At 70.9% G+C, this 56740-nt stretch carries 49 protein-coding genes and 1 pseudogene (1 of these 50 cut by a window edge); 21 read left to right on the top strand and 29 right to left on the bottom strand.

All coding sequences use genetic code 11. The annotated features are described in order from the left end of the window. Window positions 1–193: the 5' end (the start) of a GTP 3',8-cyclase MoaA gene (moaA, locus tag ACWIE7_RS02270; protein WP_454068502.1), read on the bottom strand. Its footprint begins 854 nt before the window's first position; the window shows 193 of its 1047 coding nt (coding positions 1–193); it begins with the start codon at window positions 191–193; its stop codon lies beyond the left edge, outside the window. A 35-nt stretch (window positions 194–228) separates the two neighbouring features. Beyond that, window positions 229–1590: a uracil-xanthine permease family protein gene (locus ACWIE7_RS02265; protein ID WP_452099824.1), complete on the bottom strand. Its 1362-nt coding sequence runs from the start codon at window positions 1588–1590 to the stop codon at window positions 229–231. 206 nt (window positions 1591–1796) lie between these two features. Between ACWIE7_RS02265 and ACWIE7_RS02260 the strand changes: the two genes are divergently transcribed. The 4 genes from ACWIE7_RS02260 to poxB all read left to right on the top strand — a co-directional run bounded on the left by ACWIE7_RS02260 (window position 1797) and on the right by poxB (window position 7549). Next, entirely contained in the window at window positions 1797–3050 is a 1254-nt protein-coding gene (locus ACWIE7_RS02260; protein ID WP_454068501.1) for a molybdopterin molybdotransferase MoeA, read from the top strand. A 357-nt stretch (window positions 3051–3407) separates the two neighbouring features. After that, the gene (locus tag ACWIE7_RS02255; protein WP_454068500.1) at window positions 3408–4064 is read left to right on the top strand and encodes a TetR/AcrR family transcriptional regulator; all 657 of its coding nucleotides are present in this window, start codon (window positions 3408–3410) and stop codon (window positions 4062–4064) included. Beyond that, window positions 4061–5776 (top strand): MDR family MFS transporter, encoded by a 1716-nt coding sequence (locus ACWIE7_RS02250; RefSeq protein WP_452099731.1) that lies wholly within the window; start codon window positions 4061–4063, stop codon window positions 5774–5776. Before ACWIE7_RS02255 ends, ACWIE7_RS02250 begins: the two co-directional genes overlap by 4 nt. 54 nt (window positions 5777–5830) lie before the next feature. Further along, window positions 5831–7549, top strand: coding sequence for a ubiquinone-dependent pyruvate dehydrogenase (poxB, locus tag ACWIE7_RS02245; protein ID WP_454068499.1), 1719 nt, complete (start codon window positions 5831–5833; stop codon window positions 7547–7549). Window positions 7550–7565: 16 nt separating this feature from the next. Here the strand turns inward: poxB and ACWIE7_RS02240 are convergent, their stop codons facing one another. The 4 genes from ACWIE7_RS02240 to ACWIE7_RS02225 form a co-directional block, all read right to left on the bottom strand. Beyond that, window positions 7566–8237 (bottom strand): TenA family protein, encoded by a 672-nt coding sequence (locus ACWIE7_RS02240; RefSeq protein WP_454068542.1) that lies wholly within the window; start codon window positions 8235–8237, stop codon window positions 7566–7568. Window positions 8238–8349: 112 nt separating this feature from the next. Then, the gene (locus tag ACWIE7_RS02235; RefSeq protein ID WP_454068498.1) at window positions 8350–9711 is read right to left on the bottom strand and encodes a lipase family protein; all 1362 of its coding nucleotides are present in this window, start codon (window positions 9709–9711) and stop codon (window positions 8350–8352) included. A 95-nt stretch (window positions 9712–9806) separates the two neighbouring features. Beyond that, window positions 9807–10403, bottom strand: coding sequence for a class I SAM-dependent methyltransferase (locus ACWIE7_RS02230; protein WP_454057385.1), 597 nt, complete (start codon window positions 10401–10403; stop codon window positions 9807–9809). Next, window positions 10400–11455: an AraC family transcriptional regulator ligand-binding domain-containing protein gene (locus ACWIE7_RS02225; RefSeq protein WP_454068497.1), complete on the bottom strand. Its 1056-nt coding sequence runs from the start codon at window positions 11453–11455 to the stop codon at window positions 10400–10402. The genes ACWIE7_RS02230 and ACWIE7_RS02225 overlap by 4 nt, the downstream gene beginning before the upstream one ends. A gap of 118 nt (window positions 11456–11573) precedes the next feature. Between ACWIE7_RS02225 and ACWIE7_RS02220 the strand changes: the two genes are divergently transcribed. After that, window positions 11574–13838: a fatty acid desaturase gene (locus ACWIE7_RS02220; RefSeq protein ID WP_454068496.1), complete on the top strand. Its 2265-nt coding sequence runs from the start codon at window positions 11574–11576 to the stop codon at window positions 13836–13838. Window position 13839: 1 nt separating this feature from the next. Here ACWIE7_RS02220 and ACWIE7_RS02215 read toward each other — a convergent pair whose 3' ends face one another. Further along, on the bottom strand, window positions 13840–14928 hold the full coding sequence (locus ACWIE7_RS02215) for an NADH:flavin oxidoreductase/NADH oxidase (RefSeq protein ID WP_454068495.1): 1089 nt from the start codon (window positions 14926–14928) through the stop codon (window positions 13840–13842). 103 nt (window positions 14929–15031) lie between these two features. On the opposite strand from ACWIE7_RS02215, the gene ACWIE7_RS02210 reads away from it, so the two are divergent. From ACWIE7_RS02210 to ACWIE7_RS02200, 3 genes are read left to right on the top strand one after another with little or no spacing between them, the layout of a single operon-like run. Next, the gene (locus tag ACWIE7_RS02210) at window positions 15032–16417 is read left to right on the top strand and encodes an MFS transporter (protein ID WP_454068494.1); all 1386 of its coding nucleotides are present in this window, start codon (window positions 15032–15034) and stop codon (window positions 16415–16417) included. Window positions 16418–16463: 46 nt separating this feature from the next. After that, the gene (gene moaCB, locus ACWIE7_RS02205; protein ID WP_454068493.1) at window positions 16464–17480 is read left to right on the top strand and encodes a bifunctional molybdenum cofactor biosynthesis protein MoaC/MoaB; all 1017 of its coding nucleotides are present in this window, start codon (window positions 16464–16466) and stop codon (window positions 17478–17480) included. Then, entirely contained in the window at window positions 17480–17926 is a 447-nt protein-coding gene (locus ACWIE7_RS02200; protein ID WP_454057390.1) for a molybdenum cofactor biosynthesis protein MoaE, read from the top strand. Before moaCB ends, ACWIE7_RS02200 begins: the two co-directional genes overlap by 1 nt. Window positions 17927–17930: 4 nt before the next feature. Here the strand turns inward: ACWIE7_RS02200 and ACWIE7_RS02195 are convergent, their stop codons facing one another. Together ACWIE7_RS02195 and ACWIE7_RS02190 are read right to left on the bottom strand one after the other, a co-directional pair. Then, window positions 17931–19388: a DUF222 domain-containing protein gene (locus ACWIE7_RS02195; protein ID WP_454068492.1), complete on the bottom strand. Its 1458-nt coding sequence runs from the start codon at window positions 19386–19388 to the stop codon at window positions 17931–17933. Window positions 19389–19496: 108 nt separating this feature from the next. Continuing rightward, window positions 19497–20126, bottom strand: coding sequence for a nucleosidase (locus ACWIE7_RS02190; protein WP_454068491.1), 630 nt, complete (start codon window positions 20124–20126; stop codon window positions 19497–19499). 25 nt (window positions 20127–20151) lie between these two features. Between ACWIE7_RS02190 and ACWIE7_RS02185 the strand changes: the two genes are divergently transcribed. Continuing rightward, on the top strand, window positions 20152–20871 hold the full coding sequence (locus ACWIE7_RS02185; protein WP_454068490.1) for a hypothetical protein: 720 nt from the start codon (window positions 20152–20154) through the stop codon (window positions 20869–20871). Here ACWIE7_RS02185 and thpR read toward each other — a convergent pair. The 8 genes from thpR to ACWIE7_RS02145 form a co-directional block, all read right to left on the bottom strand. Continuing rightward, the gene (thpR, locus tag ACWIE7_RS02180) at window positions 20853–21452 is read right to left on the bottom strand and encodes an RNA 2',3'-cyclic phosphodiesterase (RefSeq protein WP_454057393.1); all 600 of its coding nucleotides are present in this window, start codon (window positions 21450–21452) and stop codon (window positions 20853–20855) included. The two genes, ACWIE7_RS02185 and thpR, sit on opposite strands and share 19 nt — an antisense overlap. A gap of 29 nt (window positions 21453–21481) precedes the next feature. Continuing rightward, window positions 21482–21871: a fluoride efflux transporter FluC gene (locus ACWIE7_RS02175; protein WP_454068489.1), complete on the bottom strand. Its 390-nt coding sequence runs from the start codon at window positions 21869–21871 to the stop codon at window positions 21482–21484. Next, window positions 21868–22287, bottom strand: a complete 420-nt coding sequence (locus tag ACWIE7_RS02170) for a CrcB family protein (protein ID WP_454057395.1) — start codon at window positions 22285–22287, stop codon at window positions 21868–21870. The genes ACWIE7_RS02175 and ACWIE7_RS02170 overlap by 4 nt, the downstream gene beginning before the upstream one ends. Continuing rightward, a complete protein-coding gene (locus ACWIE7_RS02165) occupies window positions 22287–23045 on the bottom strand; it encodes a maleylpyruvate isomerase family mycothiol-dependent enzyme (RefSeq protein WP_454057396.1) in 759 nt (252 codons plus the stop codon). Before ACWIE7_RS02165 ends, ACWIE7_RS02170 begins: the two co-directional genes overlap by 1 nt. Beyond that, window positions 23042–23935: an acyl-CoA thioesterase domain-containing protein gene (locus ACWIE7_RS02160; protein ID WP_454068488.1), complete on the bottom strand. Its 894-nt coding sequence runs from the start codon at window positions 23933–23935 to the stop codon at window positions 23042–23044. Before ACWIE7_RS02160 ends, ACWIE7_RS02165 begins: the two co-directional genes overlap by 4 nt. A 5-nt stretch (window positions 23936–23940) precedes the next feature. Further along, window positions 23941–24630, bottom strand: coding sequence for a TetR/AcrR family transcriptional regulator (locus ACWIE7_RS02155; RefSeq protein ID WP_454068487.1), 690 nt, complete (start codon window positions 24628–24630; stop codon window positions 23941–23943). A 215-nt stretch (window positions 24631–24845) separates the two neighbouring features. Further along, window positions 24846–25184: a histone-like nucleoid-structuring protein Lsr2 gene (locus ACWIE7_RS02150; protein ID WP_454068486.1), complete on the bottom strand. Its 339-nt coding sequence runs from the start codon at window positions 25182–25184 to the stop codon at window positions 24846–24848. A gap of 151 nt (window positions 25185–25335) precedes the next feature. Then, window positions 25336–26034 (bottom strand): sirohydrochlorin chelatase, encoded by a 699-nt coding sequence (locus ACWIE7_RS02145; RefSeq protein WP_452100917.1) that lies wholly within the window; start codon window positions 26032–26034, stop codon window positions 25336–25338. A 24-nt stretch (window positions 26035–26058) separates the two neighbouring features. Between ACWIE7_RS02145 and ACWIE7_RS02140 the strand changes: the two genes are divergently transcribed. Next, window positions 26059–26880, top strand: a complete 822-nt coding sequence (locus ACWIE7_RS02140) for a lysophospholipid acyltransferase family protein (RefSeq protein WP_454068485.1) — start codon at window positions 26059–26061, stop codon at window positions 26878–26880. On the opposite strand, the gene ACWIE7_RS02135 is transcribed toward ACWIE7_RS02140, so the two are convergent. The 3 genes from ACWIE7_RS02135 to ACWIE7_RS02125 are packed head-to-tail and all read right to left on the bottom strand — an operon-like array spanning window position 26877 to window position 30213. Next, complete coding sequence (locus tag ACWIE7_RS02135; protein ID WP_454068484.1) at window positions 26877–27743, bottom strand: NAD(P)-dependent oxidoreductase; 867 nt, start codon at window positions 27741–27743, stop codon at window positions 26877–26879. The genes ACWIE7_RS02140 and ACWIE7_RS02135 overlap by 4 nt on opposite strands. Next, window positions 27740–28522: a phosphoadenylyl-sulfate reductase gene (locus tag ACWIE7_RS02130; RefSeq protein WP_452100920.1), complete on the bottom strand. Its 783-nt coding sequence runs from the start codon at window positions 28520–28522 to the stop codon at window positions 27740–27742. The genes ACWIE7_RS02135 and ACWIE7_RS02130 overlap by 4 nt, the downstream gene beginning before the upstream one ends. Further along, the gene (locus ACWIE7_RS02125; protein WP_454068483.1) at window positions 28519–30213 is read right to left on the bottom strand and encodes a nitrite/sulfite reductase; all 1695 of its coding nucleotides are present in this window, start codon (window positions 30211–30213) and stop codon (window positions 28519–28521) included. Before ACWIE7_RS02125 ends, ACWIE7_RS02130 begins: the two co-directional genes overlap by 4 nt. Before the next feature lie 114 nt (window positions 30214–30327). Between ACWIE7_RS02125 and ACWIE7_RS02120 the strand changes: the two genes are divergently transcribed. Then, window positions 30328–30522 carry a hypothetical protein gene (locus ACWIE7_RS02120; RefSeq protein WP_452100922.1) on the top strand — a complete coding sequence of 65 codons (195 nt, stop codon included), beginning with the start codon at window positions 30328–30330 and terminating at the stop codon, window positions 30520–30522. Here the strand turns inward: ACWIE7_RS02120 and ACWIE7_RS02115 are convergent. After that, window positions 30519–31439, bottom strand: a complete 921-nt coding sequence (locus ACWIE7_RS02115; RefSeq protein ID WP_452100923.1) for a patatin-like phospholipase family protein — start codon at window positions 31437–31439, stop codon at window positions 30519–30521. The two genes, ACWIE7_RS02120 and ACWIE7_RS02115, sit on opposite strands and share 4 nt — an antisense overlap. An 89-nt stretch (window positions 31440–31528) precedes the next feature. Between ACWIE7_RS02115 and ACWIE7_RS02110 the strand changes: the two genes are divergently transcribed. Next, complete coding sequence (locus ACWIE7_RS02110; RefSeq protein WP_454057405.1) at window positions 31529–32998, top strand: alanine/glycine:cation symporter family protein; 1470 nt, start codon at window positions 31529–31531, stop codon at window positions 32996–32998. After that, window positions 32995–33966, top strand: a complete 972-nt coding sequence (gene add / locus ACWIE7_RS02105) for an adenosine deaminase (protein WP_452100925.1) — start codon at window positions 32995–32997, stop codon at window positions 33964–33966. The genes ACWIE7_RS02110 and add overlap by 4 nt, the downstream gene beginning before the upstream one ends. A 3-nt stretch (window positions 33967–33969) precedes the next feature. Here add and ACWIE7_RS02100 read toward each other — a convergent pair whose 3' ends face one another. The 3 genes and pseudogenes from ACWIE7_RS02100 to ACWIE7_RS02090 form a co-directional block, all read right to left on the bottom strand. Further along, a complete protein-coding gene (locus ACWIE7_RS02100) occupies window positions 33970–34425 on the bottom strand; it encodes a hypothetical protein (RefSeq protein WP_454068482.1) in 456 nt (151 codons plus the stop codon). Further along, the gene (locus tag ACWIE7_RS02095) at window positions 34422–34802 is read right to left on the bottom strand and encodes a DoxX family protein (RefSeq protein ID WP_454057408.1); all 381 of its coding nucleotides are present in this window, start codon (window positions 34800–34802) and stop codon (window positions 34422–34424) included. Before ACWIE7_RS02095 ends, ACWIE7_RS02100 begins: the two co-directional genes overlap by 4 nt. A 77-nt stretch (window positions 34803–34879) precedes the next feature. Beyond that, a pseudogene (locus ACWIE7_RS02090) lies at window positions 34880–36523 on the bottom strand (AMP-binding protein). Window positions 36524–36732: 209 nt separating this feature from the next. Between ACWIE7_RS02090 and ACWIE7_RS02085 the strand changes: the two are divergent. After that, the gene (locus ACWIE7_RS02085) at window positions 36733–37791 is read left to right on the top strand and encodes an NAD(P)-dependent alcohol dehydrogenase (protein WP_452100930.1); all 1059 of its coding nucleotides are present in this window, start codon (window positions 36733–36735) and stop codon (window positions 37789–37791) included. Between the two features lie 212 nt (window positions 37792–38003). Here the strand turns inward: ACWIE7_RS02085 and ACWIE7_RS02080 are convergent, their stop codons facing one another. Further along, window positions 38004–39347 carry a cryptochrome/photolyase family protein gene (locus tag ACWIE7_RS02080; protein WP_454068481.1) on the bottom strand — a complete coding sequence of 448 codons (1344 nt, stop codon included), beginning with the start codon at window positions 39345–39347 and terminating at the stop codon, window positions 38004–38006. A 130-nt stretch (window positions 39348–39477) separates the two neighbouring features. On the opposite strand from ACWIE7_RS02080, the gene ACWIE7_RS02075 reads away from it, so the two are divergent. After that, on the top strand, window positions 39478–40155 hold the full coding sequence (locus tag ACWIE7_RS02075) for an HD domain-containing protein (protein WP_454068480.1): 678 nt from the start codon (window positions 39478–39480) through the stop codon (window positions 40153–40155). A 10-nt stretch (window positions 40156–40165) separates the two neighbouring features. On the opposite strand, the gene ACWIE7_RS02070 is transcribed toward ACWIE7_RS02075, so the two are convergent. Then, window positions 40166–40816 carry a hypothetical protein gene (locus tag ACWIE7_RS02070; RefSeq protein WP_454057411.1) on the bottom strand — a complete coding sequence of 217 codons (651 nt, stop codon included), beginning with the start codon at window positions 40814–40816 and terminating at the stop codon, window positions 40166–40168. A gap of 124 nt (window positions 40817–40940) precedes the next feature. Between ACWIE7_RS02070 and ACWIE7_RS02065 the strand changes: the two genes are divergently transcribed. Beyond that, complete coding sequence (locus tag ACWIE7_RS02065; RefSeq protein WP_454068479.1) at window positions 40941–43865, top strand: PD-(D/E)XK nuclease family protein; 2925 nt, start codon at window positions 40941–40943, stop codon at window positions 43863–43865. Beyond that, window positions 43862–47317: a UvrD-helicase domain-containing protein gene (locus tag ACWIE7_RS02060; RefSeq protein ID WP_454068478.1), complete on the top strand. Its 3456-nt coding sequence runs from the start codon at window positions 43862–43864 to the stop codon at window positions 47315–47317. Before ACWIE7_RS02065 ends, ACWIE7_RS02060 begins: the two co-directional genes overlap by 4 nt. On the opposite strand, the gene ACWIE7_RS02055 is transcribed toward ACWIE7_RS02060, so the two are convergent. Continuing rightward, complete coding sequence (locus tag ACWIE7_RS02055; protein WP_452100936.1) at window positions 47310–48599, bottom strand: DNA gyrase subunit A; 1290 nt, start codon at window positions 48597–48599, stop codon at window positions 47310–47312. The two genes, ACWIE7_RS02060 and ACWIE7_RS02055, sit on opposite strands and share 8 nt — an antisense overlap. 223 nt (window positions 48600–48822) lie before the next feature. On the opposite strand from ACWIE7_RS02055, the gene ACWIE7_RS02050 reads away from it, so the two are divergent. Then, the gene (locus tag ACWIE7_RS02050; RefSeq protein WP_454068477.1) at window positions 48823–49215 is read left to right on the top strand and encodes a hypothetical protein; all 393 of its coding nucleotides are present in this window, start codon (window positions 48823–48825) and stop codon (window positions 49213–49215) included. Here the strand turns inward: ACWIE7_RS02050 and ACWIE7_RS02045 are convergent. Next, window positions 49205–50053, bottom strand: a complete 849-nt coding sequence (locus tag ACWIE7_RS02045) for a tyrosine-protein phosphatase (RefSeq protein WP_452100938.1) — start codon at window positions 50051–50053, stop codon at window positions 49205–49207. The genes ACWIE7_RS02050 and ACWIE7_RS02045 overlap by 11 nt on opposite strands. A gap of 212 nt (window positions 50054–50265) precedes the next feature. Here ACWIE7_RS02045 and ACWIE7_RS02040 point away from each other — a divergent pair, with 212 nt between their 5' ends. Beyond that, complete coding sequence (locus ACWIE7_RS02040; protein WP_454068476.1) at window positions 50266–51993, top strand: AMP-binding protein; 1728 nt, start codon at window positions 50266–50268, stop codon at window positions 51991–51993. Window positions 51994–52018: 25 nt separating this feature from the next. After that, window positions 52019–53107: an SMP-30/gluconolactonase/LRE family protein gene (locus ACWIE7_RS02035; RefSeq protein ID WP_454068475.1), complete on the top strand. Its 1089-nt coding sequence runs from the start codon at window positions 52019–52021 to the stop codon at window positions 53105–53107. Between the two features lie 33 nt (window positions 53108–53140). Here ACWIE7_RS02035 and ACWIE7_RS02030 read toward each other — a convergent pair whose 3' ends face one another. Then, on the bottom strand, window positions 53141–53581 hold the full coding sequence (locus ACWIE7_RS02030; RefSeq protein ID WP_454068474.1) for a DUF4870 domain-containing protein: 441 nt from the start codon (window positions 53579–53581) through the stop codon (window positions 53141–53143). A gap of 90 nt (window positions 53582–53671) precedes the next feature. Between ACWIE7_RS02030 and ppc the strand changes: the two genes are divergently transcribed. Then, window positions 53672–56599: a phosphoenolpyruvate carboxylase gene (gene ppc / locus ACWIE7_RS02025; protein WP_454068473.1), complete on the top strand. Its 2928-nt coding sequence runs from the start codon at window positions 53672–53674 to the stop codon at window positions 56597–56599. Window positions 56600–56740: the final 141 nt, after the last annotated feature.

Below are 56740 nucleotides of genomic sequence, written 5' to 3'. Positions count from 1 at the left end.
TGACCTCCTCGGTGGTCATCCTCGCCTCATCGGGGATCGGCGGCAGCCCCTCCTCCGGCATGCAATAGGTGCAACGGAGCGAACACTTCTCGGTGAGGGAGACCCGGAGGTCCCGGGCCACTCGTCCGAACGAGTCGACGAGCAGCGGCGTGGCGGGGCGCGGTGAGCGCGTTCCGATCTCGGAATCTGCCACGGCGACACCTCCAATCTTCGGTCGCTGCGGCCAGTCTAGGCCGGACCCGGATCCTCGACCTCCGGGTTGGGCCCGAGCAGGGTCATCTCGTGGATCTCGTCCCGCTCGGCCTGCGCGCGGAGCGTCGGCGCGATCACCCGGCCGAGGTGGTAACCCAGCACCACGACGAGGGTGCCCAGGGCGATGCCGCCGAGCTGGAACGAGTCCGTGATGTGCAGCGTGGTGTCGCCCACGGCGATCACCACGCCCGCCGCGACCGGCACCAGGTTGAGGGGATTGCCGAAGTCGACCCGGTTCTCCTTCCAGATCTTGGCGCCGAGCAGGCCGATCATGCCGTAGAGCACCACCGTGATCCCGCCGAGCACGCCGCCGGGGGTCGCGGAGATCACGGCACCGAGCTTGGGGGAACATCCCAGCACGATCGCGGTCAGCGCGGCCACCACGTAGGCGGCGGTGGAGTACACCTTGGTCGCGGCCATCACGCCGATGTTCTCGGCGTACGTCGTGGTGGCCGACCCGCCGAACGAGGTGGCCAGCACGGTGCCGGCACCGTCAGCGGCCAGCGCGCGCCCCATGAGCCCGTCGGTCTCGGTGCGCGTGATCTCGCCGATCGCCTTGACGTGCCCCGCGTTCTCGGCGATCAGCGCGATCACCCCGGGCACCACCAGCAGCACGAACGCCAGCGAGAAGTCGGGCGCGTGGATACCCACCACGCCGGCGGCCTCGTCGGTCATGGGCGGCAGCCCGATCCAGGCCGCGTCGGCCACCCCGGACCAGTCGACGCGCAGGTGCTCGGTCACCTCACCGGCGGTGGCGCTGAACGACGTGATGGGCCCGGTGAGTACGTCCAGCACCCAGGACAGGACGTAGCCGAAGATCAGCGCGAGGAAGATCGCGATCCGCCCCGCGAAGCCCTTGAGCCCGACGGTCATCCCGATCAGCACGATCATCACCGCCAACGCGACCCACTGGTCCTGCGGCCAGTACGTCTCCGCCACGACGGGCGCGAGGTTGAAGCCGAGCAGCATCACCACGGCGCCTGTGACGACCGGCGGCAGCACGGCCGTCACCACACGGCCGCCGACGAAGTGCACCACCAGGCCCACCACCAGCAGCGCCGCGCCGGCCACGAGCATCGCGCCGGTCACCTCGGCGCTCGTGCCGCCCTGCGCCCGGATCGCGGCGACCGCGCCGACGAACGCCACGGACGTGCCGAGGTAGCTGGGCACCTGCCCCTTAACCACCGCGAGGAACAGCAGCGTACAGACGCCGGAGAACAGGATCGCCAGCTGCGGGTTGAGCCCCATGATGATGGGGAACACGAACGTCGCGCCGAACATCGAGACGACGTGCTGCGCGCCGATGCCGATCGTGCGCGGCCAGCTCAGCCGCTCCATCGGGGCCACGACCTCGCCGGGCCGGATGTTCTTGCCGTCCCCGTGGACCGACCACAGGCCGGTGCGGGCGGACGTCGTATCTGGCGTTGTCGTCGTCGTCCTACCGTCGTTCTTCTTCTCCGCCACGTCTCACCTGTCACCCTTCACCGTCCGCGGACCGCCGCGCGCGGGCCGTAGGCACAGTACAACGCGGTTACCGTGGAGGCATGGCTTCCTCCCACAGCGACACCGCGCGCCCGTCCCCCGACGGCTACCGCGACCTCGTGCGCACGCGCCTGGCGCCGATGTTGGCCCGCGCCGCGCAGTCCACCCGACTGCCGTTGGTGGCGTGCCCCGACTCGGTGCTGGCCCGCGACCTGCGCGCCGCGGTGGACCTGCCGTTGTTCGTGAACTCGCAGATGGACGGGTACGCGGTGCGGTCGGCGGATGTGGCCGCGGCGAGCCCCGACGCGCCCGCGCGGTTGCGGGTGGTGGGGGCGGTGCACGCCGGCCAGGGGCCGGGGCCGGGGGTCGACGACGACGAGGCCTGCAAGATCATGACCGGGGCGCCCGTCCCCGAGGGCGCGGACTGTGTCGTTCCCGTGGAGGACACCTCACCGGACCCGGACGACGGCTCGGTGGTGCTGGTGCGGGCACCCCGCGCGCGGGGCGAGTTCGTCCGGAGTCCCGGCGACGACGTCCGCGCCGGTGACGTGGTGATCCCGGCGGGCGTGCAGCTCCGGGCGCGACACCTGGCGGCGGCGGCCTCGCTGGGCGAGTCGGCGCTGGACGTGCGGCCGCGGCCCCGGGTCGGGGTGGTGGCCACCGGTTCGGAGCTGGTCGCGCCCGGTCGGCCGCTGGGGCCGGGGCAGATCTGGGAGTCCAACTCGCTGACCCTGACGGCCGCACTCAAGACCTGTGGCTGCGAGGTGACCGCGACCCTGACCAGCGGCGACGACCGCGACGAGTTCACCGCGGCCCTCGATTCCGCGGCCTCCGACGCGGACCTGGTGGTGACCGTGGGCGCGGTGTCGATGGGCGACGCCGAGGTGGTGCGGCAGGTGCTCGACGGGCGCGACGGATCCCGGTTCGCGCCGATCGCCATGCAGCCCGGTGGCCCGCAGGGGATGTCGACGTGGCGGGACACGCCCGTGGTGTGCCTGCCGGGCAATCCCGTGAGCGCGTTGGTGTCGTTCGTGGTGCTGCTGCGGCCGGTCATCCTCGAGGCGGTGGGCCGGTCGCCGGTGCAGCCAGTGCGGGCCCGGCTCTCGCGCGATGTCACCTCCCCCGCCGGGAAGGTCCAGTTCCTGCGGGCGGCGCTCGGCCCTGACTCCGGCGCCGGCATCCCCGTCGCCGAGCCCGTTTCGGGCCCCGGCTCGCACCTGGTGGCCTCGATGGCCCGCGCTGACGTGCTGGTCGAGATCCCGGCCGACGTGACCTCGTTGGCCGCCGGGACCGAGGTCGAGGCGATTCCTCTGTAGGGTCCGCCCTGTCCGACCTCCCCGGGGACTCGCGCACCCTCTTTGCGCAGTTCCGCGGCACCTGCGCACCCATATTGCGACATTCAGGGCGCGAAGCTCCAGTCCACTTCCGGCCCTGCCTATCCCGCTCGACCAAGAGGTCGCGATCCGTGAGACCACGTCGCGTTTCGTGAAACCCGGTCGCATTCCTGCAGGCCTCTTCTCGGCCGATACCTGCAGGAATGCGATCGGTATGCGGGCCTCATGCGGCTGGCGGGAGCAGAACTCCGGTACAGCCAGAAGGCGCGTGACGAAGCACACGCTTTTGCACTGTCTGCAAACTTGCACAGACTGCAACTTGTGGCGCATCATCGTCTGGTGACCACCAAAGACCCCTCCGCCGAGCCGACGCCCACCGGCCTGCGCGAGGTGAAGAAAGCCCGCACCCGTGCAGGTCTGGCCCGCGCCGCGCTACAGCTGGTCGCCGAGGAAGGCCTCCACGCCACGACCGTCGAGGCGATCGCCGCCCGCGCCGACGTCTCACCACGGACGTTCTTCAACTACTTCGACTCCAAAGACGAGGCGGTCGTCCACCTCGGTGCCGACCGCTTCCGCCGATTGATGCTCCGACTCTTCGCCGACACAACCGAGGCCACCGCGCCCGCCGCCAATCCGGTCCTGCGGATTCGCGACGTCATGTTGGACTTCCTCCGCGAGTCCGAGACCGACCCGGACGCCTCCGCCGACGACGACCTCGTCCGGGAAGCGCTCGAGCGCGATCCCTCCCTGTTCGGGGCGCTGCACACGTCGATGGCGGCGGTCGGCGCCGAGTTCGAGGCCGCAGTCACCAAGCACTACACATCAGTCGCCGACCGCGATCTGGCCCGTGTGGGCCTGAGCGTCGCGCTCGGCCTCACCCAGACGGCCATGCAGAGTGCCCGCGCCGGGCTCACCGACGTCCCCCTCACGGAGCTGGTCGCCCACTACTTCGGCCTCCTCCACACCGCATTCACCGATGAAAGGCCACTTCCTTGACCAGCACCTCCACGGCGCCACCCGCGCCTGTCGGGGACGACCCGATCACGCTCACCCCGCGTTCGGTCTGGATCATCTTCGGCGCCCTCATGGCGGGCATGTTCCTCGCCTCCCTCGACCAGTCGATCCTGGGCCCGGCCCTGCCGACCATCGTCGGCGAGCTCAACGGCGTCCAGCACCAGGCATGGATCATCACGATCTACATCCTCGCCGTGGCCATCACCATGCCGCTGTACGGCAAGTTCGGTGACCTCATCGGCCGTCGCAACCTCTTCCTGCTGGCGATCGCGATCTTCACCCTAGGGTCGATCGGATCCGGTTCGGCCGGCTTCTTCACCGACCCGGCCACCGAAGCGGGCTTCTGGGAGCTCGTCGCCTGGCGCGGCGTCCAGGGTCTGGGCGGCGGCGGCCTGATGATCCTGTCGCAGGCGATCATCGCCGACATCGTGCCCGCCTCCGAGCGCGGCAAGTACATGGGCCCGATGGGCGCCGTCTTCGGCATCTCGGCGGTCGCCGGCCCGCTGCTCGGCGGGTTCTTCACGGACACCGCCCACTGGCGCTGGTGCTTCTGGATCAACGTGCCGGTCGGCATCATCGCGTTCGTCCTGGCGTGGAAGTACATGAAGCTGCCGACCAAGCGCAGCACGGCCAAGGTGGACTACCTCGGCATCCTGTTCATGGTCCTGGGCACCGCGGGCCTGGTCCTGGTCACCGACCTCGGCGGCGACCAGCTGGCCTGGGACTCGCCGGGCATGATCGCGATGATCGCCGGAACCATCGCCAGCATCGTCGCCCTCGTGCTGGTCGAGCGCCGCGCCGAGGAGCCGATCCTGCCGCTGCACCTGTTCACCGGTCGTGTGTTCGTGGTGGCCACCGCTATCGCGTTCGTGCTCGGCGTGGCGATGTTCGCGGCGATCGGCTTCATCCCGACCTTCCTGCAGATGGCCACCGGAACCTCGGCCGCCGGCTCGGGCCTGCTCATGATCCCCATGATGGTCGGCCTCATGGCCACCTCGATCGGCTCCGGTATCGCCATCACCAAAACGGGCCGCTACCGCGTCTACCCGATCGTCGGCATGGCGCTGACCACGGCCACGGTCGCGGTGATGACCCAGATGACCGGCTCCACCCCGATCTGGCAGATCATGGCGATGCTGCTGTTCTTCGGCGCCGGCCTGGGCCTCGTGATGCAGGTGATCGTGCTGGCGGTCCAGAACGCGGTCGATCCGCGCGAGGTCGGCGTGGCCACGAGCTCGAACAACTACTTCCGTGAGATCGGCGCGGCGATCGGCACCGCCTGGTTCGGCTCGCTGTTCACGGGCCGGCTGATCGACAATCTCACTGACACGGTGGCCGCCAACCCGGAGCAGGCGATCGCCTCGGGGTTGAACCCGGGCGCCGTCACGCCGGCGTTCGTGGCGAACCTCCCCGAGCCGCTGCACCAGGGAATCGTGGACTCCTACGCGAATGCGTTGGCTCCCGCGCTCTGGTTCGTGGTGCCGGTCCTCGCCGTCGCCCTTCTGTTCGCGTTCTTCCTCCCCCAGGTCACCCTCAGCACCGAGGCCGGCATGATCGCGCGCGGCGAGGCCGTGTGGGACGACGGCTCCCTCGTGGAGGAGGGACAAACGGAGGGCGCGGCACCCGGCGCCGAGGTCGACGACGACGCCACCACCGCGACCGCACCCACTCCGACGGGCCCGCCCGGCTCGTGACGCGCGTTCCTCGATCGGTGTCCGCAGGCGGGCAGAGGTCGTAGGGTCGGCAGCATGGCACGTACCACGGTCGCTCGACACATCATCGACACGCTCAGCGCCTCGGGGGTCCGGCGGGTCTACGGACTACCCGGCGACTCGCTCAACGGCGTCACTGACGCCATCCGCGAGGTCGACGGCGTGGACTGGATGATCACCCGGCACGAGGAGGCGGCCGCGTTCGCCGCCTCCTCGGAGGCCGCGCTGACGGGGAACCTCACCGTCTGCGCCGGCTCCTGTGGCCCGGGCAACCTGCACCTGATCAACGGCCTGTTCGACGCCCAGCGCTCCGGGGTCCCGGTCCTCGCGCTGGCCGCGCACATCCCGTCGGAGGAGATCGGGACGGGCTACTTCCAGGAGACCCATCCGCAGGAACTGTTCCGCGAGTGCAGCGTCTACGTGGAGCATGTCTCGTCGGCCGAGCAGGCGCCGCGGCTGCTGCGGATCGCGATGCGTGCGGCCATCGAGAGGCGCGGGGTGGCCGTGCTCGTCCTGCCCGGTGACGTGGCGCTCGAGGAGATCACCGCCGAGGTGGCCGCCATCCGCCCCACCACCAGTGCGGTGGTCCCGGCCGAGGAGGATCTCGCTCGCGCCGCCCGTGTCCTCGACGGCTGCGAGGACGTGACGATCCTCGCCGGCGCCGGCTGCGCGGGCGCCCATGACGAACTGCTGCAGATCGCGGAGACGCTCAAGGCGCCGATCGTCCACGCGATGCGCGGCAAGGAATGGGTGGAACACGACAATCCCTACGACGTGGGGATGACCGGCCTGCTCGGGTTCTCATCGGGCTACCGCGCCATGATGGCCGCAGAGACCCTGCTGGTCCTGGGGTCCGACCTGCCGTATCAGCAGTTCTACCCGGACGCCACGGTCATCCAGGTCGACATCCGGGGCGAGCGGATCGGGCGACGCACGCCTGTCGAGGTACCGCTCGTCGGCGGTGTCGGGGAGACGATACGGGCGCTGCTCCCCAAAGTGCGCACGCACTCGGGCCGCAAGCACCTCGACGACGCCACAAAGCACTACGCCAAGACGCGGCGCACGCTGGACGACCTCGCCACGCAGTCGAAGCGGACCATCCACCCGCAGTACCTGACGCGGTTGATCGACGAGGCGGCAGACGACGACGCGGTGTTCCTGCCCGACGTCGGCAGCCCCGTCATCTGGGCGGCCCGCTATCTGACGATGAACGGGCGCCGACGGATCGTCGGGTCGTTCACCCACGGGTCCATGGCCAACGCGCTGTCGCAGGCGATCGGCGCCCAGGCCGCCTCACCCGGCCGACAGGTGATCGCGCTCGCGGGCGACGGTGGGCTGTCGATGCTGATGGGCGAGCTGCTCACGCTGGTCGAGCACGACCTGCCGGTCAAGGTGGTGGTGTTCAACAACTCCTCGTACAACTTCGTGGAGGTGGAGATGAAGGCCGACGGCTTCGTGAACTTCGGTACCGACCTGTCCAACCCCGACTTCTCGAAGGTGGCCGAGGCCTGCGGGCTCGCGGGGTTCCGGGCGGACAAGTCCAAGGACCTACCGAAGACCGTCAAGCAGTTCCTCGCCCATGACGGGCCCGCCCTGCTCGACGTGGAGGTGGAGCGTCAGGAGCTCACGATCCCGCCGTCCATCAGCGCCGCCCAGGCCAAGGGATTCACGCTCTACTCGCTGCGCACCGTGCTGTCCGGCCGCGGCGACGAGCTGGTGGACCTGGCCAAGGCGAACCTTCGGCAGCTCTTCTGACCGGTCGGCCCCGCGCTCAGTCCGCGCTGTCGAGGGCCTGCTGCCAGAAGTCGGCCTCCAGGCGCGTGGCCGTGCGGAACACCTCGGTGAGCTCGTCCAGCCGGCGATCGGACAGCCCGCCCTCGGCCAGCGCGTCGAGCTGTGCGACCGCGGCGCGGGACGCGGCGGTGAACTCCTCGCCGGAGTACTCGCCGATCCACTCGCGGTACGGGTGCTCGCCGCCCTGCCCGACGTGCTCGGCCAGCCGCGGCTGCAGCCTGGCGCCGATCTCGGCGTAGCCGATCGTGCACGGGGCCAGCGCCACGCTCAGGTCCAGCAGGTCCCCGGCCATCCCCGAGTCCAGGACGTAGCGGGTGTAGGCGACGGTGGCCTGCTTCTCCGCTGCAGCCTCGAGCTCGGCGCGCGGAATGCCCCAGCGCTCAGTGAGCGTCAGGTGCAGCTCGGTCTCGGCGAGAATCGCGCCGGTCGCGGCGTGCGCGGCCTTGAGGTCGGCCAGCGTGCGGCTCTTGTACGTGGCCAGTGCATTGGCGCGGGTGAACTGGACGAGGAAGTGGAAGTCCTGGATCAGGTAATCCTGGAAGACCGGCAGCCGCAGGGTGCCGGCGCCGAGCCTCTCCACGAAGTCGTGCCGGGTGTAGGCGTCCCATTCGGCGGCGCAGCGCGTCTTCAGGGTCTCGAACAAACTCAACGACTTCTCCTCGGTAGTGAGCACTGGCGTCTCAGGGGCACCCGCGGTCAGACCAGGGCGGTGCGTGTTCATCTTCCCCGAGATCCTGACTTCCACAAGGAACTGGTCCGGATCAGTTCCCTGACAGGTCGTTCCCCGGCGGGATCGTCTCGCAGTTGTTGGTCACCGGGGCGCCCGCGAACCGGCCCTCGAGCCACATCTGACCCTCAACCACCCACGGGACGGCCGCGAGCACGTGACTGAGGTAGGGGTACTCGCGGTACTCGATCTGCGTTCCGCCGGCGCAGTAGCCCCGCATCAGGGTTCGCACGTCGCCCGCGACCATCACGCCGTCGCCGTCGCCCACGCCGGGGCCACCGGGCGGGGTGCCCTCGAGGAACCCACCGGCCCCCTGGAAAACGAACATCGGCAGCGCGTGCGCCGGCCGGGTGCCCATGTTGATATCCCGGATGACCTCCATGATCTCCGGCGCGTCCTGCGGGGTCGGGTACTCGGGCCGGACGATGTCCGACCACCGCAGATTCTCGTAGCGCCCGAACGCCTCGATGATGGACAGTTCTCGTACATCGGCCAGTACCCGCTGACCGTATTCGGTGAGGTACTGGTCCACGTCGATCTCGTAGGCGCGGGACAGCCCCACGAGCGCCATCCCCACCACGCCGCTCCACAGCGGCCCCTCGCCCGCGTATCGGAGGTTGGTCACCGGGTTGACGAACAGCCCGCCCTGCGCCACACCCACGATGCGGTCACGCAGCTCCGGGGCGTAGTCGGCGAGAAGGATGGCCGCCCAGTTGGAGGCGATCGCACCACCGGAGTAGCCGAACAGCCCGATCCGGGAGTCCGCCCCGACGGCTGCCGTCGGCGAGGCGGTCGCCGCCCGCAACGAATCCAAGGTGGCCGCGCCGTATCCCGGCCCCGCGGCGAAATCCGCGTCCGGGCCCTGGGTATCAGCCAGGACCACCGTGTGCCCGGCGAGAAGCGACGGAGCGATGAACGTGGTCTCGAACGCGGGGATGAGACCACCCAGGGACCGATTACCCGCGATCATCCGTGACGGATTGTCCAGGGGGTTCAGCGAGTCGTAGAACGACTGGTACGACACCACGTTCCCCGTCGCCGGTCCGGGCGGGTGGATGACACTGGTGACGTTCTCCTCGATCCCGCCACGTGCGTTGGTCGTGGCGTAGAGGATCTGGGTGACCTGTACCGGCGTGGGCAGAGCGGCGACGTGATAGCTGATCTGCCGCTCCCTCAGCACCGTGCCCGGCGCCGTCGAGGCGAGGTCGACTCCGTCCGGAACCTCGTAGAACGACTGGTCATCGTGCGGCGCGGTGTGGTCCACCACGGGCCGGACCGAGTCCCACACCCCGCCCACCGACTCGGTCTGCACACTCTGCGCGTTCGCGACCGGCGCCGCCATCCCCATGGCGAGCACCGCCACCACTACGGCCTGCGCCCCTACACTGAGCCTCATTCGTCTCCCCCTTGATCCGATGTGACGCAAGCTACATGACCCGGGTGGCCCCAGTCACAGGTGACGGTTTCCTCAGGAAATGCCTGATGAGGCAGCTAATCAGCGCGGGCGACGATCGCCCCGTGTGGCCGGTACCCACGGCCCGTCCGCGTGGCGGTCTCCACGACATCGAACCCCACGGCCCGCACCCGCTCGGTCAGCGCCCCGATCGACCAGCGATATGCGGGGGTCACCGCGTGGTCGAAACGCTCGACGGGCTCGCCGTGGAAGAACCCGAGCAGCAGTTGACCGCCCGGCCGCAGGACCCGGGCGACCTCAGCGAGCGGTATACCGATCCCCTCCGGTTCGTGGTGGATGAGCGAGTACCAGGCGAGGACTCCAGACATACTCGCATCCCCGAGCGGCAGCGCATCCAGGTCGGCCTCCTCGAAACGACACCCGGGATAAGCCGTGCGGGCGTGATCCACGAACTCGCTGACGCCGTCGACGCCGCGGACGTCCACTCCCGCTCTCGCCAGATGCGCCGTCCAGTGCCCGGGCCCGCACCCGGCATCGAGGACCGGGCCGCCCACCTGTCGCGCCCAGCGGGTCACCAGCTCGAGGTCGGCGGGGTGGACGGTAGAGATGGCCCCGAGGTGTTCGATGTACTCCCCCGCCCGCCGCGCGTAGGCCTCGCGCGCCTCCCGCGTCACAGGCCCCGCTCCCGGGCCTGGCTCGGCGGCACGCCCTCCCAGCGGGTGAACGACCGGGTGAAGGTGGCGGTCTCGGAGTACCCGAGATCTCGCGCGATCTCCGCCACCGCCGCGCCCTGGCCGAGCAGTTCCAGGGCCCTGCCGTGCCGCACCTCGTCGACCAGTCGCCGGAACGACGTGCCCTCCGCGGTCAGCCTGCGCCGGAGCGTGCGCTCGTCGACGTGCAGGTCGGCGGCCACGTCCGCCATGGACGGCCAGTCACCCCGCTCGTGTCGCAATCGGCTGCGCACCTGCCCGGCCACCCCGACGCGGGCCACCCGGGCGTCCAGCACCTCCCGGCACTGCTGCTCGAACAGTCGCGCGGTGTTCTCATCCGCCTGCGGCAGCCGCTCGTCCAGGCGCTCGCGCGGGATGACCAGCCGGTTGGTCGCACAGTTCGGAGCCACGGCCGCCGACTCGAGCCGCCACGCCTCCGCCAGCAGCGCCGCGCCCGCGGGCCCGAGCGTGGTCTCGATCCCGGCCAGCTGCAGGTCGATCTGCGCTCCACGAAACGCCGCCGCCAATCCGGCCAGGTCCCGTTCCACCACGAAGGCGCGCACGTCGGGCGGGATCTCGTCGTCGGCGGCGACCGCGTACACGACCCCGTCGGCCTCCTCCAGCGCGAAACGCAGGTGCGTCGGCGACAACGCGAGGTAGGGGATCGCCCGCTCGAGCGCCGCGCGCACGGTCGGTCCGGCGAGCATCATGAACCCGATCACGCCGGTCCGACCGATCGTCGAATACGCCCCGATGCCGGCCCCCAGCCCGGGCAGGTCCCCGAGCTCGGCCAACAGATTGCGGATCACCGCGAACTCCTGATGTGCCCAGATCTGCGCGTTCTCATCCGCGAGATCGGGCGGCTGAATTCCGGTGCCGGCGAGGCACATCGTCGTCGTCATCCCCTGCGCCACGGCGCCTTCCACCATGATCCGCACGCCCTCCGTGCCGCGCGGCACGGCCCACACGGGCGAGCCCGACGACGACCGCGACGACGACAACGACGGCTCGGACATCGCCCGAACCTATCAACCCACACGCCCGGTTGTCCGACGGTGCGCATGTCCGAAAGTGCCAACTTCCCGACCGGAAGCGCCATTCCGCCGGCGTGGATGCGTGGCTACGGTCACATTCATGACTCTCGCCGGCTCCCCTGACACCGCCACCGACACCGGGCTCGCGGCCGAGCTCGGTGCCCTCTACCTCCGCGCCAAGGCCGCGGTCGGCGCCGAGGACCTGGCGCACATCCGCAACGTCACCGCCTACGGCGAGGCGATCGACGCCCGCCGTCGCGAACTGCTGCGCGAGGGCGGCCCACGCGCGATCCGCCGCGCCACCGCACTGGAGATGGCGTACCGGCTCATGCAGTTCTCCGAGCTCGGCCACAACATCATCCACGGCAGCTACGACCACCTGCCGGACTGCGGCGAGTACCACTCCGACCGCTACCACTGGGACTTCAACGTCGACACCGACCAGTGGAAGACCATGCACCACGTGGGCCACCACCCCAACACCAACATCGTCGGCAAGGACCACGACCTGGGGTACAGCCTGTTCCGCGGCAGCGCCGGCCAGGACTGGTACGGCCACCACCTCGGGCAGGTCGCGATGATCTCGGCGCTGGCCGCGATGGCCCCGATCGCGGCGCCGTTCTTCCTGGCGAACATCGCGCGCAAGGTCGAGGGACACGGGCTCTTCAGCTCGTACATGCTGCGGTCCCCCGCCCGGATCGCCGGCCGCGACGCCCGGCGTCGGTTCGTCGACGAGCCGTTTCGTTCGGGCTGGAAGCCGCTGCAGACGCTCGCCGCGAACTACCTCGGCGGGGTGACCGGCTACATGTCGGTCCTGTTCCTGGTGTTCATCGAGCACCACGCCGGCGAACTCGAGCTGTTCACCGACCCCGGCCCCGACGAGACCGCCGACCAGTACTACGAGCGCCAGATCCGCGCGACGCGAAACTTCCTGCCCAGCGCGCAGATGGACGACGCCCTCGCGCGACTGCTCGAGGAGGAGGTGCCGTTCTCCGGCCGGCCCGACCTGCGCATCTTCTACGGCGGCCTGGACACGCACGTCGAGCACCACCTCTTCCCGGACCTGCCCCCGTCGATGCAGCGCAAGATTGCGCCGGAGGTCCGCGAGATCGCCGCGCGGCACGGGCTGCCCTACCACGAGACGCCGCTGCTGGAGACCGTGCCGCTCATCGCCAAGACGCTCACGGGACTGTCGGTGCCGTTCGGCGAGCGCGAGTTCCCGCGGCCCGGCCGCCTCCTGCGCAACCCGGCCGGCCTGGCGCGGCGCATCGCCGCGGGGCTGCGCTACCGGAAACTGCCCGAGTCGCCCTACCTCGACAAGCCGCAGTTCCACAACGTGCCGGCGCGGGTCGTGGCGGCCACCCCTGTCGCGGACGGGCAGTCCCTGTCGGTGCGCCTGGCCCGCCCGCGCGGGTGGGATGACGTGCGGTGGGACGCCGGCGCGTACGTGTCGGTGCGCCAGATGGTCGACGACGACGAGCTGGTCCGCCAGTACAGCCTGGTCCACGACTCGGTCGGGCAGGCCGAGCCGTCCGACCTGGAGTTCTGCGTCAAGCGCGTGGCTGACGGCCGCGTCTCCAACCGGCTGAACGACACCCTGAAGCCGGGGGCCTACGTGACGCTCGTGGGCGTGCCGCAGTCCTCCGGCGACTTCGCCTTGCCGACCGCGGATAACGGCGTCGGCACACCGAAATCCCTGCACATCGCGGGCGGCGTGGGCATCACCCCGATCATCGCGCTGCTGCGCCGCCTCGCCCGCGACGCCGCAGACTCCCCCGCTGGCGCCGGCCCGGACGCGACACTGCTCTACTTCAACCGCGACGAACACTCGATCATCTTCGAGCCGCAGCTTCGCGAGCTGGCCCGCGACGCCGGGATCACGCTGCACCTGTTCACCGACGCCCCAGCCGCACGCGACGACCTGCGCACCGGTCGACTCGGCCCGGAGCTGCTGGCCGAACTGGTGCCGGATCTGGCCGAACGCGAGACCTACGTCTGCGCCCCGGCGGCGGTGATCGACCTCGCCCGCGAATGGCTGCGCGAGCTGGAGCAGCCCGCCGATCGCTTCCACGCCGAGTCGTTCACCGCGCCCGAGCTGGATCGGCCCGCCGACGACGGCAGCCGCTACACCGTCCGCTTCGCCCGCACCGGGACGTCTGTAGAGATCGACGGCGGCACCACCCTGCTGGAGGCGGCCGGGCGCGCCGGGATCCCGGTACCCACCGGCTGCGAGCGGGGCCTGTGCAAGGCGTGCGTCACCACCAAGCTCGCCGGCACCACCAGCGCCGAGCAGCCCGGCGTGCAGCAGGAGCGGATCACGGTCTGCAACTCGCTGGCCTCCTCGGACATCGAGCTGGATCTGTAGGTCAGTCCCACTTCCCCCGCGTGTACTGCGGCGGGTACGGGGCGTCGCGCCAGTCCAGGCCCAGCTCGGCGGCGGCCCGCTGCGGCCAGGCCGGCTCACGCAGGGCGACGCGGCCGAGGAACACCACGTCGGCGCGGCCGTCGACCAGCAGGCTCTCGGCGTACTCCGGGTCGCTGATCAGCCCGACCGCCCCGGCCAGCGCCGCCCCGGACGCCCGGACCGCCTCGGTCAGCGGCACCTGGTAGCCCTGCTCGAGCGGCACGGGCGGCCGGTCGGGAGTGTTGGCGGCGGAGGAGACGTCGATCAGGTCCACGCCGTGGTCGGCCAGTCGGCCCGCCAGCCAGCGCGAGTCCTCCGGAGTCCAGCCGCCCTCGACCCAGTCCGTCGCCGAGATGCGGACGAACAGGGGCTTGCCGCCCGGCCACACCTCGCGGACGGCGTCGCAGATCTCCAGCAGCAGTCTGGCTCGGTTGTCGCGCGAGCCGCCGTAGGCGTCGGTCCGCTCGTTGGACAGCGGCGAGAGGAACTCGTGGAGGAGGTACCCGTGGGCGGCGTGGATCTCCACCACGTCGAACCCGGCCTCGTCGGCGCGCCGGGCGGCGTCGGCGAACGCGGTGACCACCTCACGGATCCCGGCGGCATCCAGCGCCTCGGGGGTCGCCATGTCGCCGAACGGGATCGCCGAGGGCGCGACGGTGGGCCAGCCGCCCTCGGAGACGGGCATCGATCCTGAAGGCTGGCCGGGGAACGCCTTGTAGGTCGACGCCTTGCGCCCGGCGTGCGCCAGTTGGATCCCCATCGCCGCGCCCTGGGAGTGGACGAACTCCACGATGGGCGCCCACGCATCCCGCTGCCGGTCGTTCCACAGTCCGGCGTCCTCGGGGCTGATGCGCCCCTCCGGCACCACCGCGGACGCCTCGGCGATCAGCAGCCCGAACCCGCCCTGCGCCCGCGCCCCGAGGTGCACGAAGTGCCACGGAGTGGGCACGCCGTCCCGGGCGTCGCACGAGTACTGACACATGGGTGAGAGCCAGGCACGGTTGCGGATCTCGAGGTCACGGATACGGATCGGGTCGAAGAGCTGCGCCATGCCCGCGATTAAACCCTCGGCCGCCTGAACGCCGCCGACGGCACCCCCACTCGTGTCCGCACACCCTTTGACTTCGCCGTGACCAGCACATATGTTGCCGTGAATGTCCTCCACCCAGCCGGTCCCCGAGCGGCAGGCCTGGCTCGCGTTGACCGCCCTGTGCTCGGGTCTGTTCATCACGCTCATGGATCAGGCGCTCGTGGCCGTGGCGTTGCCGAGCATCCGCGAGGATCTGGACGCGAGCATCATCCAGACCGTGTGGGTGGTGGCCGTCTACCTGCTCGCCTTCGCCGCCCCGCTCCTGGTCAGCGGCCGGCTCGGTGACCGGTTCGGGCAACGCAACGTCTACCTGGCCGGGATGGCGGTCTTCACCGTCGCCGCCACCGCTGCGGCCTTCGCCCCCACGATCGAGCTACTCATCGCGGCCCGCGCCGTCCAGGGCGTGGGCGCCTCGCTGCTCAACCCCCAGCCGCTGAGCATCATCCACCGGGTCTTCGCCTACGACCGACGGGGCGCCGCGATGGGGATGTGGAGCGCGGTCGCGAGCTCGGCGGGCCTGTTCGGCCCCATCCTCGGTGGCCTGATCGTGGGTTCCGCCGGATGGCGCTGGGTCTTCGCCCTCTACATCCCGTTCGGGTTCCTGGCGTTCGTCCTGGTCGCCCTGCTGGTCCCGCGGCTGCCGACCGGCGTCGGCCGGATCGACCTGGTCAGCGCGGCGCTCGCCGTGGTGGCCGTGCTCGCCGTGACGCTCACCCTCCAGCTGGGCCCCGACCTCGGTTGGCCACTGTGGCTCTGGGCGGTCGTCGCCGCGGGGATCGCCGCAGCCGCGCTGTTCGTCCGGCGGCAGTTCCACGTCGGCCGCCGGGGCCTCGACGCCCTCGTGCCGCCGGCCCTGTTCGGCCACCGCAACTTCGCGCTCGGTTCGTTCTCGGTGTTCACGCTCGGTTTCGCCGTGTACTCGATGAACATCCCGATCATGCTGTTCCTGCAGACCTCGAAGGGCCTGTCCGCCGAGGTCGCGGGCCTGATGATGATCCCCACCGCCGTGGTCTCGCTGGTCCTCGCGCCGTACGTCGGCCGCCTCACCGACCGCACCGCCCCGGGCGTCGTCTCGACCACCGGTTTCGTGTCGATGATCGCCGCGATGCTGCTGTTCGCCGCCATGATGACCTGGCAGGCGCCGGTCCCGTGGCTGCTCGTCCCCCTGGTGCTGATGGGCGCGGCCAACGCGATGTGCTGGGCGGCCAACTCGGCGGTGTCGATGCGCAGCCTGCCGTCCGACCTGGTGGGCGCCGGCTCCGGCGTCTACAACACGTCGCGGCAGGTCGGCGCCGTGGTGGGCGCCGCCGCTCTCGGCGCGGTCATGCAGGTCGGCATCGCCCACACCGATTTCTCCACCGCGATGGGCCTCACGCTGGTCCTGCCCGCCCTCCTGCTCCTCGCGGGTGCGACCGCCGTCCGCCGCTTCCAGCCCGACTCACCCCACTGACCGACACGCCGCCCCGACCTGCACCGCGACGACTACCGTGGAGGCCATGGCAGACCCGCAGCTCACCCACCTCGACGCCGAGGGCCGCGTCCGCATGGTCGACGTCGGCGACAAGGCCGTGACCACCCGCACCGCCACCGCCGAGGGCGTCTTCCGCACCCGCCCCGAGGTGGTGACGATGGTCGACGGCGATGCGCTGGGCAAGGCCGACGTGCTGGCCACCGCGCGCCTGGCCGGGATCGGCGCCGCCAAGAAGACCTCCGAGCTGATCCCGTTGTGCCACCAGATCCCGCTGAACTCGGTGAAGGTGCATTTCGATCTCGACGCCGACGCGGGCGAGATCCGCGTCTCCGCCACCGCCAAGACCACCGGCCGGACGGGCGTCGAGATGGAGGCGCTCACGGCCGTCTCGGTGGCGGGCCTGACGTTGCACGACATGGTCAAGGCCGTGGATCCCCTCGCCACGATGGACGGGGTCCGACTGGCAGCCAAATCAGGTGGAAAGCGCGGCGACTGGACCCGGGAATCCGACGACGACAACGCCGCCACCGACCAGAACGCCCACCCGGCAGAACCCGCCGCGATCGGTGAGGGCCGGAGCGCCGTCGTCGTCGTCTCCTCCACCGCCGCCTCGCGCGGTGAGCGCGAGGACTCCACCGGCCCCGCCATCGAGTCCTGGCTGGTCGAGCGCAATTTCGCCCCGGTCGAGGTGCACGTGGTGGCCGACGCGGAGATCGAGGTGGCCGTCACCGAGCAGGTCCGCCGCTCGCCGGCTGCGCTGCTGACCACCGGCGGCACCGGCGTGGCCCCGGACGACCGCACCCCCGAGGCCACGGCGCCACACCTCACGCTGCAGCTGCCCGGTGTGGCCGAGGCGATGCGGGCACGCGGCATCGCCGCCACGCCGACGGCCGCGATGAGTCGCGGGGTGGCGGGCTTCGCCGGCCGTACGCTCGTGGTGAACCTGCCCGGCTCGACCGGAGGCGTGCGCGACGGCCTCGCCGTGCTCGACGACCTGCTCGAGCACCTGCTCGAGGTACATGCGAATGGAGGTGGGCACTGATGACCACATCCGTGCCGCTGGCCCGAATCACCGACGCCGTGATCGACCCGCGTGAAGTCGAGCAGGAGGTCTGGACCACTGCCGACGGCGCGATGGTGACGTTCTCCGGGATTGTGCGCGATCACGACGGGGGGCGTTCCGACGTCCAGCACATCGAGTATTCGGCGCACCCGACGGCCGCGAAGATCCTCGGCCGACTGTGCGAGGAGATCGCCACCGAGACGAGCGGGCCGGCCGGCCGGGTGCGGGTGGGCGCCGTGCACCGGGTGGGAGTCCTGCCGGTCGGCGAGGTCGCGGTGGTCGTGGTGGCGGTCGCGCCCCACCGCGCGGAGGCGTTCGCCGCGTGCGCCGAGTTGATCGAACGGCTCAAGCACGGAGTGCCGATCTGGAAGCGGCAGTTGTTCTCCGACGGGCTGTCGGAATGGGTGGGCGTCGGCGACTGCTGACCCCTCAGGCGGGTCGGTCGCGTCTGTCGGTTCCGGGTGGGTTGGTGAGGTATCCGTCGGGTGAGAAGAGTCTGTCGTTGAGGATGATCTCGACCTGTTCCTGGATGCCCTCGCGTGCCCGGGCCAGTGGGCCTTTGGGTCGGGTGCGGTGTTGGTGTCCGGTGTCGGTGGTGATGATCAGCTCGCCCAGCGGCCCGGGCCGGTAGGAGTTGGTGCCGAAGGTCTTCTCGCGGTGGTGTTTGCGGCACAGGCACACCAGGTTCCACTCCAGGGTCGGCCCGCCCAACTCCGGGGTGGCCCGGTCGAACGCGATCACATGATCGATGTCGCAGTCCCGGGCATCGACCGCGCAGCCCGGGTGGCGGCAGGTGCCGTCACGCAGCCGGATCCGCTCGGCCAACGCCGGGGAGATGACGTACCGCAGTGCCCGCTCCGGGGTGTCCAGGGCGCCGGGGGCGGGGTCGATGATCTCGAACCGCACCCGCGCGTCATCGCCCTCGAGCAGTTCCTGACACAGCCAGTCGAAGCTGGTGTACGCGCCGGTGACGAACTCCACCTGATCGGGCAGTCCCCGCGCGGCCGCGGCGATCACACTGATCCGGATCGGCTGACCGGTGGCCGCGGCGGCGTTACCGACCGTCGGGCGCGGCAGGTCCGCCCCGACCTGCACCGGGCCGAGCTCGATGCCATCAACGACCTCGGGCGGCCCGGCCGGGGAGTACACCGCCAACGCCGACAGTGCATCAGCGCGGAGCTGGTCCATGGGCCGCGGCACCCCGTCGGCGGCGGCCGCGGCGGCATCGGTCTCGATCCTGCGGCGCAGCATCTCCGCGTCCCCGATCGGCAGCTTGGCCCACATCGAGGCCATCCCGTCGCGGCCCCGGCGAAACCGCACCGTGCGCGACTCTGTGGCCGCATCTACCGCGTCCTGCGCCGCCCCGGGATCCAGACGTTCCACGGCCCGGTCGATCATCGCCTCCACCGCCGACCGCGACGGCCGGTCACCACCGTCCAGATCGTGCCCGACGCGGGCCATGACCGCATCCTCCACATCAGAGACGATCGCGTCCGGCACCTGCGCCAACCGGCAGGCGATATCGATGGCCAACTGCTCCGGCAACAGCCCCCGCCCGACCATGGACAGCATCCGCGGCAGCCGGGTGTGGATCTGCACCCCGGCAAGGACCAACCGGCCCGCATGCCAACACGTCAACTGACACGCCGCCGCCATATGGTCACGCGCCCGCGCCTGCGGATCCAACCGCGCAAACCCCGGCCGCCCCGAATCGTCGGCCTCAGCAGCCCGAGCCAGCTGCCGCACCAACAACGCAGCCGCTTCCAACCGCGTGGCCCCCGCCCGATTCTGCGCCAGCGTCGCCGACCGCGCCGCCTCGCTCACAGCCCTCAAATCCGCCGCACCCACGGAAGCAGACACCGCAGACAACGAACCCACCGACGTCATCGTCGCCACCCCCGCCGCACATCAGTAGAACGTATGTACGACCGTACCCGCCGTCCCACTATCGCGCAAGTGTTCGAATCCAATCGGCCGCCGGGGCGGAGGAGGGCGCTATGAGAGCCGCGTTCCGACCCATTCAGCCAGCACGCGCGCACACGCGTCGACGCCTTCGACCCACGTGTCACCTGCGCCTTCGTCGGCCGGATCGGACACGTACTTGACCAGTCGCGTCGGCACCCCGAGGGCCGCTCCCGCCGCCGCGACGGCGTAACCCTCCATGTCGACCAGGTCGGCGATCGCGACGAGCCGATCCCGCAGCGGCCCGCCCGCCACGAAGCGGTCGCCGGTCGCTAGCACCGGCGCGGTCGTGCCGCCGGGAGACGACGGCAGCAGCGATCGCGGCGCCGGGACAACCGCGCTGACCGCGGACAGTTCCAGGGGCGGCCCGTCATGCCGACCGGTGACGGCGTGGAGGGCCGGGTCGTCGAAGTCGTACTGGAAGACGGTGGCGATCTCGTGCGTCCCCTCCATCCCGGGGTGCAGGCCGCCGGCGGTCCCGACGTTGACCAGCTCGCGGGGGCGCGCGCCGCCGCCGAGGGCGGTGGCGACCGCCAATGCCGCCCGCACCTTGCCGACGCCCGTCACCAGGACCGGGAAGTCGGTGACGAAGTGCCGGGCCTCCTGCTCGAGAGCCACGACGACGAGTGGATGTGCCGGGTCAACAGTGCCTATGAGTTCCACGGCGTCCACGCTAGCCTGCTGCCAGATGGCCACCGAGCCCCCGCCGAGCCCCGAGGTGATCGAGATGATGTCCGCCAATCCCCGCCCCAGTGTCAGCCGACCCGGCGCCACCCGGGCCGCACACCGCAGAGCCCTGCTGGCGCTGCCGGTGACCGCACTGCTCGTGTCGGCCGGCTGCGCCTCCGGCTCGAACGACCAGGCGTCCGGCCAGGCCACCGATGCCCAGCAACAGACTGTCACCGCGACCGTGACCGCTCCGACCGGGAGCACCCCGACCAAGAACACCCAGACCGGGAACGCGCCTGCCACCGACGGCTTCGACCCCGCGAACTGCGACACCGACCGGACCGGCCAGGACATCATCGGTGACGTCGTCGTCCGGAGCGGACAGACCTGCCTGCTGTCCGATCTCACAGTCAACGGCGACCTGGACGTCCAGCACGACGGCCGCCTGGAGCTGCGGGGAGTTCGCGTGGCGGAGGACGTCGAAGCCGAGGGGCACGCGTTCGTCCTTGTCAGCGGTGGTGAGGTGTCCGGGTCGATCGAGCTCGACAAGGGCGGCGAGGCGGTCGTCGAGAACGTCCGCATCGGCGGCAGCCTGGAGTCGGAACAGAATTCCGGCCCGCAGCGCTTCGAGGGCAACACCATCGGCGGCGATCTCGAGTGCGAGGACAACGCCCACGTCCCGACCGGCGGCGGCAATCAGGTCGCCGGCGAGCGCGAGGGTCAGTGCGCTGCCCTGTGAGGCCTGGCCCACCAGCGATGATCCTCGGGACCGAGAGGTAGCCGTGCCACCACCTCGTGGCGGGCCCGGCCGCGGGGTCCCTCGCCGAGGAACGAGTCGACGAGCGCGATCTCGGTGACCTCCCAGTCGGTGCTGCCGAACGTGTCGAGTACACGCAGCCAGGCGGTGGCGTCGTCGCGGCCGCCCAGCCTGGCCAGGGTGAGGTGCGGCCTGAACCGAGCACCGTCCGGCACACAGCCCGAGGCGTTCGCGGCCGATCGCGCGCCGGCGGCGAGAGCGTGGAGCGGCTTGTGTTCAGGCTGGTCGACGCCGGCCCACAGCACCTTGGCCCCCTCCACCGAAGGGAAGGCTCCGGCCCCGGCCAGCCGCAGGCGGAACGGCTCGTGCTTGCGCGCCACGGCGCCGAGACGCTCAGTGAGTTCGTCGAGCCTCCAGTCGTCCACATCCGGGCAGAAGGTCAGGGTGAGGTGCCACTGCGACGGCGGGGTCCACGTCAGACCAAGCCGAGGCTCGAGGAACCGCTCGAGCTGCTCGCGGACCTCCTCCGGCGGCAGCACCGCCACGAACATCCGATGCCCCATGCCCCTACCGTGGCCCACCGAGACGCGGTTTACAACCCGCCGAGCCACAACCCCAGCAACGCGGCGCAGATCGTGGCCAGCACGGTGCCCACCGCGTAGGCGAGCGCGGTGACGCCCCGGCAGGCCAAGGCCAGACGCACCGCATCCAGGCTCGCGGTGGAGAACGTCGTGTACCCGCCCAGGACGCCGGTGCCGACCAGCGCCACCCACCCGGCGGGCGCGGCGGCGGACGCGACCGAGGGCGTAGTGAGCCCCACCAGCACACCGAGCAGCAGCGAGCCGGTGACGTTGACCAGGAAGATCCCCAGGGGGAAGGCACGGCGCCAGCGGGCGGTCACCCACTCGTCCACCGCGTAGCGGGCGGCCGCGCCCACCCCGCCGCCGAGCGCGGCCCAGCCGACGAGCACCGCGGCGCTCATGCGTTCGGCTCCGCCGCGTCACGCCGCCCCACGGCCAGCCCGGCCGCGGCGAGCCCGGCGAGCGAGGCCAGTGCCCCGAGCACGAGCGTGGCCAGCGCGTACCCGGCCGCGGTGAGAGGCGCCGAGTCCCGTACGAGTTCGGCCGTCTGGAGCGCGACCGCCGAGTAGGTCGTGAACCCTCCGCACAGGCCGGTGCCGAGGAGTAGCCGGGCCCGGCGCTGACGGTCTCGTCGTCGTGGCCCCGCCGCGTCCAGCGCCGCCACCAGCGCGGCCAACACGAACGCCCCCACCACGTTGACCAGCAGCGTCGCGGCGAGCGGTGTCTCGGGGAGGGCGAGGGTGACCGCGGCGCGCCCCGCCGATCCGGCCGCCCCGCCGAGGGCGACAAGCAGCAGTGCCGGCACGGCCGCGCGCATCAGATCGAGAGCCCGGCCTCCAGGGCGGCGTCTAGGCCACCGCGGTCGCCGGTGACCTCCAGGCCCTCCGCGTCCGGCCCCACGCGCCCCCACAGCAGTAGAGCCAGCGTCTCGGGCGGGCCGGTCAGCTCGACCTCGGGCGCGGCCTGACCGTCCTCACCCTCGGCACCCGGTAGCACCCACTCGCGCTCACCGGCGCGCACGCGGATCGTCACCGGCAGCGGCGGCAGCGCGGCGGACATGATCGGGCGCAGCGCGGTGCAGAACTCGTCGATGGTGTCGAGGGCGACGTCGTCCATCAGCGGAGTCGTGCCCGCCGCGCCCGACAGCGCGCACTCGAGGTCCCAGCGGTGGATCGCCGTCTCGTGCAGCTGCCGGCGCAGCCAGTAGTCCGCGCGACCGGGGCCGGCGAAGGTCCACACGGGCGCGTCCGGCTCGGTCCCGGCGTAGGTCTCGATGGCGCCCTCCGCGAGCCCGGCGTACCACCGGGCGAGCGCATCCGCGCCCTCGGTGGCCGGCGGCGCGGACTCCATCACCGCGCGCATTCCCCGGGCCCGCACTTCGGGGTTCGCCTCGCGGACGTTGGCGCCGCCCCACCAGTTGGCGGTCCCCAGGTGGGCCACCAGTTCGTGCACCGTCCAGCCGGGGCACGCCGCGACGGGCGCGGACAGGTCGGCGCCCTCCAGCGCGAACCGGACCAGCCCGGCCTGCGCCTCGATTGCGTCGAACAGCCGCTCGCGGCTCAGGTCCGTGCTCATACCCGCGTTCCCTTCTCCGGGTCCGCTCCCGAGTCGGAACCCGATCCGCCGTCACTCCGGCCCTTGACCAGGCCGCGCTTGGAGAAGTCGATCTGGCGGCCCGCGTTGGAGACCGCCACCACGGTGCCGGTGCCGAACATGCCGTCGCGGTCGAACAGGGTCGCCGTGCCCACGGCCACCCCGGAGTCGCTGATGTGCTCGTCGGCCTCGATCCCGATGTCTCCGCTGCGCGGTAGCCGGGCCAACGCCACGGTGAGGTCGGCGTTGATGAAGCCGATCCCCTCGGTCCCCCAGTGCGCCATGAGACTCGTGGACTCACCGGTGGTGACGGCCCGTTGGAAGGGCGTCGCGTCCTGCCCCGAGACCACATCCAGGGGATGGATCCAGAACCGCTTGCGGCCCGCGCCCTGGTGGGGGCCCATCGAGGGGCTCCACGGTTCCTCGGCCCCGTCGCTGCCGAACCATGCGCGGGTCCCGGCGCCCAGCGTCACGCTCTCCACTCCCGGCGGCGGGCCCATTTCCCGGCCCGAGAGCCACACCTCGCCCGGCGGCTGCTCGCCCCGGCGCAACTGCACGAGCGTCGCGCGCGCGACGGTCTTGCCGCCCTGCTCCACGAACGCGTCCGACACCACGATGCGGTTGCCGCTGCGCACCGTCTCGGTGCGGACGGTCATGGGCTCGAACCGCACCTGGGCGAACAGGTCGACGGTCAGCCGCGACGGCTGGAAGCCCTCGACGCCGTGCTCGATCTCGAGTGACCGCGCCGCGGCCGCCACCACCGACGGCCCGTTGAGCAGTCCTTCCGACCAGGCGCTGCGCGCGTAGCGGGTGGGGACGTAGGCGCCGCCCTCCCCAAGTGTGAAGAAGGCGAACTCGCTCCTGTCGGCCACGTCGCTCACCCCGCCACCGACGACCGCAGCCGCGACTCGCCGGCACCGCCCGCCGCCCACGACCGGAGGATGGCCGCGAGCTGGGTCTCGAAGTACTGCTCGGCGCTCGGCGAGTCGCGCCAAACACTCAGCTCGAGCGACACCACCCCGTGCAGCGACGCCCAGATCGCGGTGGCGGTCTCGTGCACATCAGCGGTCCGGAACACGCCCTCGTCGACCAGCGCGTCAACCACTTCGAGTAGCGGCTCACGCCACTGCTGGTCGGCGGCGGCGCCGGCGTCACCCGCTCCTCCCCCGACGCCCGGCCGCGGAGAACGCACCGGCTCGCCCACGACCAGCCCGTACAGGCCCTGGTTCTCGAGCGCCCAGCGCCGGTAGGCGCGGCACAATGACCGCATGTCGCCCTCCACGCTGTCGTGGCGCAGGGAGCCGCGCAGTTCCTCGGCGAGCTGCCGGTCGGCCTCGTGGGCGACCGCCGCGAGGAGTCCGGCCTTACCGCCGAACATCGTGTAGATCGCGGTGGTCGAGGTGCCCTGCGACGACGCGAGCGGCCGCAGCCCCAGGTTCTCCGGTCCCCCGTCGCGAAGCCGGTGCATGGCCTCGTCGAGAATCCCCCGCCGCAGCGCGGCGTCGTACTGCGCGTGCGTGGAGGCGGGTGCGGTGTCGCGGCTGGCGCGGGTCGAGGCGGGGGTCACCCGGGTGAGATTACGACGACGACGACGAAATGGCGTCATAGCACCGTGGCGTGTCGGTCGACGGCTGTGTCATCACGCTGTTGTCCCACCGCGATCACGGATGTGGAACGTGGTCTGAAACACCGTTTGGTCTGTGGCGATGTGATCATCGTGGCCGGGAAAAGACCGCGGGCCCGCACTTCCTCTCGGAAAGTGCGGGCCAGCCGGTTCGTGGTTCAGTTGGCGGCAGCGTAGGCATCCATGATGTCGGCGGGGATACGGCCGCGGTCGGATACGTCGTATCCGTTGCTGCGGGCCCATTCCCGAATGGCCTTGGTCTCGCCGGAGGACGAACGCGAGGCCGACTTGCGCGCCGGCTTGGCCTTGGTCCCGGTCACCCGATGGCCATTCTCCACATAAGGCGCCATGACCTCGCGGAACTTATCGGCGTTCTCATTGCTCAGATCGATGGAGTACTCCCTGCCATCGAATGCGAACGAAATGGTGTTGGCCACACTTCCGAGATCCGATCCGTCCAGATCATCGATGTACTGAACCTGAAATTGCTGCGCCATCTCACACTCCCCTAGCCCGATTTCCCTCTTCGGGAGGTCATTATGCACCCACCCATCACCGAATGCACCTTACTAATTCAATGCAGATCTCATTGACGTGGCAATACCGGGATATGCGCGCCCGGATTGTGGCCGGGATTACCGGGACAATTCACCGGGCCAGTTGTGCGGAGAACTCCCGATATCTCCGGACGATCAACTCGACGATCTCCGGGTGCGCCCCGAGCGGTTCCGAGGTGAGGTCCCCGCCGGCCGAGGCGATTCGGTCCGCGAAGAAACCCGGAGCCAGGAGGTGCGTCGCCACCGCCACTCTCGTGTGCCCGTCCGCCCGGTACGCGGCCACCGCGTCGGCCACGGTGGGGGTCGCGGTCGACGCGAACGCCGCCGTCACCGGAACGCCGAGAAGCCGGGTCAGGGTCTGCGCCAGCTCCCGGGTCTCCGCCAGCGACGACTCGTCCCGGCTCCCGGCCGCGCCCAGCACCACCGCGTCCGCGCCGAAGGCCCCCACCGCGCCGGCCTCGGCGAGGCGCTGCACGACCGCGCGCACGACCTCCGGTTCGTCGCCCAGGTGCGGGGTCTGGACGACCGGCCCCGGCGCGTTCCGGCAGGCCTGTGCGACATCGTGCGTGACATGGAACCCGCGGGCCAGGAAGACCGGGACCACGACCGCCGGCACTCCGTCGGCCAACACCCGCGACGGGCCGGGCGCCTGGACGTCGACCCAGGCCAGCCGGCAATCCACCCCGTCGAGCTGCTTGCGGGACTCGAGCAGGAGTCGGCCCACCACCCTACGGCCGGTCGCCGAACGGGTCCCGTGCGCCACCAGCAGGAGGCGGGGTCGCGTCGTCATACCTCCGAGCATGCCGCAATCCGTATGCAGTTCCGCATCCGCTGGGCGAGACTGGTGGGCATGGGCACCGACGGGACACGGCGGCCGCCACGGCCCGAGGTGACCGTGGCCAACTACGACGCCGTCTACGATTTCTACGGCCCCGGCCGTCGGCGCGACTGGTTCACATATCCGCTCCTGCGGGTGATCGACGCGATCTACCGTCCCCGGGTTCGCATCCCCGAAGAGACCGTCGCCGAGCTCCACCGCCTCCACCGGGCGGGAGTGGGCGTGCTGGTGGCCGTCAACCATCCGTCCAAGCAGGACCCGATGGTGCTGGCCGCCAGCCTGTTCGACAAGCGGATCCGGTTCCTGTGCGCCGGCACCGGCCTGACCAAGGACCCGCTCTTCCGGAGCCCGCTGCGGCCGCTGTTCGAGTACACCGGCACAATCCCGGTGTTTCGCGCGAAGAACTACGAGGGGACGGCGTCCGAGATCTATGACGGTGCCGCGGCCCGCCTGATCGACGTGTGTGTGAGCCGGATCGTCGAGGGCGGGGTGGTGCTGACCTTCGTCGAGGGCACCAACTCCTCCGCCGACGACCTGCGCACGCTGCGGCTCGACTCGGTCAAGAAGGGCGTGGGCCTGATGGTGGAGGGGGTCTGCACGGCCGGGGCCCCGGTCGCGGTGCTGCCGGTGGGGCTCGCCTACCACGGCCGCGAGCACGCGAGGGTGCCGCCGCGACGGGCCGTGGCCGCAGCGGGCCCGGTCATCACGTGGGACCCGGGGGCGGCCCCCACCGTCAACGAGGTGCGCGCGGCCGTCCGGGACGGGATCGACGCGGCGCTCACCACCGCCTGGGCCTAGACCACGCCGGGCACGAGCTGGAACTCGACCCCGGCGTCCTCGAGGTCCCGGGCCGCCGCCGCGAGCGTCGGCGCCGCGACGATCCGAACCACCCCGTGACCGGCTGCGCGTCGAGCCGCGATCAGGTCGGCCACCCGGGCGGCGGGCAGTCCGGGGCCGGCCTCGACCACCTCGACGTCGTCGTCGAGCTCCGACACCAGGCCCACGTCAGCGACACCGTCCACGACCAGCACGTCCGCGGCGTGGACCAGGCGACGCGCGCGGACGGTGAGGAGGTCGCCGTCGCCGCAGCCTCCGACGAGCGCCACCCAGCCGGCCTCGGGGCGGCGGCGGGCGCGCAGCCCTGCGGGCGCGGTGGCCAGGGAGCGGGCGACGTGCCGGCCGACCCGCACCGACCGGCGCGGATCGCCCGAGTCGACGGCGATACGCACCAGCCCGGCCGGGGTCGCGACCGCGGTGCGCGCGGGTACCCGCACCGAGCCGAGCGCGGCGTCGCCGGCGGTCACGCACCAGATGCGCCGCGCCTCGCACCGCGCCGCGATCTCCGCGTCGACCAGAGCATCGCCGGTGGCGACGTGCACCATCCAGGGCGTGTCCAGGTCGGCGGGGATGAAGGACCTGACAACGACGACGACGCCGTCGCCCGCGCCCGCCATCACGTCCGCCATCTCGGGCGCGATGGCCGGCGCGACCACCCGGAGGTGGGCGCCGGCCTCGAGGAACGTCCGCGCCCGCCGGGCAGACACCGGCCCGGCGCCGACGAGCAGCACCTCGCGGCCGGCCAGCCCGACGGTGAGCGGGAGTCCGTCCAGGGCCGGGGCGGGAGCGGGCGCGGCCGTGAGTGCAGCGAGAGCGGCGGTCACAGGTGGATTCCGCACTCGGTCTTGGACGAGCCCGCCCACCGGCCCGAACGCGGGTCCGCGCCGGCCTCGACGCGGTGGGTGCACGGTTCGCAGCCGATCGACGGGTAGCCGTCGTCGAGCAGCGGGTTGAGTAGGCAGCCGTGCTCGTCCGCGTAGTTGTGGACGCGCTCGAGCGTCCACGCGACCAGCGGGTTGATCTTGACCATCCCGTGCTTGGCGTCCCACTCGACGATGCCCGCGCCGGCGCGGTGATCGGTGTCGACGCGGCGGACGCCGGTGATCCAGGCCTCGTAGCCGGACAGCGCGGCGTCGAGCGGCTCGACCTTGCGCAGGCGGCAGCACAGTTCGGGGTCGGTCTCGAACGGCCTGTCGCCCAGGACGGCCTCGTGCTCGGCGATGCTCGCCGGGCTGCGGACGTCCACCACATTGAGACCCGGCGTGGCCGCCAGTGCGTCTCGGACGCCGACGGTCTCCGAGAAGTGGTAGCCGGTGTCGAGGAACAGCACGTCCACGCCGGGGGCGTGGGGCGCGGTCATCTCCGGCACGACCGTGTTGGCCATGGAGCAGGCCACGGCCAGGGCGTCACCGAAGGTCTCGCCGGCCCAGGCCAGGACCTCGGCCGGATCGATCTCGGTGTGGTTGCCGTAGAGCCCGCGGTCGTCGAAGCGGCGCGCGGCCTCCTCGGCGATCGCCTTGAGCTCGTCGGCGCTGCGCTTCCGGCCGGGGCCGGGGGTCAGCACGGTGCTGCGGGGCAGCAGTTCCAGGCCCACTGCGGTCATACGAGGACCTCCTCATCCACCCGGTGTGCCCACTCGGCGAAGGTCTCGCCGGACTCACCGGACTCGACGTACTTACGGATGACACGCTCGACGTAGTCGGCCAGGTCCGAGGTCTTCACTCGCAGGCCGCGGACGGTGCGGCCGAGGCCACCCTCCTCGCGGTGGCTCGCGGCCAGGCCGCCGCCGAGGTGGACCTGGAAGCCCGGGGTGTCGCCGTCGAGCAGCTGGCCCTTCAGTCCGATGTCGGCGGTCTGGATGCGGGCGCAGCTGTTGGGGCAGCCGTTGAGGTGGATCGACAACGGCGTCTCCAGCGGGGCGTCACCCGCGAAGCGCCTCTCCAGCTCGGCGACGAGCTCGGTGGCCGAGTCCTTGGTGTCGACGAAGGCGAGCTTGCAGTACTCGATGCCGGTGCAGGCCATGGTCCAGCGGCGGAACGAGCTGGGGCGGGCGTGCAGGTTGACCGCGGCGAGTCCCTCGATGAGCTCCTCGACCTTGTCCTCCTCGACGTCCAGGACGATGACGCCCTGGTGCGGCGTGAAGCGGATGCGCTGCGACCCGGCGGCCTCGGCGAGGTCGGCCACCTTGGTGAGCACGTCGCCGCCGGCGCGGCCGACGGTCGTGGTGGCGCCCACGAAGTAGCGGCCGTCCTTCTGCTCGAACACGCCGATGTGGTCGCCGGGGGCGGTGGCCTTGGCGGGGGCCGGTCCATCGTTGAGCGCGCGACCGAGGTACTCGTCCTCGAGGACCTGGCGGAACTTCTCCACGCCCCAGTCCTTGATAAGGAACTTCAGGCGGTTGCGGGTGCGCTGGGCGCGGTAGCCGTAATCACGGAACACGCTGGTGACGCCGTGCCAGACCTCGACGGCCTCCTCGGGCCGGACGAAGGCGCCGAGCCGCTGCGCGAGCTGCGGGTTGGTCGACAGGCCGCCGCCGACCCACAGGTCGTAACCGGCGCCCAGCTCGGGGTGGACCACTCCGACAAACGCGATGTCGTTGATCTCGTGGACCACGTCCAGGCTCGGGTGGCCGGTGAACGCCGACTTGTACTTGCGCGGCAGGTTGGAGAACTCGGGGCTGCCGATGTACCTGGCCTTGATCTCCTCGATCGCCGGCGTCGGATCGATGATCTCGTCGGCCGCGATGCCGGCGACCGGGCTGCCCAGCACGACGCGCGGGCAGTCGCCGCACGCCTCCATGGTGGTCAGACCGACCTCGTCGAAGCGCCGCCAGATCTCCGGGATGTCCTCGATCCGGATCCAGTGGTACTGGACGTTCTGCCGGTCGGAGATGTCCGCGGTGTTGCGGGCGAACTCGGTCGAGACGCCGGCGACGACGCGCAGTTGCTCGGTCGTCAGCGCGCCACCATCGATGCGGACACGCATCATGAAGTACTCGTCCTGCAGCTCATCGGCTTCGAGCTTCGAGGTCCGCGCCCCCGAGATGCCCTGTTTGCGCTGGGTGTAGAGACCCATCCAGCGGAACCGGCCGGACAGATCGTCCGAGGGGATCGAGGCGAACCCCTCACGCGAGTAGACGTCGAGGATGCGCTGCTTGACGTTGAGCGCGTCGTCCTCGGCCTTGAACTCCTCGTTGTGGTTCAGGGTGAGCTTACCGTCGATCTTCCACTGACCCTTGGGCTTGGGAGCGCGCGCAGGACGAGCGGGGCGAGACGGGGCGGCGGTGTCGGTCATGCCCGCGACCATAATTGAGAACAGACCAGTCTGTCTATTGAGGCAAGCCTAAGTGCCAGCGACCGGCCCGTTCGTGCGCCCGGTGGACACGAAGCCCGCACCGGAGGACGATGTGTGACGCAGCCCACACAGGGTGGGCACAACGTGGAAGGACACGTGATGTTCTCTGACTTCTGGGACGGCCTCGCGAGCGGGTCTGCACGAATCACCCCGGGGCCGTTCGGCTCCGCCGCGATCGACGGATTCCTCTACCTGCCGGCATATATCCTGCGGACCCTCGCCGGGGGCGCGGAACTCTTCGGTTCCTAGAGCCCGCAGAACTCCCGCCACAGGTCGACCTCTCGCCGAGCCTGCTCCCTGCCCAGGGTGTACGCCTCGGCGAGGCGGTCGACCTTGCGCTCGTAACTGCGGATCTTCACCTGCTCCGGGCGGAAGACCACGGCCTGCCCCGCCTCCTCGAGCGCGTCGATCTCGTCCAGCGTCTCGTTGTAGAGCGCCCACCGATGCAACAGCGCCTCGCCCACGGCGGGGAACCGGCGGAAGTACGACCGATAGAACGGCGTCAGACGACGGGGCGGCACCTTGCGGAAGCCCTCCGGCTGGGTGAGCACCACCAGGAACTTCTCGTACCCGGCGTCGCGGGCGGCGGACAGCGGAACGCCGCCGTCGTGCCCCAGCGCGCCGTCCACGTAGTACTCGCCGTCGATGAGGACCGGTGGCATCCACACCGGCATGGTCGAGGACGATCGCACCATCTTCATCAACTCCGGCATCGTGGCGGCGTCGTCCTCGGTCCAGAACAGCGTCTCGCCGTCCGAGCACCGGAACGTCCCGATCCGCGCGGCGGTGCCGCTGGCCGCGAAGGTGTCGAAGTCGAACGGCAGGACCTGGTCCGGCAGACCGGTCTGCTCGTAGATGTACTCGGCGTTGAACAGCCCCTTGCCCCGGGCGAAGCTGCGCCAGTTGCCGAAGTTGGGGTCCCCGGCGAGCTCCACGAAGCTCTTGCGCGCCCGCACCGCGTCCCGCGACAGGTAGTTGGCCAGGTGTGTGGAGCCCGCCGAGATGCCCGCCACGAGCCCGGCGTGGATCTCGGCCTCGATGAGCGTCTCCACCACGCCGGCGGTGTGCACAGCACGCATGCCGCCACCCTCGAAGAGCAGGGCGACCTCCGGCGCGGTGGGCGCCAGGTCGCTGTCACCACCGACGCTCGCTTCGACTTCAGCCACCCGCCCAGGTTACGTGCCGTCGCGCTCTCCTCCCCACAAGCGGGTGCGGACCCGAGATATCGCGGCGAACCATCCGTTAGTGTCGATTCGTGACCCACCTCACCGACCTCGTCGCGAATGTCAACGACATCTACTGGTACGGCGTCATCGCGCTCCTGCTCGTCGCCGGCCTGTACTTCTCGGCCACCACCTTGATCGTGCAGATCCGGATGTTCCCCGAGATGCTCCGGACCATCACGGAGAAACCGGCCGACATCGAATCGGGCAAGAAGGGCATCTCGGCATTTCGAGCCTTCACCATCTCGGCGGCCTCTCGCGTGGGCACCGGCAACGTCGCGGGGGTCGCCATCGCGATCACGGTGGGCGGCCCGGGCGCCGTCTTCTGGATGTGGCTGATCGCGATCCTCGGCGGCGCCACGGCGTTCATCGAGTCGACCCTGGGTCAGCTCTACAAGGTGAAGGGCAGGGATTCGTACATCGGCGGCCCGGCCTACTACATCCGGGACGGGCTGGGCTGGAAGCCGCTGGCCGTGGCCTTCGCCGTGATCATCACGATCACCTACGGATTCGTGTTCAACGCCGTGCAGGCCAACTCGATCTCCGAATCCGTCCAGAACCAGTTCGGCCTCAGCGGCACATCCGCGAGCCTGCTCATCGGCATCGGACTGGCCCTGGTCACCGGTCTGGTCATCTTCGGCGGAATCCGCCGCCTGTCCGCGGTCACCGAGATTATCGTCCCGGTCATGGCCGTGGCCTACATCGTTGTGGCGCTCGTCGTCGTCGCCATCAACATCACTGAGGTCCCCGACATGATCGGCCTCATCGTCGGCCAGGCGCTCGGCTTCAGAGAGGTCGCCGGCGCGACCATCGGCGCGGCGATCATGCAGGGCATGAGGCGCGGCCTCTTCTCCAACGAGGCCGGCATGGGCTCGGTCCCCAACGCCGCGGCCACCGCCTCGGTCTCCCACCCCGTCAAGCAGGGCCTCGTCCAGTCCCTCGGCGTCTACTTCGACACGCTCGTGGTGTGCTCGGCCACCGCGTTCATCATCCTGCTGTCCGATCCCGAGTTCGGGGGCGACAGGGAGGGCATCACGTTGACCCAGGACGCATTGGCCACCCAGGTCGGTGACTGGGGCGTGCCGTTCCTGATGGTGGTGATCTTCTTCCTCGCCTTCTCCTCGATCCTCGGGAACTCGTACTACGGCGAGGCCAACATCAACTTCCTGCGCGAGAGCCCGCGCACCATCACCGCCTTCCGGTTCCTCGTGCTGCTCGCGGTGATCGGAGGATCACTCGGTTCCGTGGATCTGGTGTGGGGTCTGGCCGACCTGTTCATGGGCTTCATGGCCACCATCAACCTGGTGGCGATTCTCCCGCTCGGCGGCCTGGCGGTGACACTTCTGCACCACTACCTCAAGCAGAAGGCGGCCGGCCACAACCCGGTCTTCCATCGCGACGATCTGCCTCAGGCCAAGAACATCTCCTGCTGGGACGGTTCCGATCCCCTCACCCACCAGGACGTCGCCGACGACGCACGGGGGCTCCGGGACGAAGGATGACCGATCCCTCCCGGAACCACTACGTCGCGCTGCCGAAGGCGCACCTGCACGTCCACCTCGAGGCCGCCATGCGCGAGGCGACGCTGTGGCAGTGGTGTTCCGAGGACGGTATCGCGGTGCCGCCTTTGGTCGAGTTCAGCGACTTCACGCGGTTCCTCGACGCCTACGGTGTGCTGATCGAGCTACTGCACACGCCCGAGCGGGTCGGGCGGCTGCTCGACGAGGTGGTGGCCGACGCCGCCGCGCAGGGCGTGGTGGCGCTCGAGTACGCGTCGATCCCCGAGAAGTCGGCGGCGTTCGCCACGGCCGAGGAGGCGCTGGAGTTCATCCTGCCCGCGGCCGCCGAGGCGGGGCGTCGGCACGGTGTCTGGACCGGGGCGATCGTCAGCATCGACCGTGGCGCCGGGCCGGATCACGCACTCGCCGGCGCTCGCCTGGCCGCACGCTTCGCCGACCGTGGCGTGGTGGCCGTGGGATTGGTGAACGACGAGCGCGACAGCTCGGTGACCGCGGCGGCGGAGGCGTTCGCGATCGCGCGCGACGCCGGGCTCGGGGTGGTGCCGCACGTCGGCGAACTGGCCGGCCCCGAGGAGGTACGGGCGGCGGTCGAGCTGGGCGTGGACCGCATCCAGCACGGGGTGCGGGCCGTCGAGGACCCGTGGGTGCTCGCGCTGCTCGCCGAGACCGGGACCTGCCTGGACGTGTGCCCGACCTCGAACGTCATCCTGGGCGTGTACCCCTCGCTGGAGCAGCACCCGCTGCCGACCCTGCTGGAGGCGGGCGTGCGGTGCTCGATCGGCGCCGACGACCCGCTGCTGTTCGGCGTGGACGTGGTGGACGAGTACGTGCTCGCTGAGGAGCGGATGGGGATCGCGTCGGCACATCTCGCCGAGTGCGCACGGTCGTCGGTCGAGGCGTCGTTCGCGCCGGACGAGATCAAGCGCGACGCCCTCGCGCGGCTGGCCTGACACTCAGTACAGGTAGACCACCGCGTTGTCACCCCCGCGGCAGATGATGCCGCCGTTGTTGTGGTTGTCGATACAGCCCATCTCGTAGCTCTGGCCGGTCGTCGGGCTGTCCGCCTCGACCATCGCGGGATCCCCCGGGCGGGCGGTGCGGAAGTAGGCGTTGCGGACCGCGACGGCGAACGCGCAGCTGGTGGCCTCAGTTCCCCGACCCGATCTGGGCAGGACTGCCTCACCGGAGTCGCTGCACTCCTCGATGACGCCCGGCGGCCCGTCCACGACGCTCGTCGTGGCGGCCCCCGACGTCGGCGTGGCGACCGTGTCGGCCCCGTCCCCGGCCGGCCCGCGCACCAGCAGGAGGATTACCACGGCCAGCCCGACGACCAGGAGCGCCGAGCCCGCCGCCGCCAGGACCAGACCCACGCCGGGGCCCCGGCGCCCGCCCGCGCCGGGGTCGCTCACGCGTCGCGGCGGATCTTGTCGGCGGCCATGATCATCGGGATCTGCAGCGGCAGCCGCCCCCACGCGATCACCTGGTACGGCCAGACCGGCTTACCCCGCCACGCCCGCGCCATCTGCAGGTTGCCGGGGAACACGCCCACGAACAGGGCCGTTGCGGCCGCGCCACCGAGCGCGCGCGTGTCGCGGTTCGCCAGCAGCCCGGCCACTGCCAGCTCGACCACACCGGAGCCGTACGTCCAAGCCCGGCGACTGCCGGGCAGCTCGGGCGGGATCAGCCCGTCGAATGGCTTGGGTGCCACGAAATGCAGCACGCCCATCGTGCCGAGAGCGGCGGGCATCGCCCAGTAGCGGACCGTCTTGGAGGTGGCGTATCTCATGCGCAGAGACTACGTCCAGGGGCCCCGACGCGGCACCGTCCGGGTCGGGAGCTGCGCGCCCAGCAGTGCCGGTCCCGTCACGCCCGCGTGGCCGCGAGCTCGGCGTACGCCGTTCCGCGCTCCTCGCGCTCCCACCAGGTGTCGGGCTGGCTCCCGTCGACCGCTGCGCCGCCCACGCCCTGGGTGATCAGCTCGCGCTTGAGGATCTTGTTGGTCGCCGTGGTGGGCAGCTCGTCGGCGACCCGGACCCAGCGCGGCCACGCCTTGGGCGACAGGTCGGCCTGGGCGGCGAGGAACTCCTCGAACCCGGCCGGGTCGATCCGGGCGTCGTGTCGCGGAACGATCGCCGCCGCCAACTGGTCGCCCGTCCCGCGCGGGTCGGGCAGCCCGTAGACCGCGACGCGGGAGACCGCCGGGTGACGCAGGAGGATCTCCTCGACGATGCCGGTGGCCAGGTTCTCGCCGTCCACGCGCAGCCAGTCGCTGCTCCGGCCGGCCATGTAGACGAAGCCATCCTGATCGCGGTAGGCCAGGTCACCGGACCAGTACATGCCGTCGCGCAGGCGGTCGTCGGTGGCGCCGGCGTCGTTGTAATAGCCCGCGAAGAAGCCGGCGCCCTACGTGTTGACGAGTTCGCCGACATACTCGTCGAGATTGGTCACGGCGCCGTCGTCGTCGTACATCGCCCGGGGACACTCGACCCCGGTGACGGGGTCGTACACGGCGACTCCCGGGAACGGTTCCCCGATGGACTCCAGCGGTGAGTGCTCGGTGCGGACGATGATGATCGCGAGTTCGGTCGAGCCGTACCCGTCCTTGACGGTGCAGCCGAACCGCTTCGCGAAGGCCGGGATGTCCTTGGGGGCGGCCTCGTTGCCGAAGGCGGCGCGCAGGGTGGTCTCGGCGTCGTCGGGCCGCGGCGGGGTGTCCAGGATGTACGCGAGCGGTTTGCCCACGTAGTTCATGTAGGTCACGCCGTAGCGGCGGATGTCGTCGCCGAACCGGGTCGCGCTGAACCGGCGCGCGAGCACCATGGTGGCGCCCACGGCGATCGCGGGCGAGAAGCCGCTCATGATGGCGTTGGAGTGGAACAGCGGCATGGACACGTACAGCACGTCGTCGGCCGTGAGCTCGAAGGTCGACGCGAGCGACTCGCCGGACATGGTGACCGTGAAGTTCCCGACCCGCACGGCCTTGGGCGCGCCCGAGGTTCCGGAGGTGAAGATGAGCATGAACGGGTCACCGGCCTCGACCGTGGGCGGGTTCTCCGGCGGGGATGCGGCCTCCACGAGCGCGACCCACTCGTCGGAGTCGGTGTCGATCACGCTCACGTCGCCCAGGTCCAGCCCGTCCAGCAGCGGCTTGAGCTGCGAATCCGTGAGGATCACCTGGCAGTCTGACTTCCGGATGTCCCGGGCCAGCCCGTCTCCGCGGCGGGTGGCGTTGATACCCACCGTGACGTAGCCGCCGAGTGCGCCGGCGGCCAACGCGTAGAGCATCTCCGGGGTGTTCTCGAGCAGCGTGCCGACGTGGCGGGGGCGGGCCGAGTCCGGCTGCGCGTTGTCGAGACGGGTCCCGTCGAGAACCTCGGTGATCACGCCCGCCCGCTTGCCCGCACCGCGGAGGTAGTCGCGCCAGCTGATCTCGAGGTCCTCGAAGTGGATCGCCGTCCGGTCGGACTCGGCGTGACGGAGGAGCTGTTCGCGGACGGTGTCGGCCATGGGGATCCTTCGCTGGCGGAGGGGTGTGACCCACATCATAGACAGGCGCCTGACGGGTGTCAGCAATCTCTGGCTCACCTACCCTTGGCGACTCAGGTGCCCCCGGAGGCTGACCCGCGCCCACCGGCCCCGACCGGGGCGGCTGCAGGTGTGTCACGTCAGTAACTACTGTGGGCGAGAGCACCTGCCTCGAGCTACGGGAGATTCACATGGACGTCGCCGCCGTCACCGCGATCGCACCGGACAAGCCTCTGGAGAAGACCACGATCCACAGGCGGGACACCGGCCCGGACGACGTGCTCATCGAGATCGAGTACTCCGGCATCTGCCACTCGGACATCCACCACGCGCGCGGCGAGTGGGGGCGAACCATGTACCCGACGACGCCCGGTCACGAGATCGTCGGCATCGTCCGCGAGGTCGGCTCGGAGGTCACCCGGCACTCGGTCGGCGACCGCGTGGGCGTCGGCTGCATGGTGGGTGCCTGCCACGAGTGCTCCTCGTGCGAAGCCGGCCAGGAGCAGGAATGCGAGCGCGGGGCCGTCATGACCTACGGCTCCCCGCTGCCCGAGGACTCAGTGGAAGGCGCCTCCACGCAGGGCGGGTACTCGACGCACATCGTGGTAGAGGAGCGCATGGTCGTCTCCGTCCCCGACGGTCTCGATCCGGCCGCCGCCACGCCGCTCCTGTGCGCGGGCATCACCATGTACTCGCCGCTACGACAGTGGAACGTCGGCCCGGGTTCGAAGGTCGCGGTGGTCGGGATGGGCGGCCTCGGGCACGTGGGCGTGCAGATCGCCGTGGCGATGGGCGCCGAGGTCACCGTCCTGTCGCAGACAACCTCCAAGCGGGACGATTCGCTGCGCTTCGGCGCCGTCGAGCACTACGCGACCGCCGGCGACGAGGGCAAGCAGAACCTGCGCAACCTGATCGGCACCTTCGACGTCATCCTCAACACGGTGTCCGCTCAGCTGCCGCTCGACCAGTTCATGCGCACGCTCAAGCCCCGCGGAGCGATGGTGGAGATCGGGATCCCGAGCGAGCCGATGTCGCTGCGCGCGGGGTCGGTGACCGGAGGGCGCAAGATCCTCACGGGGTCCATGATCGGCGGCATCCCCGAGACCCAGGAGATGCTCGACTTCTGCGGCGAGCACGGGATCACCGCCGAGATCGAGTTGATCGCGGCCGACAAGATCAACGAGGCCTACGACCGCGTGGTCCGCTCGGACGTGCGCTACCGCTTCGTGATCGACGCCAAGACTTTTTGACCACCGCGCCGAGAGGTTGAGGCCAGTCCGCATACAGACGGCCGGTCCGAACAGCGTTCCCGCCGGAGCGCCAACTTGGGCTCACCTCGTCGTCGTCATCACAGTGCGTCAGCCTCTACGACGGGGCGACTACCGCGAATGGTTCCGGGAGGCGCCGACCTCCACTGCGGCGACAACGACGAAACGATGCCGTCTACACACATATGCGGACGTCACACGTCCCGTGCGAGTTCATAGCGGCGCAGTGCCTCGCGGCGCTCCTCCGCGTGATCGACGATCCGCTCCGGGTACCCGTGGTCGTACCCTGCGGAGTTCTTCCACGGTTCATGGGCATCGCTTCCCTGCAGGTGGGCGAGTTCGGGAACCCACCGCCGCACGTAATCACCCTGCGGATCGAACCGTCGCCCCTGGGTAACCGGGTTGAATACCCGGAAGAACGGGGACGCGTCGCTCCCTGTCCCGGCGACCCACTGCCACCCGTGGTTATTGGAGGCGATGTCGCCATCGAGCAACAGGGACAGGAAGTGACGTGCGCCCACCGGCCACCACACGTGGAGGTCCTTGACCAAGAAACTCGCCGTGACCATGCGGACGCGATTGTGCATCCACCCCTCGGAACGAAGTTGCCGCATCCCCGCGTCCACGAACGGGTACCCGGTGCGCCCCTCTCTCCATGCCTCCACCAGACCAGCCACCTCCGGTCCGTCGTCATACGGCATCGCGGACAGCTCGTCGCGGAGGTCACGCCACGCCGAATCGGGTCGATGCCAGAGGACATCGGCGTAGAACTCCCGCCACGCCAACTCGGTGACGAACCGGTGCGCCCCGTCACCGGAAGCGGACCGGTGGGTGGCCAGTTCGGCCAGCATCGTCCGTGGATGGATCTCGCCGTACTTGAGATGTACCGACAGCCGACTGGTCGTGTCGAGATCAGGACGATCCCGCCCCTCCTCATATCCGCCCAGGTCCTCGGCGAGAAACGTGCGCCAACGGTCGAGCGCGGCGGCCTCACCGACTCCGGAGGAACGACCGATTAGCTCCTCGCCCGGTGCCGTGGCCCACCTGACGTCCACTGGCAGGCGACCCGGCCCGGGCCAGCCGTGGTCGTGCCAGGCGCGCGAGAACGGGGTGAACACCTTGTACGGCTCACCCGAGCGGTTGAGGATACGACCGGGTCCGACAGCGTACGGCGAGCCTGTCTCCACCAACTCGCGCTCATGGCGTTCGAGCGCGACGCGGACACGGTCGTCGCGGCGCCGACCGTAGGGTGACGGCTCACGCGAGATGTGCACCTGCCGACAGTCGGCCTCCTGGGCCAGGTCGGCGATCACCTCCGCCGGATTTCCGGTGCGCACCACCAGTTTGCCGTCCATGCTCTTCGACAGGGCCGCCAGGGACGCCTCGAGTCGTTCCACCCGCGCCCCTCCGCCGGCCAGCAGTACCGGATCACGGACGAACACCGGAAGGACCTCATCCGTCGATTCGAGAGCGGCGAGGAGGGCTGGATGGTCCGCCAACCGCAGATCGCGGCGGAACCACACAATCGAGGTACTCACACGGCTCCCGACCGTCCGGGAACGGGGACGCCGGACCGCACCGACACTAGCGGCCCGCCGTGCCGGGCGTCTTCCGATCTTCCTTACTGGCGCCCGCCGCCGTGTCGGACCCATGGTGTCTACTGAGGGTGTGGCCGGGACCCCGGTTCCCGCGGTCCCGCAGCCACCACCCGGCGGCGTCGCCCGGCGCCGGGATCTCTCCCCCGAGGAGTTCCTCATGCCACTCACCTGGACCCCCACCGTCGACCGCGCGCTCGCCGTGGCCGCCCGATGCCATGCCGGCCAGACCCGCAAGGACGACCCGACGCCCTACATCGCCCACCCCGTCGCGGTGGCGATGATCGTCTCCGACTTCACCACCGACGAGGACGTGGTGGTGGCCGCGCTGCTCCACGACGTGCTGGAGGACGTTCCGCCGTCGGTGTACTCGGCGGCCGACATGACCGCCGAGTTCGGCGAGCGCGTCACCGAGATGGTGCGCGGAGTATCGGAGGAGAAGACGGCTGGTCAGCAGACGCCGCCGTGGCGGGTGCGCAAGGAGGGCTACCTCGCGCAGTTGGCCGACGACTCCCCGGAATGCCTGCTCATCTCGGCCGCCGACAAGATCCACAACCTGCGATCGATGGTCGCGGCGCACGGTCGCCTCGGCGACGAGATGTGGGGATTGTTCAACGCCGGGCCGGACGAGAAGTTGTGGTTCTACGGGGCGATCGCCGACACCGTCTGCCAACGCCTCGGGGACTGCGCGGCGTCGCGCGAACTGCGCCGGGCGGTGGACGACGTGGCCACGCTCGCACCCACGGGCTGATCTGCGCAGGTCAGTCGGCCCAGAAGGAGACCATGGACTGGCTGGAGATCACGGCGCCGTCCTCGTAGATCACCATGCCCGCGGGACTGATCGAGTACACGACGCCGTTGTTGGCGACCGTCGCGGTGCCGCCGGCCACGACCGGATCGTCCACCTCGACCCCGGAGCCGCCGGCCGACCCGCGGTAGTAGTAACGACCGTTGTCGGGGTTGATGCAGATCGAGAACGACGCCTGCGTGGTCCTTCCGATCATTGTCGCGGGGTCGCCGGCGTTGCACCGGGCCTGGCGGTTGCCCAGCCACCCTGAGTAGTCCGCGCCGGACGGGTACCCCGCCGACGGGTTCGGGCGCGGCGCGGGCGCCTCGCGGGTCACCGTGACCGTCTCGCGCTGCGGCGGGGTGGTGAAGGCGGTCTCGGTGACCGGGGACTGCGAAGGCTGCGCCGCGGTGGTCGACGACGACGAGGCCACCACACCTCGAGCCTGCCCGTCTCCGGAGGGTCCGCCAGGACGCAGGAAGAGATAGGCGACCACACCGAGCAGTGCCAACACCAGGACTGTCAGCAGGGCGATGAGTGCCGTCATCGGGCCGGAGATCCCGCGCTTCTGTTCGGGCTGATAGCCACCCCAGCCTGCCCCGCCACCGTGCCCGTCGTATGTCATCGATCTCTCCCCCGGCCGCGCCCATCAATGTGATCGGACGGTAGCAGGCCCTCTCCACGATTGACCGGCGTCGCTGCCATCCGTCCCCACCGGCGATGTCGTACCCGTGGGGCACCATGGCCTTGTGACCGGATTCCAGGCCCATTCCACCGCAGTCGCGGACGCGGTTCGTCGTGTCCGAGCGCGCGATCCTCTCTCCCGCATCACCGTGATCGTGCCGTCGTTCGGGGCGGCTCGGGACCTCGTCCGGGCACTGGCCCTGTCGGGCGGCGCGGCCAACGTGGCGGTGCGGACCGCGGCGCAGGTCGTCGCCGAGCTGGCGGCTCCCGCTCTGGCGCCACGGGCCGCCCTGCCGTTGCCATTGCTGGCCGCCGCGGTGGACAAGGCGCTGGACTCCGACCCGGGCCGGTTGCAGGCGGTGGCCACGGAGCCGGTCACCGGGCAGGCCGTGGCCCGGGCCTGCCTCCGGCTGGGCACAGTCGAGCCCGGGTCGGTCGCGCCGGAGACACCGCTGCACGAAGAAGTACTCCGTCTCTCGCGGGAGGCCCTCGTGCGGAGCGGCACCGCGTATTACACGCAGTTCGAAGCGGTCACCACGGCCCTTGAGCGGCTGGAGCTCCTCGGGAGCGTGATCGTGGCGGCGCCGCTGCGCGGGACCGAGGTCGAGCGACGGCTGCGGGCGGCGCTCAAGGCCCGCGGGGTGGAGGCGGTACCGGGCACCGGGTCGGACCACCTGGCCTCCGCTGCGGAGCCGGACACCGAGAGCGCGGTGACCGGCACCCACGTGCTTCACGCCTCGGATTCGGACGATGAGATCCGGGCGGTGGTCCGCTTCGTCCGGTCGCGACTCGCCTCCGGCATCCCGGGCCACCGCATCGGCGTGTACTACCCCTCGCCGGATCCCTACCAGCGCCTGTTGCACCGAGCTTTCGCCGAGGCCGGCATCGCCGTTCACGGGCCGAGCGACTCCGGGGTAGGCCGTTCGGCTGCCGGCCGGTCGCTGATCCGGTTGCTGCAGATGGATCACGACCTGATGGGGCGGGCGGAGCTGCTGTCGATCGTGGCCGAGGGGGCCGTGGTCGCCACCGATGAGAGCGGGAAGCAGGTGTCCTCCCGCCGGTTGGAGCTACTGACACGCACGCGCTTCCCCGTGATCGGAGGCGCCGACTGGGACCGCCTGGCCGAGTCGCTGCGCGTCGAACCGTCAGAGCTGAGCGAACGTGACCGGGAGGCGGCCGCCGCCGTGCTGAACCTGATCACGCGAATCCGCTCCGGCCTGGCAGCCATCGATACCGCGGCGTCCTGGGCGGAGACCGCCGAGGCGGCGGATCGCCTCGTGACGGCGGTCTTCCGGCAGAGCCCGGACCGTGCGGCAGTGCTGGCGGTCGTCGCCTCGCTGGCCGACCTGGACACGATCGCGCCCGCCATCACCCGCGATCGTGTCGTGGGCGCCATCTCCTCGCGTCTTGACCCGATCACCGATCGCATCGGTGACGAAGGCGCAGGGGTCGCGTTGGGACCGATCGACGACGCCGTGGGACGGGATCTGGACACGGTGTGCGTGGTCGGCATGGCCGAAGGCCTGCTGCCGGTGCTGGGCCGACCCGATCCGCTGCTTCCCGAGGGCGCGGTCGAGCCGTCCGCCTCCGAGCAACTCGACGAGCGGTACCGGGTCCTGCAACTGGCCCTCGTCGCCGGCGCCACGCATCGGTTGTGTTCCTTCCCCCGGGGGTCGATGCGGGGCGGCGGGGACCGCATCCCCTCCCGGTGGCTGCTGCCCACACTGTCCCGGCTCGCGGGCGCCAAGGTCCACGCGACCCGCTGGCAGGAGGCGGTCGCGGAATGTCCGACCGTCACCGCCGTGCCGTCCTTCGTCGACGGCATCCTCAACCCGCTGCCCGTCCTCGGTTCGGACCCCGCGACCTCCGCCGAACTGCGCATCCGGACACTCGCCGGTTCCGCCTGGCGGGTCGGGGCCGACTCACCCGACCTGCTCGTGCGCGCGCATCAGTTGCGCGCCGATCGCCGGCTGGGCCGCTTCACCCGGTTCACCGGGGACGTCTCCACTGCCGCGGATCTGCTCACGGTGCTGGATCGCCCGCTCTCTCCGACCCGTCTCGAGGACTGGGCCCAGAGCCCGTACCTGTTCTTCCTCAGCACCATCCTTCGGGTCCGAACACTCGACGATCCCGCCGATGCGATCGAGATGGATCTACGCGACTACGGCGACCTCGTCCACACGATCCTCCAGCGCTACGTCGACGACCGGATCGAGATCGGTTCCGGACCGGACCGGGACCTGCTGATGTCCGCGCTCAAGACGGAGTGCGATGCCGTTGTGGCGTCGTCCCCCGGGCTCGTCGCCTCGCTGTGGCGGCGCCGCGAGTTGCTGCTCCGGGCCGAGCTCGACCGGTGGTTCGACGAGGACACGGCCGATGCCGACCAGGGCTGGCGCCCCACCGCGACCGAGCTCGGCTTCGGCCGGGCGGATGACGCCGGCGAGGTACTCGAGATCCCCTACGAGGTGACCACCTCCACCGGCACCACGTCGCTGCTGCTCGCCGGCTCGATCGACCGCATCGACAACCGGTCCGGAGCCCAGCGCGTGACCGACTACAAGACCGGCAGGAAGCCCGAGGACGACGATCAGCCGACAACGGAGGACCCCACCAGGTCGGGCACCAGGTTCCAGCTGCCGCTCTACGCCGAAGCGGCGGCTGCTGCCCGCGACCTGCCGGTGAGCGAGGCACGGTACTGGTACTGCACCGAGAAGGGGGAGTTCACCCAGATCAGCCTGGCGATCACCGACCAGCTACTGGACCGTGTTCGCGCGGACGTCGGTCACCTGGTGGACGCCCTCCAGCGCGGATGGTTCCCGCTCAAGGGCGGCCGGGGCTCGTCCCGCGATCTGGCGAACATCCTCGGGGGCACCGACCTCGACGACGCCTGGGCCGTGCTCTCCACCGCAGAACCGATGACCACCCATCCCGCGTTCGCCGGCCTCCTGAGCGCCGACCAGATCCAGAACGAATCGGAGTCGCGCCCATGACCGATCTCACCGATCAGACCGCCCGCGACCGGGTCGAGTCCGACACCTCCGCCACCCTGTTCGTCGAGGCGGGAGCCGGCACGGGAAAGACGTACGCGCTGGTCCGGCGGCTCAGCGCGCTGTTACTGGACGACGAAGTGCCCATCGACCAGATCGCTGCCATCACGTTCACCGAGAAGGCCGCCGCTGAGCTCCGCGACCGGCTCCGCGTGCACCTGGTCGACGAGCGGGACAAGGGCGACCGCCGAGCCGACGCGGCGCTCGCGGGGCTGGACACGGCCGCGATCGGAACGCTGCACTCGTTCGCACTGCGGCTGCTGTCCGAGAACCCCCTCGAGGCCGGGATTCCGCCACGGGTCACCGCCCAGCAGGACACCGCCGAGTCCGCCGCCGTCGACGCCCTCTGGCAGGAGTGCGCCACCCTCCTGTTCGGCAGCGGTCCGACCGCGACCCGGGACGGCGACCTCGCGCGGGCCGTCGACGACATGCTCGACGCCGGGGTGGGCCCCACCTCGTTCCGCGAGGTCGTCGAGGCACTGCACCGCGACTGGGACCGGCTGCCGGCCGGGCCTCTCCACGACGGCGCGCAGCTGCCGCCGAATCCCGACCTCGGCGAGGTCGTCGCGGCCGTCGGGTCGATCGTGGGCTGGCGCGACTCCTGCCAGGACGAGACCGACCTCCTGTACCAGACCCTCGGCAAGCACCAGACCTGGCTGGAGGACCTCGACGCGGCTCTTGCCGATGCCACGTCCGCGCCCACATGGGTCGAACTGCTGGGTAAGCCCGTCGGGCCCGGAAACGGTGGAAAGGGCCCCAACTGGGGAGGCACCGACGTGGTCAAGGGCATCAAGGATGAGATCAAACAGCTGCCGGGGATCTGCGAGAAAGTCATGGGCACGCACTGGCGCCCCCGCATCCAGCTGACCCTGGATGCTCTCATCCCGGTAGTGCGCAGGCACGCCGACGAGCGGCGTCGCCACGGCACCCTGCAATTCCACGATCAGTTGGTGCTGGCCCGCGAGCTGCTTCACGACCGCGCCGTCCGCGAGCGGGTCCGAGACCAGTACAGACGGATCCTCATCGACGAGTTCCAGGACACCGACCCGATCCAGCTGGACCTGGCGGAGTTGCTCACCGCCGCCGCAGACGGGCCAGGTTCCGAACCCGGCCGGTTGTTCACGGTCGGAGATCCCAAGCAGTCGATCTACCGGTTCCGGCGTGCCGACATCTCCACCTACCTCCGCGCCCGCGGGGGCCGCGACGAGTCCGATCCCTCCGTCGAGGTCGAGCAGCTGAGCACGAACTTCCGGTGCTCGCGGGCGGTGTTGGAGTGGGTGAACACGGTGTTCGGCGAGGTACTGCTCCCGATCGAGGGGATCCAACCCGAGTACCGCGCACTCGCCCCGGCGCCAACGCGGCCCGCGCACGATCCGAAGCACGGGCCGGCTCCGTTCGTCTTCCGGACCGAGGACGCTCCCGAGCACTGCCCGGACGACGCCAACGACGGTCAGCGGCGCCACTGGACCGAGGCGGCCGATGTGGCACGAGTGATCGCCACCGCGATCCGAGAGGGCTGGACCCACGAGTCGAAGGACGGGGAGCAGACCCCCTTGCGGCTCGGCGACATCGCCATCCTCCTGCCATCGCGCGGATCTCTGCCGATGCTGGAGACCTGCCTTGACCACGCCGGGATCGACTACCGGACCGAGGCGTCGTCGATCGTCTACGGGACTCCCGAGATCCGCGAGCTGTTGCTGGCGGTGCGGGCCATGGCCAACACCGCCGACGAGGCCTCGCTCGTGGGAGCGCTGCGGTCCCCGCTGTTCGGCTGCGGCGACGACGATCTGCTGCGCTGGCATGCGGCAGGCGGCACGTGGTCGCCGTACGCCCGCGTACCCGACGAACTCGACGACTCACCCGTGGCCGAGGCGATGCGCTACCTTTCCGGGCTCTCGCTCGAGACCCGGCGGCCAGGCGAATTGCTGGAAAGGCTCGTCAACGACCGCATGGTGTTCGAATCCGTTGCCGAGTCACCGCGGCGTCGGGACCTGTGGCGGCGCATCCGCTTCGTCATCGAGCACGCCTGGCAGTGGGAGGAATCGGCCGCTGATCCCGCCCGCGCTGACCTGCGAGAGTACGCCGATTGGGCACTGTCGCTCACCGCCGAGGACGCCCGGGTGCCCGAGGCGGCGATCCCCGAGATCGGCGTGGATGCGGTGCGCATCACCACCATCCACGCGTCCAAGGGACTGGAGTATCCGATGGTCGTCCTCGCCGGAATGAGCCGAAAATGGCCCGACGACCGGGCGCGACTGCTCTGGACCGAGGACGAGCCGCCGCGACCCGTGGCACGGTTCTCGACGACCGTGCGCGACCCGGCGTTCGCCGCTGCCGCCGACCGCGAGAGGGAGCATTCGCGGGCCGAGCGGATCCGGCTTCTCTACGTGGCCACGACCCGGGCCGAGAGCCGCCTGGCCGTGTCCGGGCACGGGTACGCACTGTCCAAGGCCGCCAAGCCCAAGCCTCTCTCACTGTGGGGATCGCTGTTCGGGTCGGTGGTCGAGGAATCCGATGCGCCTGCGCTGGTGGAGTACGGGAAGGGCATGCTGCAGAGCGCACCGGTGCCGGCCGTCGACATCCCCGACGCGCTCGAGTGGGCCGAGCGCAGTCGTGAGATCACCGCCCGGTCGGCCGAACGCGCAGGCTGGTCAGCGACACGTATCGTCCACCCCGCGGACCCCGCAGAACCCGGCACACTGGGCGTGCTCGACGGCGCGGAGCGGGAGTCCGGCGATGCGGAGGGGACGCCCTCCCTCCCCGAGCAGCTCGCGACCGCCCTGCGTGAGCGGTTCGCCCCGGCTCCCGCGCGGGCGGAGGAACTCCCGGCAAAGCCCCGCAGTTCTCCGATCGCCGCCGGGCCCGACGTGGGGACGGCTGTGCACTATCTGGCCGAGCACTCGGACCTGGCCGCGCTGCACAACCCGGAAGCCGACACCGCCGCCGCTCTGAGCGAGTGGCAGGGCTGGGCCGAGGGGCAGCTTCAGGCCCTGGGGCTGAGTGGGGGTCTGCGCAGCGCCCGCACGCCGGAGGCTGTCGCCGAGATGGTGGCGGTGGCCCGAACCGCGCTGACCTCGGAGCCCGTTCGCCGGGCCGCGACAATGCGGCACTGGGCCGAGCTGCCGGTCGCCGGCCCCCTGACCACGACCGACGGGGCGACGGTCGCGGTGGACGGTGTGGTGGACCTCGTCGTGGACGAGCCGGACGGCACGCTGTCCGTCGTCGACTACAAGACTGATGTCGCCGTCTCACCGACAACCGTCGACGAGTACCTGCTCCAGCTGTGCGCGTATGCGCAATTGCTCGCCACGGCCACCGGCAGGACTGTGTCGCGGATCGAGCTCGTGTTCTGCCGGGGCCCGCGGGCGTCGGTGGTGACGCGCGAACTCAGCTGAGGTTGGTCCACACCACGCGGCCGTCGACGACAGCCCCGACAGCCGCGTCGCAGGACGAGCCGGTCGTCAACGACTGGTACAGCTCCACGAGCAGGTCGACCACCGAGTCCCACAGGCGGTGCAGCGGCTCGTCGCCGCCGTACGCCCAGACCGAGCCGGCGTCGGAGCCGTCACCGTAGACGACCGCGTAACCGAAGCCACGGCGCTCGGCGATCGGCCACAGACGAGAAGCCCATCGAACATCGGAGCCCGGCCGGGACCCGAGCCCGCCCTCGGACATCGCGCTCTCGAACCGGACGGACTGCGCATCGAAACCCTGGCCGGCCGAGAGCGGCTCGGCGAACGGGAACAGCCCTTCCAGGGAGTCCAGACCAGTCCGACGTAGATGCCACAGCAGGGTACGTATGCCCGCCTGGTCGTCCACCCCGCAGCTGTCGAGCAGCGCCCCCGACTCATCGGACGAGGAGCGCGGGTCATCGGACCACGCCCCGGTCGGTGGCCGCACGCCGACCATCATGGCGATCGCGTCGCACAGCTCGCCGATCTGTTCGTTCAACACGGCGGACGCGTCCTCGCGCGCCGACATCGAGCGCCGGGCCGGGCGGGCCGAGCCCGCGGCCGAGTCCGCAGCCGAGTCCGCAGCCGAGCCCGCGGCTGGGGCTGCGGCTCGCGCCGGAACGACCGGCGGTCCCGGGGTGCCCGCCACGGCCCGGGGCGCGGGCTCCGGCGGGACCGAGAGAAGCGGCGGCGCCTCGATCTCGGGCTTCTCCATCGCGGAGCTGATGCCGGCCAGGACGCCGTCGAAGGCCGCGCCGAAGTCCGTGCTCCAGTCGGAAGCGGGCGCGGCGTCCCACTGCGGGTCGGCGGCATAGCGGGCGGAGTGAGGGTCTTCGGAATGGGAGTCGGTGTAGGACGCCGCGGGTGTCGTGGGTTCAGGCGCCGGAGCGGGATCAGACCCGGCGGCCGGGATCGCGGGCAGCGCGCCCGTCACGTCGGCCAGGAGGTCCATCCGTGCGCGACGACCGTCGTCGAGACGTCTGCGCTCGGAGCGTGTGAAGGACATGACCGGCAGGGTCAGCAGCAGCGCCGCCTGGCGGCCGGTGAAGCCGAATCCGAGCTTGAGCGCGCGCCGTGCCTCGACCGGGGATTCCGCCTCCCGGATGACCTCCATGACCGCGTCGAGGTCTTCGGCGGCCAACAGAATCGCCTCGGCCTCGTCATACGCGCGTTCGAGATCATCCCCGGGTCCGAACCATCCCCCATCTGCACTGATCGCACCCATTCACGGCCCCGTTCTCTCACACATCCGGCCCGACCGGCACCGGACGCCCGGAATCCTACGCGTACTCGGCCCGGATCAGCCGTCCGTTCTCCGCCTCGACCACGGGGGCTGTGACCGAAATCTCCTGACCACATCGCCGTGCTGACCTGCGGCGACGCCCACCGGTTGCAATCTTCAGGATTGTGGAAGGTTCGTCGCGACAGAACTACGTAGGGTCAAAAGTATGAGTAACCGTCTGGCACTGCAGGCGTGGGAGGGCCCGCAGCCTGACACCGAGCACACCGAGCACGCCGACCCGGAGCATCCCGCGCCGGCGCCGTCCGCCGCGCACAGCAGCGCGGCGGGCACGGACGCGGCGCTCCTGCCGGCCCCACTGCACACACTGGGCGCCGCCACACTCGGTGGCCTGGCGGGGCTCGGAGCCGTCTACCTGGTGGCGTCGCGGCTGGCCGGGACGTTGGCGGCCGTGGCGGCCGTCGTCATGATCTTCGCAGTGACCATGGCCGGGCCCTGGGTCCACGCCCGCGCGGGCACCGAGCTGGGCCGCGTGATCGCCGTGGCGCTTCAGGCGGTGGCGTTCGGCGGCGCGATCGGCGGCCTGACCATCATGACCTGAGGCGCGTCCCCAGGGCGTCCACCGCGTCGCCGTCCATCCCGGCACCCTCGACGAGGTACCGGCGGATGTCACCGAACTCCTTCTCGAGCGCCGCGAGCGAGCGCCGCATGTTGGCCTCCTCGACGCCCATCAGCTCCTGGATCGCGTCGGCCTGGTGGGGCATCTTGACCCGCACGTACTGCATGATCGCCTCGGTGAGATCCGCGGTGTTCTTCTGCGAGATCATGTAGTCGGCCACCACGTCCTCGTGCGACACCCCGGCGAGCAGCTGCAGGATCGCGGAGGTCCAGCCCGTGCGGTCCTTTCCGGCGGTGCAGTGGACGATCGACGCCCCCGTCGACCCGGCCACGGCGGTGATCGCCCGGCCGAACGCGGTGCGCTCGGCGTCGCCGAGGATGAACTGCTCGTAGGTCTGGGCCATCTCGGCGCGCGCCTCGTCGACGCTCACGATCCCCGAGTTCATGAGGGTGGCCGCGCTGGACTTGCCCTGGAGGATGTCGACCTGCACATTCGTCGCACCCGGAACCGGGACGTCCGGCTGCTGGGACACCTCCATCTCGGTGCGCAGATCGACGATGGTGGTCACGCCGAGGGTTTCGAGAACGTCGACGTCGCCGCCCATGGCTGAGATCGCGGCGGACCGGAAGACGATCCCGCGCGCCATGGCCCCTGCGGGGGTGACCGGGTAGCCGGGCCCGGCCACGTCCCGGAAGTTGTGGATGCCGGACAGCGTGACCGCTCCGTCGGCGCCCTCGATCCGGCTGCGGACCACCGTGTCGTCGTCGTTCCCCCGGTCGATCTTCGTACCCGCGCTGCCGTTCCGGTCCTGTCCAGCCACTATCCTGCGCTCCTTAGGCGATCCGGACGCCGACGATCGAGCGCCATGAGGTCTTTCTTACCGCATTGCCGCGCCCGATGGTTCGCGGCTGCCTGACGAGTGTGGAGTATCGCCCCGGTCGGGGGCGGGGCGGCCGAGGCGCCCTGACAGGTGTCAGGAATGCGGGGTGATCCGCCGCCACGCGGCCCCGCCATGGCCTACTCTCGCGATCCATGGGCCCCGCCGCTATCACTCCCGGACGCTTCAACCCCGGGCACGCCATGCCGCACGCGACGTTCGGCGACATCCTGCTCGAGCGCGCGACCGACGACCACCCGGGCCTGCGCTTCGAGGACTCGTCATGGTCGTGGCGCGAGTTCGTGGCCGAGGCCGCCGTACGCGCGGAGATCCTGCGTGACCTGTCGCGGGAGTACGCCGGCTCCTACGCCGACCGGCCCGAGCGTTACCGCCGGCTGCATGTCGGCGTCCTGCTGGAGAACGTGCCCGAGTACCTGTTCCTGGTGTGCGGCGCCGCGATGGCGGGCGTGACGATCATCGGCATCAACCCCACGCGCCGCGGCGCGGAACTCGCCTCGGACATCCGCGGCGTCGACTGCGACGTGATAATCACCGACGACGACGGCGCCGCGCTGCTCGCCGGCCTGGACACCGGTGGCGCCGGGAGTGTGGGAGTGGAGTCCGCGCGGTGGCGGGAGCTGCTCGCCGCGCATGCCGGGGCCGAGCCGCGGCTGGACGAGGCCGCGCGCGACCCGCACACGCTGCTGGCCCTGCTGTTCACCTCGGGCTCGACGGGTGCGCCCAAGGCCGTGATGTGCTCGACCGGACGGCTGGCCATGCTCGGCACGGTCAACTTCCGGGGGCTGGTCCGCAGCGACGTCACCTACAACGCGATGCCGCTGTTCCACGGCAACGCCCTCATGGCCGCGTTCGCGCCGTCGGCCTACGTCGGCTGCACGTTCACGATGCGCCGCACGTTCTCGGCCTCGGGTTTCCTGCCCGACGTCCTGCGCTTCGGCGCCACCTACGTCAACTACGTCGGCCGCTCCCTGTCGTACGTACTGGCCCAGCCCGAGCGGCCGGAGGAGGCGCACACGGCGCTGCGGATCGTGTTCGGCACCGAGGCCTCCGTGCACGACCGCGCCGAGTTCGCGCGCCGGTTCGGCGTGACGCCCGGCGAGTCCTACGGCAGCAGCGAGGGCGGCGTGGTGATCTCCCGGACCCCCGACACCCCGCCCGCCGCGCTCGGGGTCGCGGGGGCGCACATGGACGTCGCGATCCTCGACCCGCGCGGTCGCGAGTGCCCGCCGGCGCGCTTCGACGCCGACGGCGGGCTCGCCAACGCGGCCGAGGCGATCGGCGAGATCTGCAACCTCAGCGGTGCCGCGCTGTTCGAGGGCTACTACCGCAACCCGGAGGCCACCGCCGAGCGCAATATCGGCGACGTCTTCCACTCCGGCGACCTGGGCTACAAGGACCCGGACGGCTTCTTCTACTTCGCGGGCCGCTCCGGCGACAAAATCCGCGTGGACAGCGAGAACTTCTCCGCCGGCCCGATCGAGCGGATCCTCGATCGCTTCCCCGGCGTGCTCGTGGTGGCCGTGTACCCCGTGCCCGACCCCCGCACGGGCGACCAGGTGATGGCCGCTATCCAGCTCGAACCCGGGGCCCGCTTCGACCCGGCCGCCTTCGGCGAGTTCTGCCGCGCCCAGCCCGACATGGGTACCAAGTGGGCGCCCCGTTTCGTGCGGATCCTCGAGGCGATGCCGGTCACCGCCACCCGCAAGATCTCCAAGCCGAGCCTGCGTCGCGAATCCTGGACCGAGCCGGGTGAGGTCTACCTGCGGGATCCTTCCGGCGAGTACCGCCTGCTGACCGACGCCGACCGCGCCGCGCTGCTCGCCCAGTACGAGACCCACGGCCGCCGACCCGCCGGCGTGTGAGTGAGCGGGGTGTGAAGATAGGACCATGCAGCCTCTCCGCCCGGTGATCGCGGCCCTCGGTGTCGCCGTCGTCGTCCCCACCGTCGCTCTGACCGGCGCCGCGTCCGCCGACCCGCTCGGCTCGGCGGTGGTCGGCGCGGCCACCTCGCTGGGTGCCGTCGGTGCGCCCGCGTCGGGGTCGGTGGAGGCGTTGCCGTCGGGCTCCCACGCGGGCTCGGTCGACGCGCTCGACGCCGGGTCGGACGCGGCGTTCGGCCTGGGGGCGTCCTCGGACTCCGCCGGGGCCCCGATCGGCGCGTGCGAGGGCCCCACGCCGCGCGTGATGACGTTCGGCACCACCCCGCCGCCGGTGCTGGGCTGGACCGAGAACATGGCGTTCGACGGCGAGGGGCGCCTGTGGGTGTCGAAGACGTTCCTGGACCGCGTCGACGCGTACGACGACGACGGCGAGGTGGTCGCCAGCGTCCCCGTGCGCGCGCCCGGGGGAATCGCCCCGGGTCCCGACGGGCGCATGCACGTCGCGGCCGGCACCGGCTACCTCGCCGACCGCTCCGACCTCGTCACCTTCGACCCCGCGGCGGAGCGGCCGGAGGCGCGCATCGAGGCCCGGCTGGAGAACCGGAAGAACGGGCTGGCCGTGGATTCAGACGGCAACCGCTACCTCACGAGCCTCGAGGACACCGGGCTGACCAGGGTCGGTCCGGACGGCGAGGTGGAGCACGACTGGTCGCGGGCCGCCACGCTCGGGGTGTCCAACGGCATCGCGATCGAGGGCGACACCGCGTACGTCACGCAGTCCACCGACCGGACCGTGGTGCACGCCGTCCCACTGGACCGGCCGGGCGAGTGGACCACCACCGAGCTGACCGCGCCGCCCACCACGCCGCGGGGGCTCGACGATCTCGACATCACCGCCGAGGCGCTGTTCGTGACCTCGTGGTCCTCCGGCGAGGTGTACCGGATCGACCGGGCCAGCGGCGAGGCGTGCGTGCTGGTCGGCGGGATCCCGCGGGCGACGAGCGTGCTGGTGGCCGACGGGTTCGGCGACTTCGGGCCGGGCGACCTGCTGGTCACCTCACTGCACGGGCCGATCCGGCACGTGGCGCTGGGCTGAGGCCGGAGTCAGAAGCGGCTCAGCACGCGCGGCTCAGCGCAGAACCTTGAGCTGGAACGGGTAGTTCATCGTCTCGCCCTTGGTCGCACGGAGGGTGCCGATCACGTGGCCGATGATCTGGCCGAGGAAGGACACCGCGAGCAGGATCAGACCGATCGGGATGCCGATGACCGTGATGATGAAGATCCAGCCGACGATGCTCATCAGCCACAGGCCGAGGTTGAAGTTGAACGAGCCCGCGGCGGCCTGGCGGACGAACGGGCTGCGGTCCTTGTAGATCAGCCACATCACGAGCGGGCCGACGAAGGACAGCCACCCGGCCGAGATCACCATGGCGATGAGGCTGGAGGCGTGCGCGAGGGCCGCGGCGGTGCGGTGTTCGGAGTCGACCGGGACGGGCTGGGCAGGCTGGTGGCCGTAGGGGCCACCGGGGGTGGGCTCGCCGTACTGCTGGAATCCGGGCTGCTGCGTCATGCCTCCAGTGTCCTCGCCTGGCGGCGGGCCCGCATCAGGGATGTCCCGGGGATTCACGCGGATGTCACACCCCGCGCCTACCCTGGCGCCATGGCCGACCACTCCGCGCCCGACCACAGCGAGCCCACCCAGTCCGAGTCCGTTCTGCCCCCGGCCGTCACGACCGACGGGCCCGACCCGCTCGAGGGGGCCGTCGCCCCGTTGCGGGACGACGTGCGGTTCCTCGGCGCACTGCTGGGCGACACCGTTCGCGAACAGGAGGGCCGCGAGGTCTTCGACCTGGTGGAGACCGCCCGTCGCACCGCGTTCGCCGTCCGCCGCTCGCAGGCCGACCGCGACGAGGTGGCCGCCCTGTTCACCGACGTGCCCACCGATCGGGTGATCCCGGTGATCCGCGCGTTCTCTCTGTTCGCGCTCCTGGCCAACGTCGCCGAGGACCTGCACCAGGAGCGCCGCCGCCGGATCCACACCGCCGCCGGCGAGCCCCCGCCGGACGGCGATCTCGACGCGACCTGGGCCCGCCTGGCGGACGTCAAACCCGATCCCGAGCGGCTGGCCGCCGTCCGCGCCACCGCCCGCGTCGCGCCCGTGCTCACCGCCCACCCCACCGAGACGCGCCGCCGGACGGTCTTCCAGGTCACCCGGCGGATGCTCGACCTCATGCGCCGCCGCGACGCCCTGCGCACCGGCCCCGCTGACCGGGTGTCGGAGGCGGAGATCGAGGCGATCGAACTCGACATCCGCCGCCAGGTGCTCACCCTGTGGCAGACGGCCATCATCCGCAGCGAACGGCCCCGCATCGAGGACGAGGTCCTGGGCGGACTGCAGTACCACGAGGCCACGCTCATGGACGTGATCCCGCCACTCAACGCGGAGATCGCCGAACGGCTGGGCTGCGGCGACCGACCCATGGTGCGCCCCGGCTCGTGGATCGGCGGGGATCGCGACGGCAACCCGTACGTCACCGGGGACGTGGTGCGGTTCGCCACCGGCCAGGCCGCCGCGCTGCTGCACCGGCACTACGCCGACCAGCTGCGACTGCTCGAGCAGGAACTGTCCCTCTCGCAGCGCCTGGTGGAGGTGCCCGCCGAGCTGCGAGACCTCGCGGACTCCCTCGCGGAGACCGACGAGCGGGGTGCCGCGGCGCGCGAGGACGTCCCGTTCCGCCGCGCCGTGCGGGTGGTCCGGCGCCGGCTCGCTGAGCGGGAGAGGGCGTTGTCGTCGTCGGGATCATCGCGCGGGGCGGTGGGTGCGGCCGGTGGCGACGACGACGAGGCCTCCACCCCGGCCCCGTACACCTCCCCCGCGCAGATGCTGGCGGACCTCGACGTGATCGACGTCGCGCTCGGTGACGTCGGCGGCGACCTGCTGCGGACGCCGCGCCTGCGTGACCTGCGGTGGGCGGTGCGCACGTTCGGGTTCCACCTCCAGGCGCTGGACATGCGGCAGAACTCGGAGTCCCACGAGGAACTGCTCGGCGAGCTGTTCGCACTGGCAGGCGTGAGCGAGGACTATGCGGCGCTCGACGAGGACGCGCGCGTGAAGCTGCTGCTGGCCGAGCTGTCGCACGACCGGCCGCTGCTCGGCCCGCGCGCGGAGCTGTCCGAGACGGCGGCGCGCGAGCTGGGCGTCATGCGGGCGGCGGCCGCGGCCGTGGACCTGCTCGGGCCCGAGGTGGTGCCGCACTACATCGTGTCGATGTGCGGGTCCGTGTCCGACCTGCTCGAGCCCGCGATCCTGCTGCGCGAAGTGGGACTGTTCTCCGGCGATCCGGCCGAGCCGCGGTCGGGCGTGCGGCTCATCCCGCTGCTCGAGACCATCGACGACCTGGCGGCCGGGCCCGGCATCCTCGACGCCGCGCTGGCGATCCCGCAGTTCCGGGCCCTCGTGCGCGGGCAGGGCGACGTGCTCGAGGTGATGCTCGGCTACTCGGACTCCAACAAGGACGGCGGCTACCTGGCCGCCAACTGGGCGCTGTATGAGGCCGAACGCGATCTCGCCGAGAGCGCGGCCCGCGCCGGCGTACACCTGCGCTACTTCCACGGCCGCGGCGGCGCGGTGGGCCGGGGCGGTGGCAACTCCTACGACGCGATCCTCGCCCAGCCGCCCGGCGCGGTGCAGGGGGCGCTGCGGATCACCGAGCAGGGCGAGGTCATCTCGGCCAAGTACTCCGAGCCGCAGCGGGCGCGCCGGAACCTGGAAGCGCTGGTCGCGGCCACGCTCGAGGCCTCGCTGCTGGACGTCGAGGGACTGGGCGAGGATGCCGGCGAGGCCTACGAGGTGATGGGTGAGCTCGCGCGGCTCGGGCGCGAGGCGTACGCGTCGCTGGTTCACTCCGATCCCGGGTTCATCGAGTACTTCACCACCTCGACGCCGGTCAGCGAGATCGGGGAGCTCAACATCGGGTCCCGGCCCACGTCCCGGAAGCAGACCGCCGGGGTCGAGGACCTGCGGGCGATTCCGTGGGTGCTGTCGTGGTCGCAGTCGCGGGTGATGCTGCCCGGTTGGTTCGGGGTGGGCACGGCGTTGCGTCAATGGGTCGACGGCGAGGGCTCGGCGGGTAGCGCGGTCGGCGCCGCTGCCGGATCCTCTGCCAGCTCTTCGCCAGAGCAGCGGCTCACCACGCTGCGGCGGCTGTACGCCGACTGGCCGTTCCTGCGCACCACGCTGTCCAACATGGCGCAGGTGATGGCCAAGGCCGACATGGATCTCGCGGGCCGCTACGCCTCGCTGGTTCCCGATGCCGAGGTGGGCCGGCGCATCCATCGCGTCATCTCGGAGGAGTTCGACCTGGCGCGCGAGATGCTGCTGTCGGTGACCGGCCACGAGACGCTCCTCGACGACAACCCGGCGCTCGCCCGGTCCGTCCGCAACCGCTTCCCGTACCTCGAGCCGCTCAACGTCCTGCAGGTCGAGCTGCTGCGCCGCTACCGGTCCGGAGACGAGGACCCGAAGGTCCGCACCGGCATCCAACTGACCATGAACGGCCTGGCCACGGCGCTACGCAACTCCGGCTGACCGGCCCCCTTTCCTCCTCAAGAGCGTTCGGCACACGTTTCGCCAGGGCGGTCTCAGGGAGTCAGCGCAACACCGTTGATGAGTTCGTTCATCTTGACATGGGGGCTGAGGAAGCCGTGGAGGGCGCGGGGGCGGATGTTG

Source organism: Dietzia sp. NPDC055343, from assembly GCF_053645265.1.
Note: the sequence above shows the minus strand (reverse complement) of the source record. Positions and strands in the feature narration are given on the sequence as shown.

Excerpts from the sequence above, each read along its gene's own strand:
- ACWIE7_RS02265 (WP_452099824.1), bottom strand. The coding sequence starts at position 1,590 with ATGGAGCGGCTGAGCTGGCCGCGCACGATCGGCATCGGCGCGCAGCAC.
- ACWIE7_RS02260 (WP_454068501.1), top strand. The coding sequence starts at position 1,797 with ATGGCTTCCTCCCACAGCGACACCGCGCGCCCGTCCCCCGACGGCTAC.
- poxB (WP_454068499.1), top strand. The coding sequence starts at position 5,831 with ATGGCACGTACCACGGTCGCTCGACACATCATCGACACGCTCAGCGCC.
- ACWIE7_RS02235 (WP_454068498.1), bottom strand. The coding sequence starts at position 9,711 with ATGAGGCTCAGTGTAGGGGCGCAGGCCGTAGTGGTGGCGGTGCTCGCC.
- ACWIE7_RS02225 (WP_454068497.1), bottom strand. The coding sequence starts at position 11,455 with ATGTCCGAGCCGTCGTTGTCGTCGTCGCGGTCGTCGTCGGGCTCGCCC.
- ACWIE7_RS02220 (WP_454068496.1), top strand. The coding sequence starts at position 11,574 with ATGACTCTCGCCGGCTCCCCTGACACCGCCACCGACACCGGGCTCGCG.
- ACWIE7_RS02215 (WP_454068495.1), bottom strand. The coding sequence starts at position 14,928 with ATGGCGCAGCTCTTCGACCCGATCCGTATCCGTGACCTCGAGATCCGC.
- ACWIE7_RS02210 (WP_454068494.1), top strand. The coding sequence starts at position 15,032 with ATGTCCTCCACCCAGCCGGTCCCCGAGCGGCAGGCCTGGCTCGCGTTG.
- moaCB (WP_454068493.1), top strand. The coding sequence starts at position 16,464 with ATGGCAGACCCGCAGCTCACCCACCTCGACGCCGAGGGCCGCGTCCGC.
- ACWIE7_RS02200 (WP_454057390.1), top strand. The coding sequence starts at position 17,480 with ATGACCACATCCGTGCCGCTGGCCCGAATCACCGACGCCGTGATCGAC.
- ACWIE7_RS02195 (WP_454068492.1), bottom strand. The coding sequence starts at position 19,388 with ATGACGTCGGTGGGTTCGTTGTCTGCGGTGTCTGCTTCCGTGGGTGCG.
- ACWIE7_RS02185 (WP_454068490.1), top strand. The coding sequence starts at position 20,152 with ATGGCCACCGAGCCCCCGCCGAGCCCCGAGGTGATCGAGATGATGTCC.
- thpR (WP_454057393.1), bottom strand. The coding sequence starts at position 21,452 with ATGGGGCATCGGATGTTCGTGGCGGTGCTGCCGCCGGAGGAGGTCCGC.
- ACWIE7_RS02175 (WP_454068489.1), bottom strand. The coding sequence starts at position 21,871 with ATGAGCGCCGCGGTGCTCGTCGGCTGGGCCGCGCTCGGCGGCGGGGTG.
- ACWIE7_RS02170 (WP_454057395.1), bottom strand. The coding sequence starts at position 22,287 with ATGCGCGCGGCCGTGCCGGCACTGCTGCTTGTCGCCCTCGGCGGGGCG.
- ACWIE7_RS02165 (WP_454057396.1), bottom strand. The coding sequence starts at position 23,045 with ATGAGCACGGACCTGAGCCGCGAGCGGCTGTTCGACGCAATCGAGGCG.
- ACWIE7_RS02150 (WP_454068486.1), bottom strand. The coding sequence starts at position 25,184 with ATGGCGCAGCAATTTCAGGTTCAGTACATCGATGATCTGGACGGATCG.
- ACWIE7_RS02145 (WP_452100917.1), bottom strand. The coding sequence starts at position 26,034 with ATGACGACGCGACCCCGCCTCCTGCTGGTGGCGCACGGGACCCGTTCG.
- ACWIE7_RS02140 (WP_454068485.1), top strand. The coding sequence starts at position 26,059 with ATGCAGTTCCGCATCCGCTGGGCGAGACTGGTGGGCATGGGCACCGAC.
- ACWIE7_RS02130 (WP_452100920.1), bottom strand. The coding sequence starts at position 28,522 with ATGACCGCAGTGGGCCTGGAACTGCTGCCCCGCAGCACCGTGCTGACC.
- ACWIE7_RS02125 (WP_454068483.1), bottom strand. The coding sequence starts at position 30,213 with ATGACCGACACCGCCGCCCCGTCTCGCCCCGCTCGTCCTGCGCGCGCT.
- add (WP_452100925.1), top strand. The coding sequence starts at position 32,995 with ATGACCGATCCCTCCCGGAACCACTACGTCGCGCTGCCGAAGGCGCAC.
- ACWIE7_RS02095 (WP_454057408.1), bottom strand. The coding sequence starts at position 34,802 with ATGAGATACGCCACCTCCAAGACGGTCCGCTACTGGGCGATGCCCGCC.
- ACWIE7_RS02085 (WP_452100930.1), top strand. The coding sequence starts at position 36,733 with ATGGACGTCGCCGCCGTCACCGCGATCGCACCGGACAAGCCTCTGGAG.
- ACWIE7_RS02070 (WP_454057411.1), bottom strand. The coding sequence starts at position 40,816 with ATGACATACGACGGGCACGGTGGCGGGGCAGGCTGGGGTGGCTATCAG.
- ACWIE7_RS02060 (WP_454068478.1), top strand. The coding sequence starts at position 43,862 with ATGACCGATCTCACCGATCAGACCGCCCGCGACCGGGTCGAGTCCGAC.
- ACWIE7_RS02055 (WP_452100936.1), bottom strand. The coding sequence starts at position 48,599 with ATGGGTGCGATCAGTGCAGATGGGGGATGGTTCGGACCCGGGGATGAT.
- ACWIE7_RS02050 (WP_454068477.1), top strand. The coding sequence starts at position 48,823 with ATGAGTAACCGTCTGGCACTGCAGGCGTGGGAGGGCCCGCAGCCTGAC.
- ACWIE7_RS02040 (WP_454068476.1), top strand. The coding sequence starts at position 50,266 with ATGGGCCCCGCCGCTATCACTCCCGGACGCTTCAACCCCGGGCACGCC.
- ACWIE7_RS02035 (WP_454068475.1), top strand. The coding sequence starts at position 52,019 with ATGCAGCCTCTCCGCCCGGTGATCGCGGCCCTCGGTGTCGCCGTCGTC.
- ACWIE7_RS02030 (WP_454068474.1), bottom strand. The coding sequence starts at position 53,581 with ATGACGCAGCAGCCCGGATTCCAGCAGTACGGCGAGCCCACCCCCGGT.
- ppc (WP_454068473.1), top strand. The coding sequence starts at position 53,672 with ATGGCCGACCACTCCGCGCCCGACCACAGCGAGCCCACCCAGTCCGAG.